The 41,032-nt window shown below is 58.2% G+C and carries 35 protein-coding genes (1 of these 35 cut by a window edge); 18 read left to right on the forward strand and 17 right to left on the reverse strand.

Translation table 11 applies throughout. The features are described from left to right. From truB to GIR22_RS08880, 4 genes are all read left to right on the forward strand, one after another. A protein-coding gene (gene truB / locus GIR22_RS08865; protein ID WP_178122163.1) for a tRNA pseudouridine(55) synthase TruB crosses the window boundary here: on the forward strand, positions 1-95 show its end. It extends 823 nt beyond the left edge of the window; the window shows 95 of its 918 coding nt (coding positions 824-918); its start codon lies beyond the left edge, outside the window; it ends in the stop codon at positions 93-95. Between the two features lie 115 nt (positions 96-210). Continuing rightward, positions 211-480 (forward strand): 30S ribosomal protein S15, encoded by a 270-nt coding sequence (gene rpsO, locus GIR22_RS08870; protein WP_003176135.1) that lies wholly within the window; start codon positions 211-213, stop codon positions 478-480. A gap of 194 nt (positions 481-674) precedes the next feature. Further along, positions 675-2,780, forward strand: a complete 2,106-nt coding sequence (pnp, locus tag GIR22_RS08875) for a polyribonucleotide nucleotidyltransferase (protein ID WP_178122164.1) — start codon at positions 675-677, stop codon at positions 2,778-2,780. Positions 2,781-3,073: 293 nt separating this feature from the next. Next, positions 3,074-3,421 carry a BON domain-containing protein gene (locus GIR22_RS08880; RefSeq protein ID WP_154742967.1) on the forward strand — a complete coding sequence of 116 codons (348 nt, stop codon included), beginning with the start codon at positions 3,074-3,076 and terminating at the stop codon, positions 3,419-3,421. 202 nt (positions 3,422-3,623) lie between these two features. Here the strand turns inward: GIR22_RS08880 and GIR22_RS08885 are convergent, their stop codons facing one another. The 13 genes from GIR22_RS08885 to dksA form a co-directional block, all read right to left on the reverse strand. Continuing rightward, positions 3,624-6,557 (reverse strand): DUF748 domain-containing protein, encoded by a 2,934-nt coding sequence (locus GIR22_RS08885; protein WP_154742968.1) that lies wholly within the window; start codon positions 6,555-6,557, stop codon positions 3,624-3,626. Between the two features lie 109 nt (positions 6,558-6,666). Next, positions 6,667-7,683, reverse strand: coding sequence for a class I SAM-dependent rRNA methyltransferase (locus GIR22_RS08890; protein WP_154742969.1), 1,017 nt, complete (start codon positions 7,681-7,683; stop codon positions 6,667-6,669). A gap of 105 nt (positions 7,684-7,788) precedes the next feature. Then, on the reverse strand, positions 7,789-9,726 hold the full coding sequence (gene acs / locus GIR22_RS08895; protein WP_154742970.1) for an acetate--CoA ligase: 1,938 nt from the start codon (positions 9,724-9,726) through the stop codon (positions 7,789-7,791). A gap of 104 nt (positions 9,727-9,830) precedes the next feature. Then, complete coding sequence (pgi, locus tag GIR22_RS08900) at positions 9,831-11,495, reverse strand: glucose-6-phosphate isomerase (protein WP_154742971.1); 1,665 nt, start codon at positions 11,493-11,495, stop codon at positions 9,831-9,833. 228 nt (positions 11,496-11,723) lie between these two features. Next, a complete protein-coding gene (panC, locus tag GIR22_RS08905) occupies positions 11,724-12,578 on the reverse strand; it encodes a pantoate--beta-alanine ligase (protein ID WP_154742972.1) in 855 nt (284 codons plus the stop codon). Beyond that, positions 12,575-13,375 carry a 3-methyl-2-oxobutanoate hydroxymethyltransferase gene (panB, locus tag GIR22_RS08910; RefSeq protein WP_154742973.1) on the reverse strand — a complete coding sequence of 267 codons (801 nt, stop codon included), beginning with the start codon at positions 13,373-13,375 and terminating at the stop codon, positions 12,575-12,577. The genes panC and panB overlap by 4 nt, the downstream gene beginning before the upstream one ends. Positions 13,376-14,066: 691 nt before the next feature. Further along, a complete protein-coding gene (gene folK / locus GIR22_RS08915) occupies positions 14,067-14,552 on the reverse strand; it encodes a 2-amino-4-hydroxy-6-hydroxymethyldihydropteridine diphosphokinase (protein ID WP_178122165.1) in 486 nt (161 codons plus the stop codon). Positions 14,553-14,557: 5 nt separating this feature from the next. Further along, complete coding sequence (locus GIR22_RS08920) at positions 14,558-15,964, reverse strand: polynucleotide adenylyltransferase PcnB (RefSeq protein WP_154742974.1); 1,407 nt, start codon at positions 15,962-15,964, stop codon at positions 14,558-14,560. A 708-nt stretch (positions 15,965-16,672) separates the two neighbouring features. Continuing rightward, entirely contained in the window at positions 16,673-18,106 is a 1,434-nt protein-coding gene (locus tag GIR22_RS08925; protein ID WP_154742975.1) for a sigma-54-dependent transcriptional regulator, read from the reverse strand. Between the two features lie 22 nt (positions 18,107-18,128). After that, complete coding sequence (locus GIR22_RS08930) at positions 18,129-21,083, reverse strand: sensor histidine kinase (RefSeq protein WP_178122166.1); 2,955 nt, start codon at positions 21,081-21,083, stop codon at positions 18,129-18,131. Beyond that, positions 21,067-21,243, reverse strand: a complete 177-nt coding sequence (locus GIR22_RS08935) for a hypothetical protein (RefSeq protein WP_003176118.1) — start codon at positions 21,241-21,243, stop codon at positions 21,067-21,069. Before GIR22_RS08935 ends, GIR22_RS08930 begins: the two co-directional genes overlap by 17 nt. 196 nt (positions 21,244-21,439) lie before the next feature. Next, positions 21,440-22,327, reverse strand: coding sequence for a tRNA glutamyl-Q(34) synthetase GluQRS (gene gluQRS / locus GIR22_RS08940; RefSeq protein WP_154742977.1), 888 nt, complete (start codon positions 22,325-22,327; stop codon positions 21,440-21,442). Positions 22,328-22,411: 84 nt separating this feature from the next. Continuing rightward, positions 22,412-22,855 carry an RNA polymerase-binding protein DksA gene (gene dksA / locus GIR22_RS08945; RefSeq protein ID WP_154742978.1) on the reverse strand — a complete coding sequence of 148 codons (444 nt, stop codon included), beginning with the start codon at positions 22,853-22,855 and terminating at the stop codon, positions 22,412-22,414. Positions 22,856-23,178: 323 nt separating this feature from the next. Between dksA and GIR22_RS08950 the strand changes: the two genes are divergently transcribed. Together GIR22_RS08950 and sfsA are read left to right on the forward strand one after the other, a co-directional pair. Beyond that, positions 23,179-24,351: a pyridoxal phosphate-dependent aminotransferase gene (locus GIR22_RS08950; protein WP_154742979.1), complete on the forward strand. Its 1,173-nt coding sequence runs from the start codon at positions 23,179-23,181 to the stop codon at positions 24,349-24,351. Then, positions 24,351-25,064 (forward strand): DNA/RNA nuclease SfsA, encoded by a 714-nt coding sequence (gene sfsA / locus GIR22_RS08955; protein WP_154742980.1) that lies wholly within the window; start codon positions 24,351-24,353, stop codon positions 25,062-25,064. The genes GIR22_RS08950 and sfsA overlap by 1 nt, the downstream gene beginning before the upstream one ends. On the opposite strand, the gene GIR22_RS08960 is transcribed toward sfsA, so the two are convergent. Beyond that, positions 25,061-25,378, reverse strand: coding sequence for a Rieske (2Fe-2S) protein (locus tag GIR22_RS08960; protein ID WP_154742981.1), 318 nt, complete (start codon positions 25,376-25,378; stop codon positions 25,061-25,063). The genes sfsA and GIR22_RS08960 overlap by 4 nt on opposite strands. Before the next feature lie 207 nt (positions 25,379-25,585). On the opposite strand from GIR22_RS08960, the gene GIR22_RS08965 reads away from it, so the two are divergent. From GIR22_RS08965 to GIR22_RS08975, 3 genes are read left to right on the forward strand one after another with little or no spacing between them, the layout of a single operon-like run. Beyond that, on the forward strand, positions 25,586-26,464 hold the full coding sequence (locus GIR22_RS08965) for a heme/hemin ABC transporter substrate-binding protein (protein ID WP_154742982.1): 879 nt from the start codon (positions 25,586-25,588) through the stop codon (positions 26,462-26,464). Beyond that, positions 26,461-27,498 carry a FecCD family ABC transporter permease gene (locus GIR22_RS08970; RefSeq protein ID WP_154742983.1) on the forward strand — a complete coding sequence of 346 codons (1,038 nt, stop codon included), beginning with the start codon at positions 26,461-26,463 and terminating at the stop codon, positions 27,496-27,498. Before GIR22_RS08965 ends, GIR22_RS08970 begins: the two co-directional genes overlap by 4 nt. 44 nt (positions 27,499-27,542) lie before the next feature. Then, the gene (locus GIR22_RS08975; RefSeq protein ID WP_425502933.1) at positions 27,543-28,265 is read left to right on the forward strand and encodes a heme ABC transporter ATP-binding protein; all 723 of its coding nucleotides are present in this window, start codon (positions 27,543-27,545) and stop codon (positions 28,263-28,265) included. A gap of 259 nt (positions 28,266-28,524) precedes the next feature. Here GIR22_RS08975 and GIR22_RS08980 read toward each other — a convergent pair whose 3' ends face one another. The 3 genes from GIR22_RS08980 to GIR22_RS08990 all read right to left on the reverse strand — a co-directional run bounded on the left by GIR22_RS08980 (position 28,525) and on the right by GIR22_RS08990 (position 30,990). Continuing rightward, complete coding sequence (locus GIR22_RS08980; protein WP_154742985.1) at positions 28,525-28,797, reverse strand: TfoX/Sxy family protein; 273 nt, start codon at positions 28,795-28,797, stop codon at positions 28,525-28,527. 200 nt (positions 28,798-28,997) lie between these two features. Further along, positions 28,998-29,342, reverse strand: coding sequence for a pentapeptide repeat-containing protein (locus GIR22_RS08985; protein WP_154742986.1), 345 nt, complete (start codon positions 29,340-29,342; stop codon positions 28,998-29,000). Positions 29,343-29,433: 91 nt separating this feature from the next. Beyond that, entirely contained in the window at positions 29,434-30,990 is a 1,557-nt protein-coding gene (locus GIR22_RS08990; RefSeq protein ID WP_178122167.1) for an AAA family ATPase, read from the reverse strand. A 118-nt stretch (positions 30,991-31,108) separates the two neighbouring features. On the opposite strand from GIR22_RS08990, the gene mrcB reads away from it, so the two are divergent. From mrcB to msrQ, 9 genes are all read left to right on the forward strand, one after another. Beyond that, a complete protein-coding gene (gene mrcB, locus GIR22_RS08995; protein ID WP_154742987.1) occupies positions 31,109-33,433 on the forward strand; it encodes a penicillin-binding protein 1B in 2,325 nt (774 codons plus the stop codon). Between the two features lie 16 nt (positions 33,434-33,449). Then, on the forward strand, positions 33,450-34,160 hold the full coding sequence (locus GIR22_RS09000) for a tetratricopeptide repeat protein (protein WP_178122168.1): 711 nt from the start codon (positions 33,450-33,452) through the stop codon (positions 34,158-34,160). Further along, positions 34,160-34,489 carry a YqcC family protein gene (locus GIR22_RS09005; protein WP_154742988.1) on the forward strand — a complete coding sequence of 110 codons (330 nt, stop codon included), beginning with the start codon at positions 34,160-34,162 and terminating at the stop codon, positions 34,487-34,489. Before GIR22_RS09000 ends, GIR22_RS09005 begins: the two co-directional genes overlap by 1 nt. 431 nt (positions 34,490-34,920) lie before the next feature. Beyond that, positions 34,921-36,645, forward strand: coding sequence for an acetolactate synthase 3 large subunit (locus GIR22_RS09010; RefSeq protein ID WP_178122169.1), 1,725 nt, complete (start codon positions 34,921-34,923; stop codon positions 36,643-36,645). A 2-nt stretch (positions 36,646-36,647) separates the two neighbouring features. Beyond that, positions 36,648-37,139: an acetolactate synthase small subunit gene (gene ilvN / locus GIR22_RS09015; protein WP_003176102.1), complete on the forward strand. Its 492-nt coding sequence runs from the start codon at positions 36,648-36,650 to the stop codon at positions 37,137-37,139. Positions 37,140-37,187: 48 nt separating this feature from the next. After that, a complete protein-coding gene (gene ilvC / locus GIR22_RS09020; RefSeq protein WP_154742990.1) occupies positions 37,188-38,204 on the forward strand; it encodes a ketol-acid reductoisomerase in 1,017 nt (338 codons plus the stop codon). Between the two features lie 144 nt (positions 38,205-38,348). Beyond that, a complete protein-coding gene (pssA, locus tag GIR22_RS09025; protein ID WP_154742991.1) occupies positions 38,349-39,206 on the forward strand; it encodes a CDP-diacylglycerol--serine O-phosphatidyltransferase in 858 nt (285 codons plus the stop codon). 62 nt (positions 39,207-39,268) lie between these two features. Next, positions 39,269-40,282: a protein-methionine-sulfoxide reductase catalytic subunit MsrP gene (gene msrP, locus GIR22_RS09030; protein WP_154742992.1), complete on the forward strand. Its 1,014-nt coding sequence runs from the start codon at positions 39,269-39,271 to the stop codon at positions 40,280-40,282. Then, a complete protein-coding gene (msrQ, locus tag GIR22_RS09035; RefSeq protein ID WP_154742993.1) occupies positions 40,282-40,902 on the forward strand; it encodes a protein-methionine-sulfoxide reductase heme-binding subunit MsrQ in 621 nt (206 codons plus the stop codon). Before msrP ends, msrQ begins: the two co-directional genes overlap by 1 nt. Positions 40,903-41,032: the final 130 nt, after the last annotated feature.

The raw sequence follows: 41,032 nt of genomic DNA on the forward strand, positions 1-41,032 counted from the left end.
TGCGAGTACAGGATCATAACGGTCGCTTTATCGGTATCGGTGAAGTGAGCGAAGACGGGCGCATCGCGCCGCGTCGACTGATTCGGTCAGAATGACCGAACGAGGGTGGCTGTTAATAGGCACGGTCACTTCTCATTTTTAGATACGAGGGTATGCCCTCGGCCTATTGAGACCACCTTTTAGGTGGTTTCCTGAAAAAAGGATTGCCTCATGGCTCTCGACGTTCAAGAAAAAGCACAAATCGTAGCTGACTATCAGCAAGCTGTTGGTGACACTGGTTCGCCAGAAGTGCAAGTTGCACTGCTGACCCACAACATCAACAAACTGCAAGGTCACTTCAAGGCCAACGGTAAAGATCACCACTCCCGTCGTGGTCTGATCCGCATGGTAAACCAGCGTCGTAAGCTGCTGGACTACCTGAAAGGCAAGGATCTGGGTCGCTATCAGGCTCTGATCGGTCGCCTGGGTCTGCGTCGCTAATCAGCGATTGCGCTAGAGGTTGGTTGTCTGCCGTACGTCAGTGGGATTCCCGCTGGCTCATGGCAGGCTCCCAGCCTCAAGTTTTATCTGGATACACGTTTTACCCTGGACAGGCGTTGGGCCGACTCCCGACATTGCCCAAGAATTTCGCAAGAAGACAAGTTCCCCAAGAGCCACAAAGAAGGTAGGACACCGTGAACCCGGTAATCAAAAAATTTCAGTTCGGTCAATCGACCGTTACTCTCGAGACAGGCCGTATCGCCCGTCAGGCCTCCGGCGCAGTGCTGGTCACCGTTGACGACGACGTCAGCGTATTGGTGACCGTCGTTGGTGCCAAGCAAGCCGATCCAGGCAAGGGTTTTTTCCCTCTGTCTGTTCACTACCAGGAAAAGACTTACGCTGCCGGTAAGATCCCTGGCGGTTTCTTCAAGCGAGAAGGCCGTCCTTCCGAGAAAGAAACCCTGACTTCCCGACTGATCGACCGTCCGATCCGTCCGCTGTTCCCAGAAGGTTTCATGAATGAAGTGCAGGTTGTCTGCACCGTTCTGTCCACCAGCAAGAAAACCGATCCGGATGTCGCTGCGATGATCGGTACCTCGGCTGCCCTGGCTATCTCCGGTATTCCTTTCGATGGCCCGATCGGTGCAGCTCGCGTTGCTTTCCACGAAAGCACCGGCTACCTGCTGAACCCGACTTACGAACAACAGAAAGCATCGAGCCTGGACATGGTCGTTGCCGGTACTTCGGAAGCGGTGTTGATGGTTGAATCGGAAGCCAAAGAGCTGACCGAAGACCAGATGCTGGGTGCGGTACTGTTTGCTCACGACGAGTTCCAGGTTGTGATCAACGCCGTTAAAGAACTGGCCGCTGAAGCTGCCAAGCCAACCTGGACCTGGGCTCCCGCGCCTGAAGCCACCGCACTGCTGGGCGCTATCCGTGCCGAGTTCGGCGCAGCGATCTCCGACGCTTACACCATCACCATCAAGGCCGACCGTTACGCTCGCCTGGGTGAGCTGAAGGACCAGGTTGTTGCCAAGCTGTCCGGTGAAGAAGGCCAGCCTTCTTCCAGCGAAGTCAAAGCCGCTTTCGGTGAAATCGAATACCGCACCGTTCGCGAAAACATCGTTAATGGCAAGCCACGTATCGACGGCCGCGACACCAAGACCGTACGTCCGCTGAACATCGAAGTTGGTGTTCTGCCCAAGACCCACGGTTCGGCGCTGTTCACCCGTGGCGAAACCCAGGCTTTGGTAGTCGCGACCCTGGGTACCGCCCGTGACGCACAACTGCTGGACACCCTGGAAGGCGAGAAAAAAGACCCGTTCATGCTGCACTACAACTTCCCTCCGTTCTCGGTAGGTGAGTGTGGTCGCATGGGTGGCGCTGGTCGTCGCGAAATCGGTCACGGCCGTCTGGCCCGTCGTTCGATTGCTGCCATGCTGCCTGCCGCCGACGTGTTCCCGTACACCATCCGTGTTGTGTCGGAAATCACCGAGTCCAACGGTTCCAGCTCCATGGCTTCGGTCTGTGGTGCTTCCCTGGCTCTGATGGACGCCGGTGTACCAATGAAGGCACCTGTTGCCGGTATCGCCATGGGTCTGGTTAAAGAAGGCGAGAAGTTCGCCATCCTGACCGACATCCTGGGTGACGAAGACCACCTGGGCGACATGGACTTCAAAGTAGCCGGTACCGCCAAGGGTGTTACTGCACTGCAGATGGACATCAAGATCAAGGGCATCACCGAAGAAATCATGGAAATCGCTCTGGGCCAAGCCCTGGACGCGCGCCTGAACATTCTCGGTCAGATGAACCAGATCATTGGTCAGTCCCGTACCGAGCTGTCGGAAAATGCTCCGACCATGATCGCGATGAAAATCGACACCGACAAAATCCGTGATGTCATCGGTAAAGGCGGCGCGACCATCCGTGCGATCTGTGAAGAGACCAAGGCTTCGATCGATATCGAAGACGACGGCTCGATCAAGATCTTCGGCGAAACCAAGGAAGCTGCTGAAGCTGCACGTCAGCGCGTTCTGGGTATCACTGCCGAAGCCGAGATCGGTAAGATCTACGTTGGCAAGGTTGAGCGCATCGTCGATTTCGGCGCATTCGTCAACATCCTGCCGGGCAAGGATGGCTTGGTTCACATCTCCATGCTGAGCGATGCTCGCGTCGAGAAAGTGACCGACATCCTGAAAGAAGGCGAGGAAGTGGAAGTGCTGGTACTGGACGTGGACAACCGCGGCCGTATCAAGCTGTCCATCAAGGACGTAGCAGCAGCCAAGGCTTCGGGCGTTTAATTACCCCCTCGCTTCACGCTGAAATAAAGGACTCTTCGGAGTCCTTTTTTATGGGCGCGAGAAAGTGTCATGAAATCAGCCGGTTAGCCAGGTTAAAAGCCGCAACTTGCATGCAGGCATGACGCTCTTCATGCAAGTTGCACGATTTCGGAAATGGCCAGTTTTTATAACTTATTGTTTTTAAAGTATTTTATTTATTATTGGACTTGGCACAGCGCCTGCAACAGTACTGTTAACCCTGCAGCATCAACGTTTACGCGCTGCAGACTTTCGAAAAAACAGGAGTTACTCGTATGAAGAAGTTCGCTATCGCTGCTGCAACTGCCACCGCTCTGACCCTGACCATGGCTAATGTTGCCTTCGCTCAAACATCCCAGGCGCCTATGGTTGTAGCGGCCGGTGAAGTGACCAAAGCCAAGGAAGTGACCTCCGATACCTGGATCACCACCAAAGTCAAAGCTGACCTGGTCACCGAGAAAGGCATTCCTGGCACCGACATCAAAGTCGAAACCAACAAAGGCGTAGTTTCCCTGTCTTCCTCTGTTGCTGTGACTGATGCGCAGAAAGAGATGGCAGTGGCAATTGCCAAGAAAATCAAAGGCGTTGAAGCTGTTTCGGCCGATGGCTTGAAAGCTGAGTAACGCTTAAAGATACGCCTGAGCTGGGCGTAGGCGAGGAGCGCGTTAAACATCCGCTCAAAGCGCCTGACAGGTTCATGCGACGGGCCACATGGATGTGGTCATTACAGGCCCCGGCACTTGTGTCGGGGCCTGTTCTATTGGGGGCGGCTATGGCGAGGGGGCACGCCCGCTCGCAACAGGGATGCGGTAGCCTTCAGATCAGTTATTCGCTGTCCAGGTGCATCGGTGTAATGACTCGACCATCCTTCTGCGCCTCACCCAGGTTGGCATCAATGAAGTAAACCCGGTCATCCTCCAACTGCGTCTTGTCTACCAGGTAGTCCTTGATAGCGCTGGCGCGATCTTGGCCCAGTTGACGTAGCAACACTTCACTGGCGCTCCAGAACTTGATCACGCCGTCTCGTAGCTTCGCTGTGCGGTCGTCGCGGCTCAGGTCTTTCCACTCGGCCGGGGGCTGTTGTTTCAGGCGTGTGCGGTAGATGCCCTCCAGCAGCGGTGCTTTCGTGCTTTCCGGCACTTCTAACAGCGACGCCTGGGCCGGGACTTTATCGCCACGGCGCTGGAGCATCTTGTAATAGTTGTACTGGTATTCACGTTCCAGTCGTTGCTCGGCCAAGAGTGGCCCGTCACTGCTGGCGGCGGCGGTGCCTTCGATTTCCAGGCGCAGGGTCGGGCGCTCCTTGAGTGCCTTGGCCAAGGTGTTCAGTGCCGACTCGGAGTCCTTGCCCAGCTCGCTGGAGCCCGCGGCGAAAGACACGTTGCCGAGGTCTTCCGAACCTGCGCCGGTAACCAGCCCACCGATAAACTTGAATGGCGCTGTGGCCGCACGCACTACCAGGTTGCGCAGGGTCTGCCAGACAATCGGCATCACGCTGAATTGCGGGTTGTTCAAGTCACCCGTCACTGGCAACTCAATGGAGATCTTGCCGTCGGTGTCTTTGAGCAGGGCAATTGCCAGGCGGATCGGCAGGTCAACGGCATCGGAACTGTCGACTTTCTCACCCAGTTGCAGTTGCTCGACCACTACTTTGTTTTCGGCCTTCAACTGTCCCTTGGTGATGACATAGTGCAGATCCAGATTGAGCCGGCCCTTGCGAATACGGAACCCGGCGAACTTACCGGAATAAGGGGTCAAGGCGGTCAGTTCGACTCGTTTGAAGCTGGTGGCGATGTCCAGTGCCGCCATTGGATCAAACGGATTCACGCTGCCTTTGATGGTCACCGGCGCGTAGCGGTCCACCTTGCCCTTGATGTCGACGCTGGCCGGTTTGGCCGCGCGACTGTCAATGGTGCCGATCTGGCCGTTGAGTTGTTGGATGGCCGTGGCGAAGTTCGGGGTCAGGCTGAAGTCGGCAAAGTTGGCCGAGCCGTCATTGATCGCAATCTGACCAATATGGATACCCAGCGGTTTCTCCTTGCTGGTCGCAGGTTTGGCCGCCGTCTTGGCGCCGCTGTTGGCAGGCTGGGGAATCAGCAGGTCGTCGATGTTGGTGGTGCGGTCATCATTGATCATGAAGCGCGCGTAAGGTTGCAGCAGATTGACCTTGTCGATGGACAGGCTGTTGCCGTGTTGATAGTTCACGCCTTCCAGCACCAGGCGCTGCCATTTCAGGAAGTCGCGGGTCTTGAGGGTGTCCAGGGTATGCAACTGGTCCACCTGGGCGCGGCCGGTGACCTGGAAGGCCAGGGGCTCGGTGCTCTTGAGGTTTACATCGAGGTTGCTGCCGAGCATGCCGCTGCGAAGTTCCAGGCGAATGAACGGGCTGATATAGGACTGGGCGACCCGTAGGTCGATGTCCTTGGTGTCTACTTTCAGCTTGGCACTCACCGGGTTCAGGTTGACCTCGCCGGCCGCCTGGATCTTGCCCTGTTTACCCAGGCCAGTGTCGAGCTTGAGGGTGAAGGGGCTTTGGTTGAGGCTGTCGAAATTCTGCAGGTCGACGTTCAGCGGGCCCAACTCCAACGCTACCGCAGGTTTTGCCTGGCGATCAGCCAGATGGACCTGGTAATTGCGCAGTTGGACGTCCTTGAGCAGGACCTGCCAGGGTTTGCTGGGTGCAGCAGGTGCAGGTTTTGGTGAGTCTGCAGTGGCCGCTGCGCTAGCGGGTTCGGGGGGAGTGGCAGGTTTGCTCGGCTGGCTGGCGAACAGTTTCTGCCAGTCCAGTTGGCCATCGGCCTCGAGGGCAGCCCAGGTTTCGAGTTTGTTGCTACGGATCTTGCCTACGATCACTTGCTGCTTGGCCAGGTCTACCGTGGTTTCGCTGACGTCCAGGCGCTCCAGGCGGGCCAGTGGCCGACCATCCGGCGCTTTGATGGCAAACGGTGAGATGCTCACCGAGGCATTGGTCAGGTTCAGCTCGGTTTCTTTGGCCAGGTTCAACTTGTAGTCGGTGCTGAGGTTAAGGATGCCGTCTTCCAGAACCAGCGGCAGGGCATCTCGTACATACGGCCACCAGACTTTCATCTGGCCGTCGGTTACCTTCAATTTGCCCTCGGAAGCAATCGGCACCAGGCTGAAGTTGCCGGTCCAGTCGATCTGGCCACCTTCAGGGCCTGCGGCGACGAGGGTCATGTCGGCGTTGTCTTCAGGCAGGGTGCTGAGGTTTTTCAACTCGAAATCGAGTTTGTCGTAGAGAAACTCAATGGGCTCACTGGGACGCAAATCCTGGAAGTGCACGTAACCGCCAGCCAGCTTGATGCGCTCGATACGCAGCGGGAACGGTTTGGCGTCGGGATCCGTCGGGGTTGGCTCGCTGGGAGGCAGTTTGAACAGTTGCGCCAGGTTGAGAGTACCGGACTTGTCGAACAGCAGTTCGGTCCGGGGCTTGTCCAACTGCACATCGGCGAGGTGCAGGACGCGGGTCCAGAGACTGTCGACCTGCAAGTTGGCGTAGAGTCGTTCAAAACCCACTTGCTCCTTGCCGGGTTCGCCGATTTTCAGGCCCCACAGGGTCAGTTCAAGGCTGAACGGATTGAGCTCGATACGCTCGATGCGGGACGGCACCGTGGCGTAATTAGCCAGTTGTTGATTAGCTACGCGAAGGGCGATGCCAGGTAGTATCAGGAAGCCCAGCAAGCTATACAGTGCAAGGGCGGTCAGCAAGGCGCCAGCGGCGCGAGTCAATCCTTTGGGCATGTGAGACGCCATCTATGTCGATCAAGAAGTGCCTTGGAGTATGGCACGGGTTTGCGGTTCCGAAGAACAATGCCTTTATTCCTGCTAGTCGACTCTTTCAGGACGAGTCTTACAGCTGCAGGATCAGTGTCTTGAGCGGCGGCTGCTGGTCCTGGGACGGAAAGTCCGCGCCAGGTGCCATGATTTGCCAATCGCGGACCGGTCGCCCAGCCTTTTCGGCGCAGCGCAGCACCTGGTTGCGCCAGTCGTCCATGCTGACTTTTGCCAGGTTGTTGCAGCAGATCAACACGCCATTGTCGGCGGTGGCCAATAGCGCCGGCTTGAGCAGGCTTTGGTAGTCGCGCAGCAGGTCGACGGTACCGAAGGCGCTTTTGGCCCAGGCTGGTGGGTCGAGCAACACCAGGTCATATTGGCGTTGTTCCAGGCGTGGGTAACTGGGCAGTTTGTGCCCACGACGCTGGGTGATTGGCAAACCGGCCAATTGGCGAATCGCCGGGAAGTAATCGGACTGCACAAACTCCATCTCCGGTAATTGCGGGTTGAGTTGGCTGTTTTCCCGACCGACCGCCAGATTGCCTTCAGCGAAATCCAGGTTGCACACTTCACGGGCACCGCCTGCTGCTGCGCTCAGGCCCACGCCACAGGTGTAGGCAAACAGGTTCAGGACGCTTTTATCGGCGCTGTGGTCCTTGACCCAGCCGCGGGTATTGCGCAGGTCGAGGAACAGCAGCGGGTCTTGCCCGGCATGGCGGCCACGTACGCGGTAATTGAGGCCCCATTCGTGGCCGACCAGATCATCCAGGGCGGTGGGTTCAGCGCGGTAGACCGTGTCTTCCCGGTCGATACGCGAGTTGCCCCGGGAGCGGTCGTTGTAAACCAGCAGCAGCTCCAGGCCCAGAGACTGGTTGATGATGTGATGCAGTGTCTGCAATGCATCGCCATCCAGCGATTGATGGAAGCTTTGCACCAATAATTGTGGGCCATAACGATCGATCGTCAGGCCGCCAGCGCCTTCCTGGCTGCCATGGAATAACCGATAGCAGTCGGTGCCTTGCTGGTGCAGCTCTTTGATCAGGTCTTGGCGGTGATCGAGGGCGGCGCGCAGCGCCTGATTCAAGGAAGACATGGAGCGCGCCTTGCTGGGTGATGGGGGCGCAGGAGTTTAACAGCTATGGCATGGCGCCTGTACCGCTGCCTCGGCAGCGGTACAGGTTTCACCGAGTGGGGTTTCCTATCGATTCAGGCGCTTATCGATCAGGCCATCGACCACCCCGGGATCGGCCAGGGTCGAGGTATCTCCCAGGCTATCCAACTCGTTGCAGGCAATCTTGCGCAGAATGCGCCGCATGATCTTGCCGGATCGGGTTTTCGGCAAGGCCGGCGCCCATTGGATCAACTCCGGTTTGGCGAAACTGCCGATTTCTTTGCTGACCAGATCCAGCAGGTGTTTTTTCAACGCATCGCTGGGTTCCACGCCGTTCATTGGGGTAACAAAGGCATAGATGCCCTGGCCTTTGACGTCATGGGGGTAACCCACCACAGCGGCCTCTGCCACGCTGTCGTGAAGCACCAGGGCACTTTCCACTTCGGCGGTGCCAATGCGATGGCCAGAGACGTTGATCACATCATCGATGCGTCCGGTGATCCAGTAATCGCCGTCCTCGTCCCGCCGCGCACCGTCGCCGGTGAAGTAGTAGCCGGGGTAGGGTTTGAAATAGGTGTCGATCATCCGTTGCGGATCGCCATACACACTGCGGATCTGTCCGGGCCAACTGGATTTGATGGCCAGCACGCCGCTGCCGGCGCCACTGATTTCCTTGCCTTGTTCATCGAGCAACACCGGCTGTACGCCAAACATTGGCTGAGTGGCACACCCTGGTTTGATCCGCCGAGCGCTGACCAGCGGGCTGAGCATGATGCCGCCGGTTTCGGTTTGCCACCAGGTATCCACAATCGGGCAGCGCTGTTCGCCCACTGCATTGAAATACCAGTCCCAGGCTTCGGGGTTGATCGGCTCGCCAACACTGCCCAGCAGTCGCAGACTGGTGCGGGAAGTGTTCTCCAACGGGCCATGACCTTCACGCATCAGGGCGCGCAACGCGGTCGGTGCGGTGTAGAAAATATTCACCTGATGCTTGTCGATCACCTGCCAGAACCGTGAACTGTCCGGATAGCTCGGCACCCCTTCGAACATCAGTGAGGTCGCACCGTTGGCCAGTGGCCCATAGACGATATAGCTGTGCCCGGTGACCCAGCCGACATCGGCGGTGCACCAGAACACTTCACCGTCGCGGTAGTCGAGCACGTACTTGAAGGTCATCGCCGCTTGCAGCAGGTAACCGCCGGTAGTGTGCAGGACCCCCTTGGGTTTGCCGGTACTGCCGGAGGTGTAGAGGATAAACAGCGGATCTTCTGCCTCCATGGGCTCGGGCGGGCAGTCATCGCTTACGGCATCCAGCGCTTGCTGATATTTCAAGTCACGCCCTTCAACCCAACTGACCGCTGCGTCGGTACGTTGCACCACCAGTACGGTGCTGACATTCGGGCAACTGGCCAGGGCTTTATCGACATTCTGTTTCAGTGCAACGGCTTTACCGCCGCGTACACCTTCGTCCGCAGTAATCACCGTGCGGCAATCAGCGTCGAGAATACGGTCGCGCAAGGCGTCCGGCGAGAACCCACCAAACACCACCGAGTGCACCGCGCCAATGCGCGTGCAGGCCAGCATCGCGTAGGCGGCCTCCGGGATCATGGGCATGTAGATACACACGCGATCGCCTTTTTTAACACCACGACTTTTCAGCACATTGGCCAGGCGGCAGACGTTTTGATGAAGTTGGCGGTAGGTGATTTTGGACGATTTTGTCGGATCATCACCTTCCCAGATGAAGGCCGGTTGTTCGGCGCGTTGGGCCAGATGCCGATCGATACAGTTATAGCTGACGTTCAACTGGGCACCGGCAAACCATTGGGCGGCTCCGGTCTTGATGTCTGATTGCTGGACGCTGTGCCAGGGAGTGATCCAGTCGAGAAAGCGCTCGGCTTGTTCGGCCCAGAAAGTGTCAGGGTGCTCGACGGATTGGCGGTAGAGGCGTTGGTAGTCCTCTTGGCTGAGCTGCGCAGCCCGGCGGACGGCATCGGCGGTGGGAAACGTGCTGATATCGAACATGGGAAATCCTTATTCTTGTTTTGCGACAAGCAATAAAGATGCACTCAGTGGCGGATGGGTTCAAGGCCAACGTCCAAACGGACGTTGGCCTTTGGCGACTCAGATCAACCGCGGTGACGACCGCGGAAGTAATTGATCAAACCCTGGGTCGAAGGGTCGTCGGCCGGTTCTTCTTCAGTACCGGTCAGGCGGTTGTAGACGCCTTTGCCCAACTCCTTGCCCAGCTCCACGCCCCATTGGTCGAAGGCGTTGATGCCCCAGACAACGCTCTGCACGAACACTTTATGCTCATACATCGCCACCAATGCGCCCAGGCGTCGAGGGCTGATGCGCTCGACTACCAGGGTGTTGCTAGGACGATTGCCCGGGATCACCTTATGCGGCGCCAGCTTCTCTACCTCGGCCTCGGGCATGCCTTTCTCACGCAGCTCGGCTTCGGCTTCGCTGAGGGTCTTGCCTAGCATCAGCGCCTGGCTCTGGGACAGGCAGTTGGCATACAGCCACTGATGGTGGTCGGACACTGGGTTGAAGCTGACGATCGGCACGATGAAGTCGGCTGGGATCAACTGGGTGCCCTGGTGCAGCAACTGGTGGTAGGCATGTTGGCCGTTACAACCTACGCCACCCCAGATAACTGGACCTGTGTCGGTGGTAACCGGCGTTCCATCTTGACGCACGCTCTTGCCATTGGACTCCATGTCCAGCTGTTGCAAGTGCTTGGTGATGTTACGCAGGTAGTGGTCATACGGCAGGATTGCGTGGCTTTGCGCGCCCCAGAAGTTGCCGTACCACACGCCCAGCAGGGCCAGTAGTACCGGCATGTTCTGTTCGAACGGCGCGTTCTGGAAGTGCTGGTCCATGGTGTAGGCACCGGACAGCAGTTCCTTGAAGTTCGACATGCCGATGGCCAGGGCGATCGGCAAACCGATGGCCGACCACAGCGAGTAACGGCCGCCGACCCAGTCCCACATCGGGAAGATATTTTCTTCGCGGATCCCGAAGGCCACGGCTGCCGCGTTGTTGCTGGAAACGGCAATGAAGTGGCGATACAGCTCGGCTTCCGAGCCCCCTTGAGCCAAGTACCACGCACGGGCGGCCTGGGCGTTTTTCAGGGTTTCAAGGGTGTTGAAAGACTTCGACGAGACGATGAACAGCGTTGTCTCGGCACGTAGCTTCATGGTCAGTTCATGGAACTCACTGCCGTCGATGTTCGCCAGATAATGGCAGCGCACGCCTTTTTGGGCGTAGGACAACAGTGCTTCGGACACCAGTTCCGGGCCGAGGAATGAACCACCGATACCGATATTCACGACGTCAGTGATCGGCTTCTCGGTGTAACCGCGCCACAGGCCGTCGTGGATTCGACCCACCAGGTCGGTGATCTGGTTCAGCACCTTGTGCACGTCGGGCATGATGTTCACGCCATTGACTGACAGCTTGTCACCCACTGGGCGGCGCAAGGCAGTGTGCAGCGCCGGGCGGCCTTCGGAGGAGTTGACCGGTTCGCCGTTGAACAACGCCTTGATCGCGCCTTGAAGGTCGACTTCCTTGGCCAGCCCCACCAGCAGGTCGCGGGTTTCGCGGGTGATCAGGTTTTTCGAGTAATCGAGGAACAGCCCGCAACTGCTCAGGGTGAACTGGTTAAAGCGCTGGGGGTCGGCATTAAAGGCTTCGCGCATGCTGAAATCCTGCATGGCTTGGCGATGTTGATTGAGCGCTTGCCAGGCGGGCAGAGCGGTAACGTCATGTGGGGTGCGGTAATACGCCATCGCTGCGGGTTTCCTTTTTATTACGGGGACTGCCTCTAGGACACTTGAAAGCCCGGAACGTCCGGCTTTTTTTATAACGAAAACGATGAAGCGCCAGGTTCTGGTCAACGCTAAAAATAGCGTAGGGCGGTTACATTAAACCTAGCGTATCGATCTGTCTTGGCTTTGTCTGCGCTGTGGCCGGTACTTTTTTATACCGGCCCATCAGGCAGTGCAACGGGCGGGGGGTTATGCGCCCAGGTTCAAGTGCAAGTTGTCGATCAGCCGGGTAGCTCCCAGATACGCCGCCACCAGGATCACCACGTCGCGGTCCTCGGCCGTGGCAGGGCGCAGGTGCAGGCCCTGGCGGACTTCCAGATAATCCATGCGCAAGCCGGCAGCTTCGATCTGTTGGACCTGTTCTGCGCGCAGCTTGGCGAAATCCCGGTCGCCGGCTTCGATCGCTGCCGCGATCAGGCTCAGGCTGCGGTACAGCACGGGTGCGATTGCCCGCTGTTCTGCGGTGAGATAGCCGTTGCGGGACGACAGGGCAAGCCCGTCACCGGCGCGTACGGTTGGCTCGCCGATAACCTGGATCGGCATGTTCAGGTCATGCGCCATGGCACGAATGACCGCCAGTTGCTGGTAGTCCTTCTGGCCAAACACGGCCAGGTCCGGCTGTACCATGTTGAACAGTTTGCTGACCACGGTCGCCACACCTTCAAAGTGCCCGGGACGGCTGGCGCCGCAGAGTCCTTCGGACAGATGTGGGACGCTGACGCGGGTCTGGCCGGCCATGCCGTCGGGGTACATTTCTTCGACGGTGGGTGTAAATAGCAGGTTGCAGCCGGCCTGGAGCAATTTTTCCTGATCCGCCGCCAGGGTGCGAGGGTATTTGTCCAGGTCTTCGCCCGCGCCGAATTGCAGCGGGTTGACGAAAATGCTCGCCACCACGAAGTCCACCCGCTGGGCAGCCTTGCTCACCAGCGCCGCATGGCCACTGTGCAGGTTGCCCATGGTTGGCACGAAGCCGATGCGTTTGCCCTCGCTGCGGGCGCGGGCAACGGCAGCTCGCAGTTCGCGTACGGTGTTAACGGTGTTCATGCAGAGAATCCGTGTTCGATGCCTGGGAAGGTAACGGCTTTGACTTCAGTGACGTAGGCGCTCAGGGCGGCCTGGATGTTGTCCTGGCCGGCCATGAAGTTCTTCACGAACTTCGGTGCACGACCGGTCAGCGCCAGCCCCAGCATGTCATGCAGGACCAGGACCTGGCCGTCGGTATCAGCGCCTGCGCCAATGCCGATCACCGGGATCTTTACCTCCTGGGTGATTTCCGCCGCCAACTCGCTGGGAACACATTCCAGCACAATCATCGCGGCACCGGCTTGTTCCAGCGCGATGGCATCGGCGCGCATCTGGCGTGCCTGGGCCTCACTGCGGCCCTGGACTTTATAACCGCCGAGAATGTTGACCGATTGTGGCGTAAGGCCCATGTGTGCACAGACCGGCACGCCGCGTTCGGCCAGCAGTCGAATCGGCTCGGCCAGCCAGGCCGCGCCTTCGAGCTTGACCATGTGCGCACCGGCCTGCATCAGTTGGGCGCTGTTGTTCAAGGTCTGTTCGACTGTGGAGTAAGCCATGAATGGTAAGTCGGCGATGATCATTGCCCCATCGTTACCGCGCTTGACGCTGGCGACGTGGTAAGCGATCTCGGCGGTGGTGACGGGCAGGGTGCTGTCATTCCCTTGTAGAACCATGCCCAGGGAGTCGCCCACCAATAACACTTCAACCCCGGCTTGGCAGCAAGCCTGGGCGAAGGTGGCGTCATAGCAGGTCAGCATGGTGATTTTTTCACCCTTGAGTTTGAGGCTCTGCAAGGTGGTCAGGGTAATGTCTGGCATGAAAAGGGTCCTCGTTCAGGCGCTTGGAAACAGCGAGTAACGCGCGTGAGTCTTCGTTTATACAGGCGCACTTTCTTGAGTATCAGTGCTTATAAGGCCTGGATTGCGCCCTTTAGCGCCGGATTGGCGGCAGCGGGACGCCTATAGTCGTGAGGAGGACCCGGGAAGTCAATTGCATGTGTTACCGCATTGTTACGGACTGGGTGTTACCTCTGTTACTGATGCGATTCAGCAGGGGGAGTCATTCAAAAGGGTGTCGAAGGTCACAAATAGATGTGAGAGCCAGGCATGCCTGCGAAAACTTGAAGCCGCTGGCGCAGCCTGCGATCGGCTGCGCAGCAGTCGTTTGGGCCTTGAGATTGCTGAAGGTCCTGCGGCCCTTATCGCAGCCTCGTGCCTCGGCAGCGGCTACAAAACCGATCACCGATCAACTGTAGCCGCTGGCGTAGCCTGCGATCGGCTGCGCAGCAGTCGTTTGGGGTCTTGAGATTGCTGAAGGTCCTGCGGTCCTTATCGCAGCCTCGTGCCTCGACAGCGGCTACAAAACCGATCACCGATCAACTGTAGCCGCTGGCGCAGCCTGCGATCGGCTGCGCAGCAGTCGTTTGGGGTCTTGAGATTGCTGAAGGTCCTGCGGCCCTTATCGCAGCCTCGTACCTCGGCAGCGGCAGAAACCAGGCCTCCGTTCGCGTCAGGCTGTAGTGAGGCGTTCCAGGCCCACGAACGGGCAGGTGGTGAGCAGGTCGCTGAGCAGGCGGCCATCGGCCAATTGCAGGCTGGCGGGTGCCAGTTCGGCCAGAGGGTAGAGCACGAATGCTCGCAGATGGATCTGGTAGTGCGGTACCTTCAGGCGCGGTTCATCAATCAGTCGGTCACCGAACAGCAGGATGTCCAAGTCCAGCGTGCGTGGGCCCCAACGTTCAAGGCGCTCACGGCCCTGTTCGTTCTCGATGGCTTGCAGTGCATCAAGCAACTCCAGGGGGGCCAGGGTGCTGTCCAGGGCCGCGACCGCATTGGTGTAGCGCGGTTGGCCCGGGAGCAGGGAGTCACTTTGATAGAAGGCGGAGACGCCCCCCAGCGTGGTCTCTGGCAGTTTTGCCAATGCATCGATTGCGCAGCGCAATTGTTGTTCCGGGGCAGCCAAGTTGCTGCCCATGCCGATGTAGATACGCTCCACCGTCGTTACTCGCCAGACGCGTTCGGTATATCGGCAGCGCTCCGTTTGCGCTTGCTGGTGCTGCTGCGGCGACGCTTTTTCGGTGCATCCCCCGTGCCGTCGCCCTTGCCGCCAAGTTCGCGAATCATCTCGCGGCGTCCGCTGTCGTTGGCATCCTGATAGTCCGTCCACCATTCGCCCAGGCCGTCGGTCTGCTCGCCGGCGCTTTCACGCAGCAGCAGGAAGTCGTAACCGGCACGGAAGCGCGGGTTGTCCAGCAACAGGTCGGCGCGTTTGCCGCTGCGCCGTGGCAGGCGCTCCTGCATATCCCAGATCTCGCGGATTGGCATGGTGAAGCGTTTGGGGATGGCAATGCGTTGGCACTGTTCGGCGATCAATTCGTGAGCCGCTTCCTGCATGGCCGGAATCGGCGGCATGCCACGGTTCTGCAGGCGCAGTACCCGTGCAGGCAACGCTGGCCACAACAAGGCGGCAAACAGGAAAGCCGGGGTCACTGGCTTGTTCTGCTTGATCCGCAGATCAGTGTTGATCAGCGCTTCGCTGATCAAGGTGTGGGTGTAGGTCGGGTTGTACTCCAGTGCTTCGGCGCTGGCCGGGAACAGTGGGTCGAACAACTGCAAGTCCACGAGCATTTCGAAGGTGTCGGCGGCATAGCCGGAAAGGAACAGCTTGAGCACCTCTTCGAACAGGCGTGCGGAGGGGATTTCTCGCAGCATTGGCGCCAGCTCGCGAATCGGCGCGGCGGTGTGTTTTTCTATGCCGAAGTTGAGCTTCGCGGCAAAGCGCACGGCCCGCAGCATCCGCACCGGGTCTTCCTGGTAGCGTTGCGTCGGGTCACCGATCAGGCGCAGCAAGTTGTTGCGAATGTCATGTACGCCGTTGGCGTAATCAAGGATGCGCTCGCTGACAGGGTCGTAATACAGGGCATTGATGGTGAAGTCGCGGCGTTGCGCGTCTTCTTCCAGGGTGCCGTAGACGTTGTCTCGCAGGATACGCCCGCTTTCGTTGCGCGAAGACTGGTTGCTGTCTTCCTCTTCATCGTTTTGTGGATGATTGGCGCGGAAGGTCGCTACTTCGATGATTTCGCGGCCGAAGTGAATATGCACCAACTTGAAACGCCGGCCAATGATTCGCGCATTGCGAAATTCGGCCCGCACTTGCTCCGGCGTGGCGCTGGTGGCGACGTCGAAATCCTTGGGGGTGATATTAAGCAGCATGTCACGCACGCAACCACCGACCAGATAAGCCTGGTAACCGGCGTTCTGCAGGCGCTCGACGATGTTCACCGCATAACGGCTGAACTGGGCGCGTTGCAGCGAATGCTGGCTGCTATTGAGCACTTCAGGCGTGCTGCGTTTGTGTTGCGTACGACGCAAGGGAGAACGGAATGACTGGAACAACTTCTTCAGCATGGGATGCACTGTTTGAAGGAATGTTCGGCCATAACCAAGAATGACCGCATGATGGGCGGGGATTCTAGCATTTAGTCGGGGGATGGTGTAGGAACTAGCTGCAAGCCTTGAGCCAGAAGCTTAAAGAAGGGGGGGCAAGCGCTAAATCGCAGAAACTACAAGGGGAGCCGAAGCTCCCCCAGAAGTAGTTGCATGCTCTATTTTTATTATTGGTTGGGCTTTTTGTTTTTGTTGATCGCCCTCGCCATGAAGCTTTACCTTCATAACACTCTCAATCGAGAGTCAAGAGCAAACGGATTGCTTTGGTCGCTGTGTTGCCATGATCAATGATCCAACCAGTTCAGGCTCTGCCTTAGGGCAGTTTTTGTTGTTCTCGGCCTGGTTGCGGGGCAAGCCCCAAATGCAACGCCTCTCCAAAAGAATCAGTTAGCTGCGCCTCCGCCGTGTTGTTTTTATTGTGCGTGAGTCGATTCGTCTTATTTTTATTGTCTTTACATTGCTTGTTATTGTTCTTGTACTAAACCTATAGCAGGGTGCGTGCCAACTTTTGCCAGCCCCAGTAAAAACAGGGGGTTGAAGTGGTTTCGGGTTTTTGATGGGCGAAAAAAAGCCGGGGCTTCGTTACCGTAAGCCCCGGCTTTTGTTACGCAAAATATCTGAGGTAACAGTTTTTTCACATCTGAGGGTGTTACCTGTGGGGGCGCACCCTTAGCTTTCGCTGGCTACCCCGGTCTTGCGCCGTGGAATGCCCAGGCGCTGACGCCGTTCCCACAGGCATTTGCGGCTTACGCCCAGCTTGCGGGCCAACTCGGTCTCGGTCATATGGTCCTGATGCTCAAGAACGAAATGCTGGAAGTAATCTTCCAGTGATAAATCTTCCGTCGGTTCATGACTGGTATTACCGCCGCCCTGTTGTGGGGTCAGGCCGATGAAATCATCATCATCCAAGTCACTGAGCTCGATATCGATACCCAGGAGTTCAGCAGAGATTTCCGGGCTCTCCGACAGGATCACTGCGCGCTCCACCGCGTTTTCCAGTTCTCGCACGTTACCCGGCCAGGAGTAATGTCGAATAGCCTGCTCGGCATCGGTGGCGAACTTCAGGTCGGTGCGGTTGACCCGTGCGCTCTGGCGTATCAGGAACGCGTTGGCGATCTCGTTGACGTCGGCGCCGCGCTCGCGCAAGGCCGGCAGCTTGAGAGCAATGACGTGCAGGCGGTAATAAAGGTCTTCACGGAACTGGCCGATTTTCGCCAGGCTTTTCAGATCGCGGTGAGTCGCCGCGATCAGCCGTACGTCGACCTTCTGCGATTGCACCGAGCCTACGCGGCGGATCTCGCCTTCTTGCAGCACCCGCAGCAGTCGCGCCTGGGCCTCCAGGGGCAGTTCGCCGATTTCATCAAGGAACAAGGTCCCGCCATCGGCGGCCTCCACCAAGCCGGCGCGCCCGGCGCTGGCACCGGTAAAGGCGCCTTTTTCGTGTCCGAACAACTCGGATTCGATCAGGGATTCGGGAATGGCCGCGCAGTTCACTGAAATCATCGGCGCCTTGGCGCGTTTGGACAGGTTGTGCAGGGCGCGGGCAACCAGTTCTTTACCCGTACCGGACTCGCCCTGAATCAATACATTGGAGTCCGTGGGCGCCACTTTGCGGATCTTGCTGTACAGGTCCTGCATCGGTGGGCAGGAACCGATGATACCGATTTCGCCGTTGCTGTTGTCTGCGCCGGCCTTTTCGGCGCCATTGGCGACTTTGCCGGTGGGGCGTTCGGCCGGCGTACTGCTGGCCGACTGTCGGTCGCGCAGGATGCGGGCCACGGCCTGGAGCATTTCGTCGTGGTCGAAAGGTTTGGCGATGTAGTCCACCGCTCCCATCTTCATGGAGTCCACGGCCGAACGCAGGCTGGCGTAGCTGGTCATGATCAGCACGGGAGTGCCTTGGCCGAGCTTGATCAGCTCGGTACCTGGCGCGCCTGGCAGGCGCAGGTCACTGACGATCAGGTCGAACGTGGGGATGCTGAAACGCTCTTGGGCTTCTTGCACCGAGCCAGCTTCGCTGACCTGGTACTGATTACGTTCAAGCAAACGACGCAAGGCAGAGCGGATAATGGTTTCGTCTTCGACGATCAAAATGTGCGGCATTGATTCAATTCTCTCGACGGTCTCAGTTCACAGCGGACGTCGCTTCGACATGACGCGGCAAGGTCACCCGAATACGGGTGCCGCGTTGGCTTTCGGTGTCAGCCGGGCTGTCGATGGTGATTTGTCCATAATGCTCTTCAACGATGGAATAGACCAGTGCGAGGCCCAGACCAGTACCTTCACCCGGATCCTTGGTGGTGAAGAAGGGTTCGAACAGTTGGTCCATGATGTTCTGTGGAATGCCACTGCCTTCGTCCTCGACGATCAGGTCGACGGTGTGCTCGAAAGCCTCGCTCTTGACACGTACCGCGCTACCGGCCGGTGACGCATCGCGGGCGTTGGACAACAGGTTGATCAACACTTGTGCCAAGCGTTGGGAGTCGCCGTCGACCCAATGTTCCGGATCGCACAGGTTGAAAAACTGTACTTCGAAATTGCGCCGGTTCAAGGCCAGCAGCCCAATGGCATCCTGGGCGACCTCCGCCAGGCACACTGCTTCGTCGTGATTCTGATGGGCGCCAGCATGGGCAAAGCTCATCAGCGACTGCACGATGCGTGAGACGCGCTTGGTCTGTTCGAGGATTTGCCCGCTGATTTCGATGATTTCGCCGTCTTCTTCCCGCTCTTCCCGCAGGTTTTGCGCAAGGCAGGCGATACCGGTGATCGGATTACCGATTTCATGGGCTACGCCGGCTGCCAGTCGGCCAATGCTGGCCAGTCGCTCGGAATGCACCAGTTTGTCCTCGAGCATCTGGGTTTCAGTCAGGTCTTCCACCAGTAACACCAGGCCGCTGTTGCCGGGCGCAAGTGGTTCGTCGATGGCGGCTTTGTGCAGATTGAGCCAGCGGGTCTGGCCATCGAGGGCCAGGTGCTGTTTGTGCAAATGTTCGTCAGGCAGGTCGATGAAGCCTTGGAGCAGCTCTTTCCACGGGTCGCCGATGGTATTCAAGCGCGAACCCACCACGCGCTGGGCAGCGATGCCGGTGAGCTCTTCCATGGCTTTGTTCCACATCAGGATCTCTTGATCCTTGGCCAGGGAGCAGACGCCCATGGGCAACTCCTGCAGAGTTTGGCGGTGATAGCGGCGCAGGGCATCAAGCTCGGCGGCCAGGCCCGTCAGGCGTGAGTGGTAGTCCTCCAGCCGGCTTTCGATGAAATGGATGTCTTCGGTAACGTAGTTTTCACCACCCGCCTTGTAGGGCAGGAAAGTCTCGACCATGTCCTGGGACACGCTGGGACCCATCAGGCCCGAGAGGTTGGCTTCGATACGGTCCCGCAGGCGGCGCAGGGCGTAGGGGCGACGCTCATCGAAAGGCAGGTACAGATCACGCAGCGCCTGCTCTACTTCCTTCTGCGCGGCCTTGGCACCTAACGGCTTGGCCAATTGCGTGGCGAATTCCTGGGGAGAGGCGGCATGCAGTTCACGCCGTTGCGGACGGCGCACGTTGTCCACCGCGCAGGCTTCAGCGGCGCTGGTTTCTTCCGGGCTGGCGTTGGTAAATAGCGAGATCAAAGTGAACATCAGTACGTTGGCCGCCAGGGAGGCAATGGCCGCCATGTGCCAACTGGTGTCATCCAGTACGTAGATCATGTTCAACAGCGGAATGTAGAAGCCCTGCAGATCGCTCACCAGTGGCAGCAGCATGGTGATTAGCCACACCAGGATCCCTGCCAGCAGCCCGGCGATAAAGCCCCGGCGATTGGCGGTTGGCCAGTACAGCACTGACAACACACCAGGCAAGAATTGCAGCGTGGCGACGAAGGCGACGATGCCCAGGTTGGCCAGGTCTTGCTCGGCCGCCATCATCAGGTAGAAGCCATAACCGGCCATGATGATCGCAACGATCAGCGCCCGGCGTGTCCACTTCAGCCAGCGATAGATGTTGCCTTCGGCAGGCGGCTGGTACAACGGCAGCACCAGGTGGTTGAGTGCCATGCCCGACAGCGCCAGGGTGGTGACGATGATCAGTCCACTGGCGGCAGACAAACCGCCGACATAGGCCAGTAGTGCCAGGGACTTGCTGTTGGCGGCGATACCGATACCCAGGGTGAAATATTCCGGGTTGGTGGTGGCCCCCAGTTTCAGGCCCGCCCACAGAATCAGCGGCACCGCCAGGCTCATCAGCAACAGGAACAGCGGCAAGCCCCAACTGGCGCTGACCAGCGAGCGCGGGTTGAGATTTTCGGTGAAGGTCATGTGGTACATGTGCGGCATGACAATAGCGGAGGCAAAGAACACCAGCAACAGCGTGCGCCATGGGCCCTCTTGCAGGGGGGTATGCAGGGCAGCGAGGGCGGTCTGGTTTTGCAGTAACCACAGTTCCAGCTGTTGTGGGCCGTCAAACACGCCATACAGCGCATAGAGGCCGACGCTACCGATGGCGATCAGCTTGATGACTGACTCAAAGGCAATGGCGAACACCAGGCCTTCGTGCTTTTCCCGAGTGGCGATATGCCGCGAGCCGAAAAAAATCGTAAACAGGGTAATCAACGCGCAAAAGCTCAGGGCAACCCGATGCTGCACGGGTTCGCGGGTAAGGATGCCGATGGAGTCGGCGACGGCCTGGATTTGCAACGCGAGTAGCGGCAGAACGCCGATCAACATGAAAATCGTGGTCAGCGCCCCGGCCCAGGTGCTGCGAAAGCGAAAGGCGAACAAGTCTGCCAGGGACGACAGTTGATAGGTCCGGGTGATTTTCAGGATCGGATACAGCAGCACCGGTGCCAGCAGGAATGCCCCCGAAACCCCGAGATAGCTGGAGAGAAAGCCATAACCGTACTGATAGGCCAGTCCTACCGTGCCATAAAACGCCCAGGCGCTGGCATAGACGCCCAGGGACAAGGTGTAGGTCAACGGATGGCGAATGATCGCCCGCGGAATCATTCCGCGCTCACTGATCCAGGCTACACCGAACAGCGCGGCCAGGTAGGCGGCGCTGATCAGCAGCATCTGGGTCAGGCTAAAGCTCATCGGCATCTTTTTGGCTCTGCAGGATGAAAGTCACAACGATCAGAATCAGCCAAAGCAGATAGGGCCGGTACCACGCGCCTGTGGCGTCGATCCACCAATCCATGATGGCGGGAGAAAACAGATAGATCCCGACGACCAGTAGAAGGACCAATCGATAGATATACATATTGGCCTCTGATTGAAAACGCGGTAGCGCGATGGTTTTCTGTAGGAGCGAGCTTGCTCGCGAAGGACGTTAACGATAACGCGTGCATTCTGGATAAATGCGGTGCCTTTGAGTTCTTCGCGAGCAAGCTCACTCCTACACTCTGATTGAAAAACTGCGGCGATGGTAACGGATGGGCGCCAAGCTGCAAGAGCCCTTAGTGCAATTGTGCGTCCTCCAGGGTTGGTGTGTGCGGGATCATTGCGGCATTCCAGTGACGAATGCCCCAATCCAGCAACTCCCTAGGGCTGGCGTAAGAGAGTTCTACACCCGGCTGTTGGCCAAGGGCGCGCAATGCTCTGAGCAGCAACGGCGTGGCCTGATCGCGCGCCAGGGGCGGCGAGCGGTAGGACTTGCCCAATTTATGACCGTCCGGCTGGATGATCAGCGGCACATGCAGATAGCGCGGTTGAGGCAGGCCCAGCAGCTCCTGCAGGTACAGCTGGCGTGGGGTAGAGTCCAACAAGTCGGCGCCGCGTACGATGTCGGTGACGCCTTGCCAGGCATCGTCGAGGACCACGGCCAGTTGATAGGCATAGAGCCCGTCGCGGCGGCGGATCACGAAGTCACCGACTTCGCGGCCCAGGTGTTGTCGGAACTCGCCCTGCACCCGGTCGGTGAAGTGGTAGGCAAGCTCCGGCACCCGCAGACGGATCGCGGTGTCTTCCAGGCCGTGACCGGCGTTACGACACAGGCCGGGATAAATGCCGTTGTAGGATTCCAGTTGTTTGCGTGAGCAGGTGCAGGCGTAGGCCAGGCCGTGGCTGAACAGGCGGTTCAGCACTTCGGCGTAGGCATCGTGCCGTTCGCTTTGTCGGACCAGTTCACCGTCCCATTCAAAACCGTAACTTTCCAGAGCGCTGAGGATAGCCGCCTGGGCGCCGGGCTCTTCCCGCGGAGGGTCGAGGTCTTCCATGCGCATCAGCCAACGGCCGTTGCTGGCGCGGGCGTCGAGGTAGGAGGCGAGGGCGGCGACCAGGGAGCCGAAGTGCAAGTGGCCGCTGGGCGTGGGGGCGAAGCGCCCGATATAGGAGGAGGCTGTCATAGTCCGGATATTACTGGAAAACCGGTAAACGCCAGAAACAAAAATGGGGCGTTCACACGCCCCATTTTTACTGTTCGGCGGTGATTACTTGCCGACCTGTTTTTCCTTGATTTCCGCCAAGGTCTTGCAATCCACACACATGTCGGCGGTAGGACGGGCTTCCAGACGGCGAATACCAATCTCGACACCGCAGGATTCGCACCAGCCGTAGTCTTCATCCTCGATCAGTTGCAGGGTCTTGTCGATTTTCTTGATTAGCTTGCGCTCGCGATCACGGGCGCGCAGTTCAAGGCTGAACTCTTCTTCCTGGCTGGCACGATCTGCCGGGTCAGGGAAGTTGGCCGCTTCGTCCTTCATATGGTCAACGGTACGGTCGACCTCCTGCATCAAGTCTTGTTTCCACTTCTGCAGGATCTTGGTGAAGTGCTTGCGCATGGGCTCGCCCATGTACTCCTCGCCCTTCTTTTCCACGTAGGGTTCGAAGCCGCTTAGGCCTTGAGTTTGCTGTTGCTTTGCTTGGGTGGGCATGAATGGACCGCCTCTCACTCTTCTAATCCATTGCGCAGGATTGCAACATCACCGACACCTGCCGGCCCTGCGGCTGCAAGCGGGCGAACTTACCAGATAGATCCGGGGTGCGCCACTCCCGGTTGTCGAAGCCCCGTTTTGTGAGGGGTGCAAACAGACATAGGCCGTAGCAGGGCGGGGCTTGTACTGCCTGGAAGGTTAATTTTAGCCGATTTGCCGACACTTGCCCGAAACGCCAAGCACGGATGTTGGGACAATAGAGCATGTATTGCGCCGCCGGTTGGGTAGAATCGGGGTTTGTCCTCATCAGTTAAGGAAGGCTAATGGCTCAGCCCTACAGCGCGCGCAGTCGCGCTATCGAACCGTTCCATGTCATGGCGTTGCTGGCGCGAGCCAACGAATTGCAGGCTGCCGGTCATGATGTGATTCACTTGGAAATCGGCGAGCCGGACTTCACCACTGCCGAGCCCATCATCAAGGCCGGACAGGCGGCGCTGGCCAATGGCAAGACCCGCTATACCGCAGCTCGCGGGCTGCCGGAGTTGCGCGAAGCCATCAGCGGCTTCTACCAGCAGCGCTACGGCCTGGAGGTCGACCCTGAGCGTATTTTAATCACCCCGGGAGGCTCCGGCGCCTTGCTTTTGGCGAGCAGCCTGTTGGTGGATCCGGGCAAGCACTGGCTGCTGGCGGACCCAGGTTACCCGTGCAACCGACACTTCTTGCGGTTGGTGGAGGGGGCGGCGCAACTGGTCCCGGTAGGGCCCGAGGTACGCTATCAACTGACAGCCGACCTGGTGGCGCGTCATTGGGGCCCGGACAGCGTGGGTGCGTTGGTCGCCTCGCCAGCCAATCCCACCGGCACTATCCTGACGCGCGAGGAGCTGGCTGGGCTGTCGAGCGCGATCAAGGCGCGCAACGGGCACTTGGTGGTGGATGAGATCTATCATGGGCTGACCTATGGCACCGATGCCGCCAGCGTGCTGGAAGTGGACGACGAAGCCTTCGTTTTAAATAGCTTTTCAAAATATTTTGGAATGACCGGCTGGCGGCTGGGCTGGCTGGTGGCCCCTCCTGCTGCGGTGGGTGAGCTGGAAAAGTTGGCGCAGAATCTCTACATCAGTGCACCGAGCATGGCACAGCACGCAGCCTTGGCCTGTTTTACCCCGCAAACCCTGGATATTCTTGAAGCGCGCCGGGCCGAATTCGGCCGTCGGCGCGACTTCTTGCTGCCCGCACTGCGAGAGTTGGGTTTCGGGATCGCTGTCGAGCCGGAGGGTGCTTTCTATTTGTACGCAGATATCAGCGCATTTGGCGGCGATGCCTTCAAATTTTGCCAATACTTTCTGGAAACCGAACATGTGGCCTTCACGCCTGGCCTTGACTTTGGTCGTTATCAATCCGGGCACCATGTGCGATTTGCCTACACGCAAAACCTTGATCGGCTACAGGAAGCCGTGGAGCGAATTGCCCGTGGCTTGCAGAGCTGGCAAGGCTGATGCGCTTTCATCCTCCTCTTGAAGAAGGACGGTTGATTCGTCGTTACAAGCGTTTCCTCGCTGACATCGAAACCGTTACCGGCGAATTGTTGACCATTCACTGCCCGAACACGGGGTCGATGTTCAATTGCCTGGTTGAAGGTGGACAGGTCTGGTTCAGCCGTTCCAACGACCCCAAGCGCAAACTCCCCGGCACCTGGGAAATTGGCGAAACCCCGCAAGGCCGTTTGTTTTGTGTAAACACTGGCCGAGCCAACGGGTTGATCGAAGAGGCGTTGCGCGCGGGGTTGATCAGCGAATTGAACGGTTTTAGCGAGTTGAAGCGCGAAGTGGCTTATGGCCAGGAAAACAGTCGCATCGATTTTCGTCTCGATTACCCCGACGGTCCGGCGTATGTGGAAGTCAAAAGTGTGACTTTGGGGTTCGATGGCTCACGGGTAGCGGCATTTCCCGATGCGGTGACCCAGCGCGGGGCCAAGCATTTGCGTGAACTGGCACACTTGGCCCGCGAGGGTGTGCGGGCTGTGCAGTTGTATTGCGTCAACCTGTCCGGTATCGACGCAGTGCGTCCTGCTGAAGAAATTGATGCGGGCTATGCGGCGGCATTACGGGAAGCCAAGGCCGCCGGGGTGGAAGTGTTGGCGTACGGCGTGCGGATTACTTCAGAGGAAATCTACGTCGACCGGCGGTTGGACGTGATCTTGGGCGACTAGAGTCGTACCCACAGGCCCTGTTCGTCTTCGCGGCCGGGCAGGGCGACCAGGCTTTGGCCTGCGCAGGGACCGGCGACGCACTCACCGCTTTCGATCAGGAACAGGGCACCGTGGGTGGCGCACTGGATCAGGCTGGCGCTGGGGTCGAGAAATTGGTTCGGCTGCCACTCCAGCGGCACACCGCGATGGGGGCAACGGTTGATATAGAAGTAGGCCACTCCTTCCCGACGCACGGCAAACAGCTTGCGGCCGTCTATATCGAAACCGAGGCTGGCGTCTTGCGCTAGGTCGTAGGAAGGGCAAAGAAACTTCATGTTGATCCTCAAGGACCGCTGTTTGCGGGCTGCAGGGCTATCCTGGGTTTGTCGGCGAGCCCAGTGCTTGACGTTCAAATGCAAATAATTATCAAATGCCTGATTCGCCCGCTAGGTAACTGCGTGCTCAGTACGATGCCAGACAGTGTCGATCCGTCACATGGCCGAGTGATTCAGTGGGCCCACTCCTTGGAAGGAAACCCTTTTATGCGCCTGAGTGCCAGCGCTATTGCGCTTGTTGTCGGACTGCTGGTCAACCACGGGGCCCAGGCCTCGGAACCGTTGCAGCGTTGGGTCAGCGCTGGCGGTGCATTGTCGGAGTGGGTGACGGCCCTCGGTGCCGAATCGAAGTTGGTGGGGGTCGACACCACCAGCCAGCATCCGGAGTCCCTCAAGGCCTTGCCGAGCATTGGCTATCAGCGTCAACTCTCTGCAGAAGGCATCCTCAGTTTGCGTCCGCAAATACTGGTAGGTACCGAAGAAATGGGCCCGCCACCGGTGTTGGCGCAAATTCGTAGCGCGGGTGTGCAGGTGGAGATGTTTTCTGCCCAGCCCGATCTGCCGACCCTGCAGGGTAACCTCCAGCATTTGGGCAAGTTGCTGGGCAACGAGGTTAAGGCCGCTGAGTTGTTTGCTGATTATCAGCGGCAACTTGAGCAGCAAACAAATTGGGTAACCAAGGCTCGAACCACGCAAAAGGTGCCGGGTGTGCTGTTATTGCTGGGCCATGCCGGTGGCAAGCCTTTAATTGCCGGTAAAGATACTGCGGCTGACTGGATGCTGCGGCAAGCAGGTGGGCGTAACCTGGCGACCCACACTGGCTACAAGTCGTTTTCCGTCGAATCCCTGGCGGGCCTGAGCCCTGACGTGTTGGTAGTTGCTGATCGCACCCTGACGGGAGATGCCGCTCGTACAGCGCTGTTCAAGGAGAATCCTATTCTTGCTTCAACCCCTGCGGCAAAGCATGGTCGCGTCTTCGAGTTGGACCCCACCCTGCTGGTGGGCGGCCTTGGGCCGCGTCTGCCCCACAGTCTGGTGAGGCTGTCCGCTGGGTTCTACCCGTCCCTGGCTAAAACTTCCCCATGACCACTCTGGTTAAACCCCGTGCGTTGTTTGTTGGCCTGAGCCTGCTGTGTGTATTGGCGATCTGGCTGTCATTGGCCCTTGGGCCAGTCAGCCTGCCGTTGCTGGATACGTTGCGAGCCGCCTTGCGCTTGCTTGGCGTGCCGATTGAAGCCCAGGGGCTGGAGCAGGCGGAATTGATCCTGGGGCAGATTCGCTTGCCGCGCACCTTGTTGGGGCTGGCGGTTGGCGGTGTACTGGCGCTGTCGGGCGTCGCCATGCAAGGCCTGTTTCGCAACCCGTTGGCTGACCCGGGCCTGGTAGGTGTGTCCAGTGGTGCGGCGCTGGGGGCGGCGGTTGCGATTGTCGGTGGTGCATTCTTTGGCGGTTTGCCAGATACCCTTGGGCCGTATCTGCTTTCGTTGTGTGCGTTTCTTGGAGGCTTGGGTGTGACGGCACTGGTCTACCGTCTGGGGCGGCGCAACGGCCAGACGAATGTCGCCACCATGTTGCTCGCCGGTATCGCGCTGACGGCTCTGGCCGGTTCTGCGGTCGGGTTGTTTACCTATCTGGCCGATGACGCCACTTTGCGCACCCTGACCTTCTGGAACCTGGGCAGTCTCAACGGTGCCAGCTATTCGCGATTATGGCCGCTGTTGCTGGTGAGCGGTGGTGTAGCACTGTGGTTGCCACGTCGAGCAAAGGCGCTGAATGCATTGTTGCTTGGTGAGTCGGAAGCCAATCACTTGGGCATCAATGTCGAAGGGCTCAAGCGTGAGTTGGTTTTTTGCACAGCGTTGGGTGTCGGTGCAGCAGTGGCGGCGGCGGGAATGATTGGTTTTGTTGGGTTGGTGGTGCCCCACCTGGTACGTCTCTTGGCGGGGCCCGATCATCGGGTGCTACTGCCTGCATCTGTGCTGGCGGGGGCAAGCTTGCTCTTGTTTGCCGATCTGGTGGCCCGCCTGGCCTTGGCGCCGGCGGAACTGCCGATCGGTATCGTTACGGCGTTTATCGGAGCGCCGTTTTTTCTCTACCTGTTGCTACGAGGGCGCGCCTGATGCTGCGAGTGCAAGCGTTGCAGATCCGTCGTGGCAAGAAAATCGTGCTGACGGGCGTTACCCTCAATGTGCAACCGGGCGAAGTGCTTGGCGTGTTGGGCCCCAATGGCGCCGGGAAAAGTACATTGTTGGGTGCCTTGTGCGGTGAACTACAGCCGGATCAAGGCAGCGTCTGGTTGGATCAGCGGGAGTTGAAAGACTGGAGCGGGGCACAACGGGCCCAACGGCTAGCGGTGTTGCCGCAGGCGTCGACCCTGGATTTCGCCTTCCGCGTTGAAGAGGTCGTGGGCATGGGGCGCCTGCCTCATCAGACTGGTCGGGCACGGGATGATGAAATTATCAGCAGCGCCTTGCACGCCGCCGACATTGGCCACTTGAGTGGGCGCAGTTACCTGGCCTTGTCCGGTGGTGAGCGCCAACGTGTGCACCTGGCGCGGGTGTTGGCGCAACTCTGGCCGGGAGAGGCAGGGCAGACCTTATTGCTGGATGAGCCGACCTCGATGCTTGATCCGCTGCATCAGCATACAACCCTGCAGACCGTTCGCGCTTTTGCAGACCGAGGCGCTGGCGTGCTGATAATTTTGCATGACTTGAACCTGGCCGCTCGCTACTGTGATCGCATTCTGTTGCTGGAGGACGGGCGTCCCCATACCTTGGACACTGCCGCGAAAGTCATGCAGCCCGGCCCCCTGAAGGCGGTGTTTGGGCTGGATGTATTGGTTCAGCCGCATCCCGAGCGAGGGCATCCGTTGATCATTGCGCGCTGAGTGCCAGGTGGATTGGTTGGTACGCTGCAGAGCATTTTCTTCAGGCAAAAAAAGACCCGGCAAGAGCCGGGTCAAATAACCGTGATTAGCCTGATGAGGAGATAATCTGAGAGTCCGAACCAATGGTCTTTCAGTTATCGGCTGATCTCGCGACCAGCCGTGATAATCATAACGATTCTCATTTGAGAGTCAACATTTGTTTTTCGACTTCCCTCAAAACAGGTTTGGAGTTCTTGGGGGCATGGGGCAAGTAGCCTGTTCAGTTCTTGTTGCGTGCTGAAAGAGCTTCCAGTTCACGATTCAATGCATTCTTGCGCTCAGCAGGAATGTCGTTCCAATGCATGTCCAGCAACGCTCCTTCGATGGCATACAGCAGCACTTTGGAAGCCCTGAACCCCCGAGTTCTTACAGCCCGGTAGGCATCTACTGCCCCCAGGCGGCGAAGATCCGATGCGCTATGGATGCCCACTGCATGCAGCCACTGCGCCGAGGTCTTGCCAAGATTTTTCAGGTGTTGCAGCTCATCATTCATTAAGCCTCCTTGCGACAGCCGAATGGTGCGGTGGGTATCGTGACCGGTAAGCCTGAAAGGAGTGTAGCGCTCAGTAGGAAAACTGTAGTTGTTTGGTCGGCAATGATGCAAAAGCTTCTAAGGCTGGGGTAGGAGTCTGCGGCGTGGGCAGGCGTGAAGGGCCCGTAGCACTGGGCACATAAGCGCAGAAGGTGACTGCGTTACCGGATGCGGTAACGCAGGCGAGTGCCGAAATTGACCGACATGAGGATCTCGTCAGCGCTCAGCTCTGGTGGGAAGTAGGTGCCCGAGATTTGCGCATGGGCCAGGCTGGCGCCTTCCAGGGGGCAGTCGCGCAAGTCCAGGCCGCGTAGGTCGGCTGAGCGGAAATACGCGTCAGTGAAATCCACACCCTCGGCGTTCAGGTCTCGCAGGTCCAGGCCACGAAAGTCACCACCGCGCATGTCGACGGTCGCCTCTTTTGGGCGTTCCCGATTGAACCCATGAATGTCGTCTTTATGCAGAAGGGCGTACAGCGAGGAATCAAGAAGCTTCGGCTGGCTCATAACGGCGTCTCCTGTTGGATCTGTGGCGCCATTATAGTGCCACTATCTCTTGGTCGTGAGTCAATGAAGACTCTTCGACCAAGAAACTTTCTTACAGGCCGGGCAGGCGCTGACGAATGTGCGCGACCAATGCGTCGAGTGTTCCACTTTCATTGGTCTCGACTCGCTTGCTGAGCAGCAATTCCTCGGCGCTGAGCGGGTCGCGGTTGGCTTGCTGCTCTTCAATGATGGTCAGTGTGGCGTCGGACGGATCGTTTTTGTCTGCCTGACGTTGTGCCAGCCAACTGGCGATAACAGCTGATGGTGCGTTGCAGTCGAGGATCAGAAACGGCGCACCGGTCGCTTCGGCGATCTTGGCCGCTGCATCGCGTTGTTCGCGCTTGAGGTAGGTGGCATCCAGCACCACCGGGAAACCGGCGCGCAGTACCGAGTCGGCAATCGAGTTCAAGTGCGCGTAAGTAGTGGTGCTGGCATCGGCCGTATAGATGCCAGCTTGCGGCGTATTTTCGATGTGCTGTTCGCCAAACAGGCGCTTGCGCTCCACATCCGAACGCAATCGAACGGCCCCCAGCGCTTCCACCAGGCGCATGGCCACATGGCTTTTGCCGGTTGCAGATACGCCATGGGTGATGGCCAGGAAGCGCGACGGGATAGTGCTGTAGCTTTCTGCCAGGTTGGCGTAGTTACGGTACTGGCGCAGGGTGGTTGCGCGCTGCACGGCGGCGGCTTGGGCTGGCATGCTGAACAGGGCGATCTTGGCTCTTACCAGCGCGCGATAGGCTTTATAGAAGTTGAGCAACTCCAGGCCCTGATAGTCGCCGGTCAATTCCAGGTATTGGCTGATAAAACGTCGGGCCAGGGATTTGAGGCCGCGGTCTTCGAGGTCCATGGCCAGGAAGCCGGCGTCGGCGTATACGTCGGTAAAGCGAAACGGTTCGTTGAACTCGATGCAGTCGAAGATCACTACATGGCCATCGATGAGGGTGGCGTTGCCCAGATGGATATCACCGTGGCATTCACGAATGAAGCCGTTGAGCTTGCGCTGCTCGAGCAGCGGCTTGAGGCGCTCGAAGCTGCTTTCGGCCCAGGCCTGGAGGGCGTCCAGTTGCAGCAGGTCGGCCTTGTCGCTGAGGAACGGGCGGATTTGCTCGAAGTTCTGCCGTACCGGTGCCATCACCTCTTCCGGGGTGCCGGCCACGTGATCTTTCGGGACCTTGGGTGCATTGAGGTGAAAGTGCGCTATCTGTTTGGCCATCTCATCGATGTGGGCAGTGGTCAGTTCGCCATTGTTCTGCAGGGTGCTGAGCAATTGGCTTTGTGGGAATTGACGCATTTTCAAGGCGTAGTCGATGATCGGGCCATCACCCTTCAATTGTGGCGCCTCGATACTGCCGGTGATCGGCAATACCTCAAGGTACAAATCTTCGGTCAGGCGCTGGTTGAGGCGCAGCTCTTCGTTGCAGAAGTGGCCTCGGGCATCCACGTTGGTGAAGTCGAGGAAGCCGAAATTGACTGGTTTCTTCACTTTATAAGCATAGGGGCCCGTGAGTACGACCCAGGAAATGTGGGTTTCGATGACTTGAAACTCATCCACCGGATGAGGGTAGAGGGCAGGGTTTTGCAGGGCAGCGATCAGGGACTGGCTCACGGGCGATCCTTCAGAGTCTGGAAAAAATCATGGCGGGCATTATGGCTGCTGCAGCCTGTCGTGCAAACCGCTGCCCGGTTCATGTTGATCATCAATAAAGTGCGTATAATCCGCCGCCATGACTCGTACCCGATCTCCTCGTTCCCGTAAAAAACCGCCTTCCCGCAGCCTGCGCCCCTGGCTGGGTTGGGCGCTCAAGCTTGGCCTGGTCGCTCTTGTAGTGGTCGCAGGCTTCGCGATCTACCTCGATGCCGTGGTCCAGGAGAAGTTCTCCGGCAAGCGCTGGACTATTCCGGCCAAGGTCTACGCGCGGCCACTGGAATTGTTCACCGGCCAAAAACTGAGCAAGGCCGACTTCCTCACTGAACTCGATGCCCTGGGCTATCGCCGAGAGAGCGTGAGCAATGGCCCCGGTGCGGCCTCGGTCAATGGCAATACCGTTGACCTGAATACCCGTGGTTTCCAGTTTTACGAAGGGCTGGAGAAACCCCAACCGGTACGTGTGCGCTTCTCTGGCGACTACGTGGCTGAACTGTCGTCCCTCAACGGTTCGAAGCTGCCGGTAGTGCGTCTGGAGCCGTTGTTGATCGGTGGGATTTATCCGAAAAACCTGGAAGATCGCATCCTGATCAAGATTGATCAGGTGCCGCCGTACCTGCTGGACACCCTGATTGCCGTGGAAGATCGGGATTTCTACAGCCACTGGGGTGTATCGCCCAAGTCGATCGCCCGAGCCATCTGGGTCAACACCTCTGGCGGCAAGATGACCCAGGGTGGTAGTACGCTGACGCAACAATTGGTCAAGAACTTCTACCTGACCAACGAGCGCAGCCTGACCCGTAAACTCACCGAAGCCATGATGGCGATGCTGCTTGAGTTGCATTACAGCAAGCAGGAAATCCTGGAGGCATACCTCAACGAGGTATTTGTCGGCCAGGACGGTCAACGTGCGGTGCACGGTTTTGGCCTGGCCAGCCAGTTCTTCTTCGGCCAGCCATTGTCCGAGCTGAAACTGCATCAAGTTGCGTTACTGGTGGGGATGGTCAAGGGGCCGTCCTACTACAACCCTCGTCGCAATCCTGAGCGGGCGTTGGAGCGGCGCAACCTCGTACTGGACGTGCTAGAGGAGCAAGGTGTCGCAACACCTGAGCAGGTCGCCGCGGCGAAAAAAATGCCCTTGAGCGTGACCACTCGCGGCAAGTTGGCCGACAGCTCGTTTCCGGGTTTTATTGACCTGGTCAAGCGTCAATTGCGTGAAGACTATCGCGACGAAGACTTGACCGAAGAGGGCCTGCGGATTTTCACCAGCTTCGACCCGATCCTTCAGATGAAGGCCGAGGCCTCGGTCAATGACACCTTCAAGCGCCTGGCAGGCCGTAAAGGCTCCGCTGAAGTCGAGGCCGCCATGGTGGTGACCAATCCGGAAACCGGTGAGGTCCAAGCCATGATCGGCAGTCGCCAGGCCGGTTTCGCCGGGTTCAACCGGGCGTTGGATGCTGTGCGGCCGATTGGCTCGCTGGTCAAGCCTGCGGTGTACCTGACGGCCCTGGAAAAACCGAGCAAATACACCCTGACCAGTTGGTTGTCCGATGCTCCGCTGACGGTCAAGGGCGCGGATGGCCAGGTGTGGAAGCCGCAGAACTATGATCGTCGCTCCCACGGTACGGTATTCCTGTACCAGGGGCTGGCGCACTCCTACAACCTGTCGACATCACGCCTGGGCCTTGAGTTGGGTGTACCGAATGTCCTCAAGACATTGGCGCGCCTGGGAGTCAATCGCGAGTTTCCAGCGTTTCCGTCGATGTTGCTGGGGGCTGGCGGCATGAGCCCGATGGACGTGGCGACCATGTACCAGACCCTCGCCAATGGAGGTTTCAACACACCAATGCGCGGGATCCGCAGTGTCTTGACCGCAGAAGGTGAGCCACTCAAGCGCTATCCGTTCCAGATTCAGCAGCGTTTCGATCCGGCCTCTATTTATCTGGTCCAGAACGCCATGCAGCGGGTCATGCGCGAAGGGACTGGACGCTCGGTTTACAGAACTCTGCCATCAAACCTGACGCTGGCAGGCAAGACAGGCACCAGTAATGATTCTCGAGACAGCTGGTTCGCCGGGTTCAGCCAGGATCTGTTGGCAGTGGTCTGGCTGGGGCGCGATGACAATGGCAAGACCCCCTTCACCGGGGCCACTGGCGCGTTGCAGGTCTGGACCAGTTTCATGCACAAGGCCGACCCGTTGCCGCTGAACATGCCACAGCCGGATAATATCGTTCAAGCCTGGATCGACCCCCATACTGGGCAGGGTTCTGACACCAGTTGTCCGGGCGTGGTGCAGATGCCGTATATTCGCGGCAGCGAACCGCCTCCCGGCGCGGCGTGCGGTGGCGGTGCCCCCGGTGACGCTGAGTCGGTGATGGATTGGGTCAAGGGCTGGATGAATTAAGCAAAGAGGGTTTCAAGTGAACAAGTGGTGGATTCCAGCTATTACAGCTCTGGCTTTGCTCAATGGTTGTGCCAGCGTGCAGCGCGGCTCTATTCCGGTGGTGGATTCCGGGACCGCTGTGTCCAATAACGACCGCATCTCGGCCAATGGTGGTTTCCGCCAGACGGTGGTCACACGTCCGGCGCAAACCACGGCCCAGGCGGTGCCGCAGGACTCCGGCGTGGTGGTGATGATTCCGGGGGGTGGCGCTGCGACCTCGACGCCGATCAGCACCGAACCGTTTACACCTGGGCCGATCTCGGCACCGATTCAATCAGCCCCGATCAACCAGGGCACTTACAACATGCCTTCGACACCCAGCGGGGTCCCGTCAGCCAGCGGCAGCTTGTCAGCTGATGAGCAACTTGATGGCCCAGTACTGGCCTTGCTCACTACCGCCCAGCAGCAACAGGCTGGTGGCGACTTGAATGGCGCCTCCTCCAGTCTTGAGCGCGCCCAGCGTGTAGCGCCTCGTGAGCCTCAAGTACTTTACCGGCTGGCTCAAGTGCGCATGGCCCAAGGTGATGCGCCCCAAGCCGAGCAGTTTGCGCGTCGTGGCCTGACCTTGGCCAATGGGCGTCCAGCCCTGCAGGCCAGCCTGTGGGACTTGATCGCCCAGGCCCGTGAGAAGCAGGGCGATGCTGCCGGTGCTGCCCAGGCTAAGCAAAAGGCCAAGGTAAGTCTCTGATGGATGCACGTTTTCCAGCAATTGCCGAACAGCTGTTGTTGATTGAGCGCGAGCTGCGATTGCAGGGTTGGTGGGATGAGCAATCTCCCAGCGTGGAAGCCTTGAGCAGTGTCGAACCGTTTTCGGTCGACACCCTGGACTTCCATCAATGGCTGCAGTGGATTTTCCTGGCAAGGATGAAGCAAATCCTTGAGCAGGACCTGCCATTGCCCAATGCATCCGGGATTATGGAAATGGCCGAAATGGTCTATGCCGACCGTCCTCTGGAAAGCCTTGGCCTACGGGCTGCGCTGAAAAACTTCGATCAACTGATCGTCGACGCTGGTTAATTGCCTGACTGCCGGATTTTCCGGCAGCCCTGCGCATATTTCTACCGCTTGACGACATTCAGGCGAGTTTTATCCCTCATCAAGCCCATTTCTTCTGTGTTCTCATGCGCTTAGTTGGAAAAAAGCGCAATTATTGCTTGACTTGAAGAGGCTGAAACAGAAGAATCCAAAGTCCGCTGTAGAGGGACTGCCAGAAGCAGTCCCACTCGGCAGATCATGAGGCGCACATCCGCGCCGACCTGTTACACCCGCAACGCGTTACCTCGCGCTGGGTGGGAAAAGCCCGCAACACTTGGGTCGATCCCAATACTTGCTCAGTCAGTGCTGACGTAGTCGGCGACCACCGTCGCTCATGCTCTGCTGAGAAGTAAACCTATTAAGACCCGTCGGCTTTTAGTGGACGGTATTCTGGCGTTTTAGAGGTGAACAACGTGGAGCTTTTATCTGGCGGTGAGATGCTCGTCCGCTTTTTGCGTGACGAAGGCGTCGACTATATCTACGGGTACCCAGGTGGTGCTCTGCTGCATGTCTATGACGCACTGTTCAAGGAACCGGCTGTTACCCACATCCTGGTTCGTCATGAACAGGCCGCGACCCATATGGCTGACGGGTATGCCCGTGCTACCGGTAAAGCCGGTGTGGTACTGGTAACCTCCGGCCCTGGCGCGACCAATGCCATCACCGGCATCGCGACTGCTTATATGGACTCCATTCCGATGGTGATCATTTCTGGCCAGGTGGCGAGCACCATGGTCGGTACCGATGCTTTCCAGGAAACCGACATGATCGGTATCTCCCGGCCGATCGTGAAACACAGCTTCATGATCAAGCATGCCTCGGAAATCCCGGAAGTCATGAAGAAGGCGTTCTACCTCGCGCAATCCGGTCGCCCGGGCCCTGTGGTGGTCGATATCCCGAAAGACATGACCAACCCCGCGGAAAAATTCGAATACATCTTCCCGAAGAAAGCCAAGCTGCGTTCCTACAGCCCGGCCGTTCGCGGGCATTCGGGGCAAATTCGCAAGGCAGCAGAAATGCTTCTGGCTGCCAAGCGCCCAGTGCTCTACTCGGGCGGTGGCGTGATCCTGGGGGGCGGTTCCGCACCGCTGACCGAGTTGGCCAAGATGCTCAATCTGCCGGTGACCAACACCCTGATGGGGCTGGGCGCATTCCCGGGTTCGGATCGTCAGTTCGTCGGCATGCTTGGCATGCACGGCAGTTACACGGCCAACCTGGTCATGCACCATGCCGATGTAATCCTGGCGGTTGGCGCACGTTTCGATGACCGGGTGATCAATGGCGCGAGCAAGTTCTGCCCGAACGCCAAGATCATCCACATCGATATCGACCCGGCGTCAATCTCCAAGACCATCAAGGCAGACGTGCCTATCGTCGGTCCTGTGGAAAGTGTATTGACCGAGATGGTTGCCACACTCAAGGACATTGGTGAAACCCCGAATAAGGATTCCGTCGACAGTTGGTGGAAGCAGATCGACGAGTGGCGCGGTGACCGCGGCCTGTTCCCTTATGACAAGGGTGACGGCAGCATCATCAAGCCGCAGACCGTGATCGAAACCCTGTGCGAAGTGACCAAGGGTGATGCCTTTGTAACTTCCGATGTGGGTCAGCACCAGATGTTTGCGGCGCAGTACTACACGTTCGACAAGCCTAACCGCTGGATCAACTCCGGCGGCCTGGGCACGATGGGCTTTGGTTTTCCTGCCGCCATGGGTGTGAAACTGAGCTTCCCGGATGCCGACGTCGCTTGCGTCACCGGCGAGGGCAGTATTCAGATGAACATTCAAGAGTTGTCGACTTGCTTGCAGTACGGCCTGCCGGTGAAGATCGTCTGCCTGAATAACGGTGTATTGGGTATGGTTCGCCAGTGGCAGGACATGAGCTACGGCAGCCGTCACTCCCACTCCTACATGGAGTCTCTGCCTGATTTCGTCAAGCTGGTTGAAGCCTATGGCCATGTGGGCATGCGCATCACCGATTTGAAGGATTTGAAGCCGAAGATGGCAGAAGCGTTCGCCATGAAGGATCGCCTGGTGTTCATCGATATTAAGGTCGATACCAGTGAGCACGTCTACCCGATGCAGATCAAAGACGGCTCTATGCGCGACATGTGGCTGAACAAGACGGAGCGTACCTAATCATGCGGCACATTATCTCCCTGCTTCTGGAGAACGAACCGGGCGCTCTGTCTCGTGTGGTCGGCCTGTTTTCACAACGCAACTACAACATCGAAAGCCTGACTGTGGCGCCAACCGAAGACCCGACCCTATCGCGTTTGACGTTGACCACCGTGGGGCATGATGAGGTGATCGAACAGATCACCAAGAACCTCAACAAGCTGATCGAAGTGGTCAAGCTGGTCGATTTGTCGGAAAGTGCCCACATCGAGCGTGAATTGATGCTGGTAAAGGTCAAGGCCACGGGTGCCCAGCGTGCCGAGATCAAGCGTACTACCGATATTTATCGTGGGCAGATCGTCGATGTGAGCGCCAGCGTTTATACCGTTCAACTGACCGGTACAAGCGACAAACTGGACAGCTTCATCCAATCGATCGGGACGGCCTCGATTCTGGAAACCGTACGCAGTGGCGTCACCGGGATCGCCCGTGGCGACAAAGTACTCAGCATCTAACTCAAATTAGCGAATGGCCTTAACGGCCTGGATATATAGAGGAACCTCATGAAAGTTTATTACGATAAAGATTGTGACCTGTCGATCATCCAGGGCAAAAAAGTCGCCATCATCGGCTACGGCTCCCAGGGTCATGCTCAAGCCTGCAACCTGAAAGATTCCGGTGTAGACGTGACTGTCGGCCTGCGCAAAGGCTCGGCCACTGTTGCCAAGGCTGAAGCCCACGGCCTGAAAGTGACTGACGTTGCTTCGGCTGTTGCTGCTGCCGACCTGGTCATGATCCTGACCCCGGACGAGTTCCAGTCCGCGCTGTACAAGACCGAAGTAGAGCCGAACATCAAGAAGGGCGCCACCCTGGCCTTCTCCCACGGTTTTGCAATCCACTACAACCAGGTTGTGCCACGAGCTGACCTCGACGTGATCATGATTGCGCCGAAAGCACCGGGTCATACCGTGCGTACCGAGTTCGTCAAAGGCGGCGGCATTCCTGACCTGATCGCGATCTACCAGGACGCTTCGGGCAACGCCAAAAACGTTGCGCTGTCCTACGCTGCCGGCGTCGGTGGCGGTCGTACCGGCATCATCGAAACCACCTTCAAGGACGAGACCGAAACCGACCTGTTCGGTGAACAAGCCGTTCTGTGCGGCGGTACCGTTGAGCTGGTCAAGGCCGGTTTCGAAACTCTGGTTGAAGCGGGCTACGCGCCAGAAATGGCCTACTTCGAATGCCTGCACGAACTGAAGCTGATCGTTGACCTCATGTACGAAGGCGGCATCGCCAACATGAACTACTCGATCTCCAACAACGCCGAGTACGGCGAGTACGTGACGGGCCCGGAAGTGATCAACGCCGAGTCCCGCCAAGCCATGCGCAACGCCCTGAAACGTATTCAGGACGGCGAGTATGCAAAAATGTTCATCAGCGAAGGTGCTACCGGCTACCCTTCGATGACCGCCAAGCGTCGTAACAACGCCGCTCACGGTATCGAAATCATCGGCGAGCAACTGCGCTCCATGATGCCGTGGATCGGTGCCAACAAGATCGTCGACAAAGCCAAAAACTAAGTCGTAGGCATCAAGGGAAAACGCGGCTTAGGCCGCGTTTTTTCGTTTAGGGGGCAGGTTCTGGTATAAAGCTGCATCGTTTGCGTTCGAACACTCGCCGCAAATTTCTGTCGAAATTTTTCACATTGTTGCTAGGTAAAGTCCATGAGCGAACGTCCCGACGAGCCAAACCAGGCCTCTGACGCCGAAAGCCTGCTACCGATCGATGAACATATCGAAGAGGGGCATGATGCCGAAGGCCGCAAGGTCCGGCATCGTGGCATCTATCTTCTGCCCAACTTGTTCACTACTGCGAACCTGTTTGCGGGGTTCTACTCCATCATCAACTCCATGAGTGCCCAGAGCGCGCTCGCGGCCGGTGATGCTGGCGGCGCGAGCAAGTACTTTGCGTTTGCCGCCATTGCGATCTTCGTCGCTATGGTGCTCGACGGTCTTGATGGTCGTGTGGCGCGGATGACAAATACACAGAGTGCCTTTGGCGCAGAGTATGACTCGCTGTCCGACATGGTCGCTTTTGGTGTTGCGCCGGCGTTGTTGGCATTCGCCTGGGCGCTGGGGGATATGGGCAAGGTTGGCTGGATGGTGGCCTTCATCTATGTCGCGGGTGCTGCATTGCGTCTGGCGCGGTTCAATACGCAGGTGGGCACAGCCGATAAGCGCTATTTCATTGGCTTGGCCAGTCCGGCTGCGGCGGGTGTGGTAGCGGGTATTGTCTGGGCGTTCAGCGATTATGGAATCCAGGGCTCCAAAATGTCGTTCCTGGTTGCCTTGATGGTGGCGGCGGCTGGCATGCTGATGGTGAGTAACATCAAGTACAACAGCTTCAAGGAGCTGGATCTCAAGGGGCGCGTGCCGTTTGTGGCCATTCTTGCGGTGGTGCTGGTGTTTGCTGTGGTGTTCAGTGATCCACCGCGCATTTTGCTGCTGGCGTTCCTTGTTTACGCGGCCTCTGGTCCGGTGCAGTACCTGTTGCATCTTCGCCGGCGCAAAACGTTGCCTTAATGTAATTTCCCCCATACTCCGCAGTCTATTGGTGCAGAACCCTCCAAGACTGCGGAGTTGCCATGTTAATCAAAGTCCCAAAAGCGTCCGATTGCCAAGAATCGGAAGTGACCCCTGAATCCCTCTATTTTTCTCGCCGCAGCCTTCTCGGTGGTGCGCTTGCCGGTATTGCTGCGAGCAGCCTTCCGCGCTGGGCCAGCGCCGCCGACGCTTCGCGTTATGCTGATGTTGAACCCGGCGAGGCCCCAGGTTGGTTTGCCGAGAAACTGCCGAGCACCCAGTGGCAGGCGGTTAACGTCAAGGACGAGGCGATTACCCCGTTCAAGGACGCAACCCACTACAACAACTTCTATGAGTTCGGTACGGGCAAGGGCGATCCAGCTGCCAACGCAGGTTCGCTGAAGACCGAGCCGTGGAGCGTGGTTATTGATGGTGAGGTCGAGAAGCCCGGGCGATATGCCTTGGAAGACTTCATGAAGCCCTATCAGTTGGAGGAGAGGATCTACCGTTTACGCTGTGTCGAGGCGTGGTCGATGGTGATTCCCTGGATCGGCTTTCCTATTTCGGCGCTGCTCAAGCAGGTCGGGCCAACCTCCAAGGCCAAATACATTCGCTTCGAAACCCTGCAGGATCCTAAAAGTATGCCGGGGCAGCGTTCTGGATTTGCCCTGATCGACTGGCCTTATATAGAAGGGTTGCGTCTGGATGAGGCGATGAATCCTTTAGCGATCCTGGCGGTGGGCATGTACGGTCGTGAGCTGCCAAATCAGAATGGCGCGCCGCTACGCTTGGTAGTGCCTTGGAAGTATGGTTTCAAGAGTATCAAGTCTATCGTGCGGATCAGCTTGGTCAGCGAGCAGCCGAAAACCACCTGGCAAAGCATTGCGGCGGATGAGTATGGCTTTTATGCCAACGTGAATCCCACCGTCGATCATCCACGCTGGACGCAGGCCCGGGAGCGTCGCCTGCCGAGTGGCTTGTTCAGTCCTAACGTGCGGGAGACACAGATGTTCAACGGTTACTCCGAAGAAGTCGCGTCTCTCTATACCGGCCTTGATCTGCGGAAGAACTACTGATGCGGTACCCGATCTGGCGCATTGGCGTCTTTATAGCGGTGGCGGTGTGGCCGCTGTTCTGGTTGTACGAGGCCTGGAGCTTTGCCCTGGGCCCTGATCCAGGAAAGGTGCTGGTTGATCGGCTGGGGTTGGGTACGTTGATTTTGTTGTTGGTCACCCTGGGGATGACACCACTGCAGAAACTCAGCGGTTGGGCAGGGTGGATAGCGGTGCGCCGGCAGTTGGGGTTGTGGTGCTTTGCCTATGTAGTGCTACATCTGGCGGCTTATTGCATCTTTATTCTGGGGCTTGATTGGCCGCAATTGGGTGTGGAGCTGCGCAAGCGGCCCTACATTATTGTGGGAACATTGGGTTTTCTCTGCCTATTGGCGTTGGCTGTGACCTCTAATCGCTATAGCCAGCGTAGGTTAGGTGTTCGCTGGAAGAAGTTACATCGCTTGGTTTACGTGATCCTCGGGCTTGGCCTGTTACACATGTTGTGGATCGTGCGTGCTGATCTGAAGGAGTGGGTTATCTATGCTTCTATAGGTGCAGTGCTTCTTGTTCTGCGAATTCCTCCTGTAATGCGCCGAATCCCTCGCTTTATTGCGAAAAAAGCACCTTCTGCAACAAAAGCGTAATTAACCCTTGACGGCAGATCCTGGAAGTCTATAATTCGCCCCACTTCCGGCGCAGTCTAAACGGAAAACTCCTTGGTAAACAAAGAGTTATGCGAGATTCGACAGCGAGCTGCTTCAGTCCATCGAAGCT

The organism is Pseudomonas karstica, assembly GCF_009707515.1.
Classification (GTDB): Bacteria; Pseudomonadota; Gammaproteobacteria; order Pseudomonadales; family Pseudomonadaceae; genus Aquipseudomonas; species Aquipseudomonas karstica.

Excerpts from the sequence above, each read along its gene's own strand:
- rpsO (WP_003176135.1), top strand. The coding sequence starts at position 211 with ATGGCTCTCGACGTTCAAGAAAAAGCACAAATCGTAGCTGACTATCAG.
- GIR22_RS08880 (WP_154742967.1), top strand. The coding sequence starts at position 3,074 with ATGAAGAAGTTCGCTATCGCTGCTGCAACTGCCACCGCTCTGACCCTG.
- GIR22_RS08885 (WP_154742968.1), bottom strand. The coding sequence starts at position 6,557 with ATGCCCAAAGGATTGACTCGCGCCGCTGGCGCCTTGCTGACCGCCCTT.
- GIR22_RS08890 (WP_154742969.1), bottom strand. The coding sequence starts at position 7,683 with ATGTCTTCCTTGAATCAGGCGCTGCGCGCCGCCCTCGATCACCGCCAA.
- acs (WP_154742970.1), bottom strand. The coding sequence starts at position 9,726 with ATGTTCGATATCAGCACGTTTCCCACCGCCGATGCCGTCCGCCGGGCT.
- pgi (WP_154742971.1), bottom strand. The coding sequence starts at position 11,495 with ATGGCGTATTACCGCACCCCACATGACGTTACCGCTCTGCCCGCCTGG.
- panC (WP_154742972.1), bottom strand. The coding sequence starts at position 12,578 with ATGAACACCGTTAACACCGTACGCGAACTGCGAGCTGCCGTTGCCCGC.
- panB (WP_154742973.1), bottom strand. The coding sequence starts at position 13,375 with ATGCCAGACATTACCCTGACCACCTTGCAGAGCCTCAAACTCAAGGGT.
- GIR22_RS08920 (WP_154742974.1), bottom strand. The coding sequence starts at position 15,964 with ATGCTGAAGAAGTTGTTCCAGTCATTCCGTTCTCCCTTGCGTCGTACG.
- GIR22_RS08925 (WP_154742975.1), bottom strand. The coding sequence starts at position 18,106 with ATGCCGCACATTTTGATCGTCGAAGACGAAACCATTATCCGCTCTGCC.
- GIR22_RS08930 (WP_178122166.1), bottom strand. The coding sequence starts at position 21,083 with ATGCCGATGAGCTTTAGCCTGACCCAGATGCTGCTGATCAGCGCCGCC.
- GIR22_RS08935 (WP_003176118.1), bottom strand. The coding sequence starts at position 21,243 with ATGTATATCTATCGATTGGTCCTTCTACTGGTCGTCGGGATCTATCTG.
- gluQRS (WP_154742977.1), bottom strand. The coding sequence starts at position 22,327 with ATGACAGCCTCCTCCTATATCGGGCGCTTCGCCCCCACGCCCAGCGGC.
- dksA (WP_154742978.1), bottom strand. The coding sequence starts at position 22,855 with ATGCCCACCCAAGCAAAGCAACAGCAAACTCAAGGCCTAAGCGGCTTC.
- GIR22_RS08950 (WP_154742979.1), top strand. The coding sequence starts at position 23,179 with ATGGCTCAGCCCTACAGCGCGCGCAGTCGCGCTATCGAACCGTTCCAT.
- sfsA (WP_154742980.1), top strand. The coding sequence starts at position 24,351 with ATGCGCTTTCATCCTCCTCTTGAAGAAGGACGGTTGATTCGTCGTTAC.
- GIR22_RS08960 (WP_154742981.1), bottom strand. The coding sequence starts at position 25,378 with ATGAAGTTTCTTTGCCCTTCCTACGACCTAGCGCAAGACGCCAGCCTC.
- GIR22_RS08965 (WP_154742982.1), top strand. The coding sequence starts at position 25,586 with ATGCGCCTGAGTGCCAGCGCTATTGCGCTTGTTGTCGGACTGCTGGTC.
- GIR22_RS08970 (WP_154742983.1), top strand. The coding sequence starts at position 26,461 with ATGACCACTCTGGTTAAACCCCGTGCGTTGTTTGTTGGCCTGAGCCTG.
- GIR22_RS08980 (WP_154742985.1), bottom strand. The coding sequence starts at position 28,797 with ATGAATGATGAGCTGCAACACCTGAAAAATCTTGGCAAGACCTCGGCG.
- GIR22_RS08985 (WP_154742986.1), bottom strand. The coding sequence starts at position 29,342 with ATGAGCCAGCCGAAGCTTCTTGATTCCTCGCTGTACGCCCTTCTGCAT.
- mrcB (WP_154742987.1), top strand. The coding sequence starts at position 31,109 with ATGACTCGTACCCGATCTCCTCGTTCCCGTAAAAAACCGCCTTCCCGC.
- GIR22_RS09005 (WP_154742988.1), top strand. The coding sequence starts at position 34,160 with ATGGATGCACGTTTTCCAGCAATTGCCGAACAGCTGTTGTTGATTGAG.
- ilvN (WP_003176102.1), top strand. The coding sequence starts at position 36,648 with ATGCGGCACATTATCTCCCTGCTTCTGGAGAACGAACCGGGCGCTCTG.
- ilvC (WP_154742990.1), top strand. The coding sequence starts at position 37,188 with ATGAAAGTTTATTACGATAAAGATTGTGACCTGTCGATCATCCAGGGC.
- pssA (WP_154742991.1), top strand. The coding sequence starts at position 38,349 with ATGAGCGAACGTCCCGACGAGCCAAACCAGGCCTCTGACGCCGAAAGC.
- msrP (WP_154742992.1), top strand. The coding sequence starts at position 39,269 with ATGTTAATCAAAGTCCCAAAAGCGTCCGATTGCCAAGAATCGGAAGTG.
- msrQ (WP_154742993.1), top strand. The coding sequence starts at position 40,282 with ATGCGGTACCCGATCTGGCGCATTGGCGTCTTTATAGCGGTGGCGGTG.